At 64.7% G+C, this 56,710-nt stretch carries 53 protein-coding genes, 1 pseudogene and 1 riboswitch (1 of these 55 cut by a window edge); of the genes and pseudogenes, 31 read left to right on the top strand and 23 right to left on the bottom strand.

Annotation, left to right across the window (positions count from 1 at the left end; translation table 11 throughout):
• A protein-coding gene (gene yczR, locus AC4D1W_RS15630) for a MocR-like transcription factor YczR (protein WP_490892678.1) crosses the window boundary here: on the bottom strand, positions 1 to 804 show its 5' portion. 612 nt of this gene lie to the left of the window's left edge; 804 of the gene's 1,416 nt are visible here — the first part of the coding sequence; the start codon lies at positions 802 to 804; its stop codon lies off the left edge, out of view.
• Positions 805 to 865: 61 nt separating this feature from the next.
• Between yczR and yczE the strand changes: the two genes are divergently transcribed.
• The 4 genes from yczE (at position 866) to AC4D1W_RS15610 (ending at position 4,584) form a co-directional block, all read left to right on the top strand.
• A complete protein-coding gene (gene yczE, locus AC4D1W_RS15625; RefSeq protein WP_490892677.1) occupies positions 866 to 1,456 on the top strand; it encodes a membrane protein YczE in 591 nt (196 codons plus the stop codon).
• A gap of 197 nt (positions 1,457 to 1,653) precedes the next feature.
• Positions 1,654 to 2,772, top strand: a complete 1,119-nt coding sequence (locus AC4D1W_RS15620; RefSeq protein ID WP_490892676.1) for a LolA family protein — start codon at positions 1,654 to 1,656, stop codon at positions 2,770 to 2,772.
• A complete protein-coding gene (locus tag AC4D1W_RS15615; protein WP_490892675.1) occupies positions 2,769 to 3,725 on the top strand; it encodes an ATP-binding cassette domain-containing protein in 957 nt (318 codons plus the stop codon). Before AC4D1W_RS15620 ends, AC4D1W_RS15615 begins: the two co-directional genes overlap by 4 nt.
• Before the next feature lie 25 nt (positions 3,726 to 3,750).
• Entirely contained in the window at positions 3,751 to 4,584 is an 834-nt protein-coding gene (locus AC4D1W_RS15610) for an ABC transporter permease (protein WP_490892674.1), read from the top strand.
• Between the two features lie 21 nt (positions 4,585 to 4,605).
• On the opposite strand, the gene AC4D1W_RS15605 is transcribed toward AC4D1W_RS15610, so the two are convergent.
• On the bottom strand, positions 4,606 to 5,601 hold the full coding sequence (locus AC4D1W_RS15605; protein ID WP_490899351.1) for an adenosine deaminase: 996 nt from the start codon (positions 5,599 to 5,601) through the stop codon (positions 4,606 to 4,608).
• 83 nt (positions 5,602 to 5,684) lie between these two features.
• On the opposite strand from AC4D1W_RS15605, the gene AC4D1W_RS15600 reads away from it, so the two are divergent.
• Entirely contained in the window at positions 5,685 to 5,921 is a 237-nt protein-coding gene (locus AC4D1W_RS15600) for a hypothetical protein (RefSeq protein ID WP_490899350.1), read from the top strand.
• On the opposite strand, the gene AC4D1W_RS15595 is transcribed toward AC4D1W_RS15600, so the two are convergent.
• Positions 5,918 to 6,505, bottom strand: a complete 588-nt coding sequence (locus AC4D1W_RS15595; protein ID WP_490899349.1) for a pullulanase X25 domain-containing protein — start codon at positions 6,503 to 6,505, stop codon at positions 5,918 to 5,920. The genes AC4D1W_RS15600 and AC4D1W_RS15595 overlap by 4 nt on opposite strands.
• Before the next feature lie 353 nt (positions 6,506 to 6,858).
• Here AC4D1W_RS15595 and AC4D1W_RS15590 point away from each other — a divergent pair, with 353 nt between their 5' ends.
• The 3 genes from AC4D1W_RS15590 to AC4D1W_RS15580 all read left to right on the top strand — a co-directional run bounded on the left by AC4D1W_RS15590 (position 6,859) and on the right by AC4D1W_RS15580 (position 10,399).
• Positions 6,859 to 7,353, top strand: a complete 495-nt coding sequence (locus AC4D1W_RS15590) for a nucleoside deaminase (RefSeq protein ID WP_490892670.1) — start codon at positions 6,859 to 6,861, stop codon at positions 7,351 to 7,353.
• Positions 7,354 to 7,362: 9 nt separating this feature from the next.
• Positions 7,363 to 8,871: an NCS2 family permease gene (locus AC4D1W_RS15585; RefSeq protein WP_490892669.1), complete on the top strand. Its 1,509-nt coding sequence runs from the start codon at positions 7,363 to 7,365 to the stop codon at positions 8,869 to 8,871.
• A gap of 196 nt (positions 8,872 to 9,067) precedes the next feature.
• On the top strand, positions 9,068 to 10,399 hold the full coding sequence (locus AC4D1W_RS15580; RefSeq protein WP_490899348.1) for a glycoside hydrolase family 27 protein: 1,332 nt from the start codon (positions 9,068 to 9,070) through the stop codon (positions 10,397 to 10,399).
• An 18-nt stretch (positions 10,400 to 10,417) separates the two neighbouring features.
• On the opposite strand, the gene AC4D1W_RS15575 is transcribed toward AC4D1W_RS15580, so the two are convergent.
• From AC4D1W_RS15575 to AC4D1W_RS15560, 4 genes are read right to left on the bottom strand one after another with little or no spacing between them, the layout of a single operon-like run.
• Positions 10,418 to 10,720 (bottom strand): DUF4193 domain-containing protein, encoded by a 303-nt coding sequence (locus AC4D1W_RS15575; protein ID WP_490892667.1) that lies wholly within the window; start codon positions 10,718 to 10,720, stop codon positions 10,418 to 10,420.
• Between the two features lie 54 nt (positions 10,721 to 10,774).
• Positions 10,775 to 11,608, bottom strand: coding sequence for a xanthine dehydrogenase accessory protein XdhC (xdhC, locus tag AC4D1W_RS15570; protein WP_490899347.1), 834 nt, complete (start codon positions 11,606 to 11,608; stop codon positions 10,775 to 10,777).
• Position 11,609: 1 nt separating this feature from the next.
• Positions 11,610 to 13,997 carry a xanthine dehydrogenase molybdopterin binding subunit gene (gene xdhB, locus AC4D1W_RS15565; RefSeq protein WP_490899346.1) on the bottom strand — a complete coding sequence of 796 codons (2,388 nt, stop codon included), beginning with the start codon at positions 13,995 to 13,997 and terminating at the stop codon, positions 11,610 to 11,612.
• Positions 13,994 to 15,490, bottom strand: a complete 1,497-nt coding sequence (locus AC4D1W_RS15560) for a xanthine dehydrogenase small subunit (RefSeq protein WP_490899359.1) — start codon at positions 15,488 to 15,490, stop codon at positions 13,994 to 13,996. Before AC4D1W_RS15560 ends, xdhB begins: the two co-directional genes overlap by 4 nt.
• Positions 15,491 to 15,738: 248 nt before the next feature.
• On the opposite strand from AC4D1W_RS15560, the gene AC4D1W_RS15555 reads away from it, so the two are divergent.
• From AC4D1W_RS15555 to AC4D1W_RS15540, 4 genes and pseudogenes are all read left to right on the top strand, one after another.
• Positions 15,739 to 15,885 (top strand): hypothetical protein, encoded by a 147-nt coding sequence (locus AC4D1W_RS15555; RefSeq protein WP_490892664.1) that lies wholly within the window; start codon positions 15,739 to 15,741, stop codon positions 15,883 to 15,885.
• Positions 15,882 to 17,042, top strand: a complete 1,161-nt coding sequence (locus AC4D1W_RS15550; protein ID WP_490892663.1) for a N(5)-(carboxyethyl)ornithine synthase — start codon at positions 15,882 to 15,884, stop codon at positions 17,040 to 17,042. The genes AC4D1W_RS15555 and AC4D1W_RS15550 overlap by 4 nt, the downstream gene beginning before the upstream one ends.
• Positions 17,043 to 17,241: 199 nt before the next feature.
• A complete protein-coding gene (locus tag AC4D1W_RS15545) occupies positions 17,242 to 17,661 on the top strand; it encodes a MarR family transcriptional regulator (RefSeq protein WP_490899345.1) in 420 nt (139 codons plus the stop codon).
• Positions 17,662 to 17,853: 192 nt separating this feature from the next.
• Positions 17,854 to 18,132: pseudogene (locus AC4D1W_RS15540) on the top strand (5,10-methylene tetrahydromethanopterin reductase); the annotation flags it as partial.
• A gap of 5 nt (positions 18,133 to 18,137) precedes the next feature.
• On the opposite strand, the gene AC4D1W_RS15535 reads toward AC4D1W_RS15540, so the two are convergent.
• From AC4D1W_RS15535 to AC4D1W_RS15525, 3 genes are read right to left on the bottom strand one after another with little or no spacing between them, the layout of a single operon-like run.
• Positions 18,138 to 19,364, bottom strand: a complete 1,227-nt coding sequence (locus tag AC4D1W_RS15535) for an amidohydrolase (RefSeq protein ID WP_490899343.1) — start codon at positions 19,362 to 19,364, stop codon at positions 18,138 to 18,140.
• Between the two features lie 49 nt (positions 19,365 to 19,413).
• Entirely contained in the window at positions 19,414 to 20,124 is a 711-nt protein-coding gene (locus AC4D1W_RS15530; RefSeq protein WP_490899342.1) for a hypothetical protein, read from the bottom strand.
• Positions 20,125 to 20,153: 29 nt separating this feature from the next.
• Positions 20,154 to 20,912: a DUF5058 family protein gene (locus AC4D1W_RS15525; protein WP_490899341.1), complete on the bottom strand. Its 759-nt coding sequence runs from the start codon at positions 20,910 to 20,912 to the stop codon at positions 20,154 to 20,156.
• Between the two features lie 138 nt (positions 20,913 to 21,050).
• Between AC4D1W_RS15525 and AC4D1W_RS15520 the strand changes: the two genes are divergently transcribed.
• From AC4D1W_RS15520 to lipA, 7 genes are all read left to right on the top strand, one after another.
• A complete protein-coding gene (locus AC4D1W_RS15520; protein ID WP_490899340.1) occupies positions 21,051 to 22,052 on the top strand; it encodes an Lrp/AsnC family transcriptional regulator in 1,002 nt (333 codons plus the stop codon).
• 85 nt (positions 22,053 to 22,137) lie between these two features.
• Positions 22,138 to 22,235: riboswitch (glycine riboswitch) on the top strand.
• A 145-nt stretch (positions 22,236 to 22,380) separates the two neighbouring features.
• Positions 22,381 to 25,242 carry an aminomethyl-transferring glycine dehydrogenase gene (gene gcvP, locus AC4D1W_RS15515; RefSeq protein ID WP_490899358.1) on the top strand — a complete coding sequence of 954 codons (2,862 nt, stop codon included), beginning with the start codon at positions 22,381 to 22,383 and terminating at the stop codon, positions 25,240 to 25,242.
• A gap of 10 nt (positions 25,243 to 25,252) precedes the next feature.
• Entirely contained in the window at positions 25,253 to 26,386 is a 1,134-nt protein-coding gene (gcvT, locus tag AC4D1W_RS15510; protein WP_490899339.1) for a glycine cleavage system aminomethyltransferase GcvT, read from the top strand.
• A gap of 43 nt (positions 26,387 to 26,429) precedes the next feature.
• Positions 26,430 to 26,813, top strand: coding sequence for a glycine cleavage system protein GcvH (gcvH, locus tag AC4D1W_RS15505; RefSeq protein WP_490899338.1), 384 nt, complete (start codon positions 26,430 to 26,432; stop codon positions 26,811 to 26,813).
• Positions 26,810 to 28,132: a serine hydroxymethyltransferase gene (gene glyA, locus AC4D1W_RS15500; RefSeq protein ID WP_490899337.1), complete on the top strand. Its 1,323-nt coding sequence runs from the start codon at positions 26,810 to 26,812 to the stop codon at positions 28,130 to 28,132. The genes gcvH and glyA overlap by 4 nt, the downstream gene beginning before the upstream one ends.
• 30 nt (positions 28,133 to 28,162) lie before the next feature.
• Positions 28,163 to 29,560: an L-serine ammonia-lyase gene (locus AC4D1W_RS15495; RefSeq protein WP_490899336.1), complete on the top strand. Its 1,398-nt coding sequence runs from the start codon at positions 28,163 to 28,165 to the stop codon at positions 29,558 to 29,560.
• A gap of 13 nt (positions 29,561 to 29,573) precedes the next feature.
• Complete coding sequence (lipA, locus tag AC4D1W_RS15490; RefSeq protein ID WP_490899335.1) at positions 29,574 to 30,581, top strand: lipoyl synthase; 1,008 nt, start codon at positions 29,574 to 29,576, stop codon at positions 30,579 to 30,581.
• Between the two features lie 13 nt (positions 30,582 to 30,594).
• Here lipA and AC4D1W_RS15485 read toward each other — a convergent pair whose 3' ends face one another.
• Positions 30,595 to 31,155 carry a DUF421 domain-containing protein gene (locus AC4D1W_RS15485; protein WP_490899334.1) on the bottom strand — a complete coding sequence of 187 codons (561 nt, stop codon included), beginning with the start codon at positions 31,153 to 31,155 and terminating at the stop codon, positions 30,595 to 30,597.
• 168 nt (positions 31,156 to 31,323) lie between these two features.
• On the opposite strand from AC4D1W_RS15485, the gene AC4D1W_RS15480 reads away from it, so the two are divergent.
• Positions 31,324 to 32,397 (top strand): alkene reductase, encoded by a 1,074-nt coding sequence (locus AC4D1W_RS15480; protein WP_490892652.1) that lies wholly within the window; start codon positions 31,324 to 31,326, stop codon positions 32,395 to 32,397.
• Positions 32,398 to 32,412: 15 nt separating this feature from the next.
• Entirely contained in the window at positions 32,413 to 33,117 is a 705-nt protein-coding gene (locus tag AC4D1W_RS15475) for a YwaF family protein (protein ID WP_490899333.1), read from the top strand.
• On the opposite strand, the gene AC4D1W_RS15470 is transcribed toward AC4D1W_RS15475, so the two are convergent.
• From AC4D1W_RS15470 to AC4D1W_RS15455, 4 genes are read right to left on the bottom strand one after another with little or no spacing between them, the layout of a single operon-like run.
• Positions 33,110 to 33,922 carry a bifunctional allantoicase/(S)-ureidoglycine aminohydrolase gene (locus tag AC4D1W_RS15470; RefSeq protein ID WP_490892650.1) on the bottom strand — a complete coding sequence of 271 codons (813 nt, stop codon included), beginning with the start codon at positions 33,920 to 33,922 and terminating at the stop codon, positions 33,110 to 33,112. The genes AC4D1W_RS15475 and AC4D1W_RS15470 overlap by 8 nt on opposite strands.
• Positions 33,923 to 33,931: 9 nt before the next feature.
• Entirely contained in the window at positions 33,932 to 35,197 is a 1,266-nt protein-coding gene (locus AC4D1W_RS15465) for a DUF6986 family protein (RefSeq protein ID WP_490899332.1), read from the bottom strand.
• Positions 35,198 to 36,796 (bottom strand): malate synthase A, encoded by a 1,599-nt coding sequence (gene aceB, locus AC4D1W_RS15460; protein WP_490899331.1) that lies wholly within the window; start codon positions 36,794 to 36,796, stop codon positions 35,198 to 35,200.
• Between the two features lie 9 nt (positions 36,797 to 36,805).
• The gene (locus tag AC4D1W_RS15455; RefSeq protein ID WP_490899330.1) at positions 36,806 to 38,233 is read right to left on the bottom strand and encodes an NAD-dependent malic enzyme; all 1,428 of its coding nucleotides are present in this window, start codon (positions 38,231 to 38,233) and stop codon (positions 36,806 to 36,808) included.
• A 235-nt stretch (positions 38,234 to 38,468) separates the two neighbouring features.
• On the opposite strand from AC4D1W_RS15455, the gene AC4D1W_RS15450 reads away from it, so the two are divergent.
• The 8 genes from AC4D1W_RS15450 (at position 38,469) to AC4D1W_RS15415 (ending at position 45,362) form a co-directional block, all read left to right on the top strand.
• Complete coding sequence (locus AC4D1W_RS15450) at positions 38,469 to 39,230, top strand: IclR family transcriptional regulator (protein ID WP_490899329.1); 762 nt, start codon at positions 38,469 to 38,471, stop codon at positions 39,228 to 39,230.
• A gap of 29 nt (positions 39,231 to 39,259) precedes the next feature.
• A complete protein-coding gene (locus AC4D1W_RS15445; RefSeq protein WP_490899328.1) occupies positions 39,260 to 39,853 on the top strand; it encodes a GNAT family N-acetyltransferase in 594 nt (197 codons plus the stop codon).
• Positions 39,854 to 39,894: 41 nt separating this feature from the next.
• Complete coding sequence (locus AC4D1W_RS15440) at positions 39,895 to 40,563, top strand: TetR/AcrR family transcriptional regulator (protein ID WP_490899327.1); 669 nt, start codon at positions 39,895 to 39,897, stop codon at positions 40,561 to 40,563.
• Positions 40,564 to 40,630: 67 nt separating this feature from the next.
• Positions 40,631 to 41,545 carry an ABC transporter ATP-binding protein gene (locus AC4D1W_RS15435; RefSeq protein ID WP_490899326.1) on the top strand — a complete coding sequence of 305 codons (915 nt, stop codon included), beginning with the start codon at positions 40,631 to 40,633 and terminating at the stop codon, positions 41,543 to 41,545.
• Between the two features lie 5 nt (positions 41,546 to 41,550).
• A complete protein-coding gene (locus AC4D1W_RS15430) occupies positions 41,551 to 42,708 on the top strand; it encodes an ABC transporter permease (protein WP_490899325.1) in 1,158 nt (385 codons plus the stop codon).
• Entirely contained in the window at positions 42,666 to 43,205 is a 540-nt protein-coding gene (locus tag AC4D1W_RS15425; protein ID WP_490899324.1) for an efflux permease Rv1217c-related protein, read from the top strand. Before AC4D1W_RS15430 ends, AC4D1W_RS15425 begins: the two co-directional genes overlap by 43 nt.
• Before the next feature lie 42 nt (positions 43,206 to 43,247).
• Positions 43,248 to 43,844, top strand: a complete 597-nt coding sequence (locus tag AC4D1W_RS15420) for a DinB family protein (protein WP_490899323.1) — start codon at positions 43,248 to 43,250, stop codon at positions 43,842 to 43,844.
• Positions 43,845 to 43,973: 129 nt separating this feature from the next.
• Positions 43,974 to 45,362, top strand: a complete 1,389-nt coding sequence (locus tag AC4D1W_RS15415; protein ID WP_490899322.1) for a glycoside-pentoside-hexuronide (GPH):cation symporter — start codon at positions 43,974 to 43,976, stop codon at positions 45,360 to 45,362.
• 24 nt (positions 45,363 to 45,386) lie between these two features.
• On the opposite strand, the gene AC4D1W_RS15410 is transcribed toward AC4D1W_RS15415, so the two are convergent.
• Complete coding sequence (locus tag AC4D1W_RS15410; RefSeq protein WP_490899321.1) at positions 45,387 to 45,752, bottom strand: VOC family protein; 366 nt, start codon at positions 45,750 to 45,752, stop codon at positions 45,387 to 45,389.
• A gap of 139 nt (positions 45,753 to 45,891) precedes the next feature.
• Between AC4D1W_RS15410 and murJ the strand changes: the two genes are divergently transcribed.
• The gene (murJ, locus tag AC4D1W_RS15405; RefSeq protein WP_490899320.1) at positions 45,892 to 47,424 is read left to right on the top strand and encodes a murein biosynthesis integral membrane protein MurJ; all 1,533 of its coding nucleotides are present in this window, start codon (positions 45,892 to 45,894) and stop codon (positions 47,422 to 47,424) included.
• 8 nt (positions 47,425 to 47,432) lie between these two features.
• On the opposite strand, the gene AC4D1W_RS15400 is transcribed toward murJ, so the two are convergent.
• The 6 genes from AC4D1W_RS15400 to uraD all read right to left on the bottom strand — a co-directional run bounded on the left by AC4D1W_RS15400 (position 47,433) and on the right by uraD (position 53,733).
• Positions 47,433 to 48,632, bottom strand: a complete 1,200-nt coding sequence (locus AC4D1W_RS15400) for an ATP-grasp domain-containing protein (RefSeq protein ID WP_490899319.1) — start codon at positions 48,630 to 48,632, stop codon at positions 47,433 to 47,435.
• 132 nt (positions 48,633 to 48,764) lie between these two features.
• The gene (locus AC4D1W_RS15395; RefSeq protein ID WP_490899318.1) at positions 48,765 to 50,114 is read right to left on the bottom strand and encodes an 8-oxoguanine deaminase; all 1,350 of its coding nucleotides are present in this window, start codon (positions 50,112 to 50,114) and stop codon (positions 48,765 to 48,767) included.
• A 139-nt stretch (positions 50,115 to 50,253) separates the two neighbouring features.
• Positions 50,254 to 51,825 (bottom strand): nucleobase:cation symporter-2 family protein, encoded by a 1,572-nt coding sequence (locus AC4D1W_RS15390; protein ID WP_490899317.1) that lies wholly within the window; start codon positions 51,823 to 51,825, stop codon positions 50,254 to 50,256.
• A 113-nt stretch (positions 51,826 to 51,938) separates the two neighbouring features.
• Positions 51,939 to 52,898: a factor-independent urate hydroxylase gene (pucL, locus tag AC4D1W_RS15385; RefSeq protein ID WP_490892634.1), complete on the bottom strand. Its 960-nt coding sequence runs from the start codon at positions 52,896 to 52,898 to the stop codon at positions 51,939 to 51,941.
• Positions 52,899 to 52,900: 2 nt separating this feature from the next.
• On the bottom strand, positions 52,901 to 53,242 hold the full coding sequence (gene uraH, locus AC4D1W_RS15380) for a hydroxyisourate hydrolase (protein WP_490899316.1): 342 nt from the start codon (positions 53,240 to 53,242) through the stop codon (positions 52,901 to 52,903).
• Entirely contained in the window at positions 53,239 to 53,733 is a 495-nt protein-coding gene (gene uraD / locus AC4D1W_RS15375; protein ID WP_490892632.1) for a 2-oxo-4-hydroxy-4-carboxy-5-ureidoimidazoline decarboxylase, read from the bottom strand. The genes uraH and uraD overlap by 4 nt, the downstream gene beginning before the upstream one ends.
• Before the next feature lie 243 nt (positions 53,734 to 53,976).
• On the opposite strand from uraD, the gene AC4D1W_RS15370 reads away from it, so the two are divergent.
• Complete coding sequence (locus AC4D1W_RS15370) at positions 53,977 to 55,002, top strand: PHP domain-containing protein (RefSeq protein ID WP_490899315.1); 1,026 nt, start codon at positions 53,977 to 53,979, stop codon at positions 55,000 to 55,002.
• A gap of 16 nt (positions 55,003 to 55,018) precedes the next feature.
• Here AC4D1W_RS15370 and AC4D1W_RS15365 read toward each other — a convergent pair.
• A partial coding sequence (locus tag AC4D1W_RS15365) for a transketolase-like TK C-terminal-containing protein (protein WP_490899314.1) occupies positions 55,019 to 56,710 on the bottom strand: 1,692 nt, incomplete at its 5' end.

Raw genomic sequence — 56,710 nt, 5'->3', positions numbered from 1 at the left:
GTATCGAGCAGCCATCACCATGAGACGCTCACGCTGGTGTCCCGGCATAACGGCTCCTGTCGGGTTGTGGAAGTCGGGCATGACGTAGGCGAGAGCCGGTCGGGCTCGGTGGAATGCCTGCTCCAGGCCGTCGTCGTCCCAGCCCTGCCGAGGATCCACAGCGACCGGGACCAGCCGGCGACCCGCGGACTTCAGAGCCTCGTAGGCGTGCGGATAACTTGGGGCCTCCACCAATACCGTGTCCCTGCGGCTCAGGAAAGTTCTCGCCACGAGGGAAATGGCATGCTGGGCCCCTAAAGTGACCATAATTTGCCCGGGCTCGGTCGGTACACCTCGCGAGGTGTACCGATCGGCGAGGGCGCGCCGGAGCCGAGGCAGTCCAAGCGGGTCATAGCCATTGCCACTGAAGTAGGCAACGAGCTCGCCTGCGGCCCGTGCTGCAGCTTCCCCGACCTGCGGGGCAGCAGGAAGGGCTGCCTTGCTGAAGTCGAGGGCAATAGTGGCGGGTCCGTCATCGTCCTCGGGGATTGCGCCGCGCCCGGGCATAGTGACAACGCTGCCCGAGCCACGCGTGCTTTCGAGGTAACCGGCCGCGCGGAGGCGCGCGTAGGCCGCCGCTACGGTGGTCCGGCTGGTGCCGAGCTCGGCGGCGAGTTCGCGTTCGGCGGCCAGCCTTGTGCCGAGGGGAATCCGCCCATCGAGAATGAGCAGGCGAATCCGGTTGGCGAGCGCAACATAGGCGGGACCATTCGCTCGCCAGGCACCGAGGTCAGCGACAAGTCGGCGCGCTGAGAGAACCATCATGGGGCCATGATCTCACAATTGGCATCTTGATACCGGGCCAATTGTTGGTTGCACTAGTCGTATGACCCTTCTCGGTGTCCGGCGCGGCACGCAACTCCTGACCGGTCTATTCCTCTACGGCTTCTCACTCTCCATGATGATCAGGGCAACCCTCGGCGTTTCACCGTGGGACGTCCTCGGGCAGGGATCATCGCTCCAGACGGGTATCCCCTTCGGCTTCATGACCAACATCATTGGGATGATCGTGCTGTTGTTCTGGATCCCGCTGCGGCAGAAGCCCGGCATCGGGACGGTCCTCAATGTTCTTCTCGTGGGCCCCAGCGCGGAAGTAGGCCTCGCGATCCTCTCAGCGCCTGACCCCTTAGGGGCGCGGATTCTGCTGTTTTCAGGCGGCCTCGTCCTCCTCGCCGTCGCCAGCGGACTCTACATCGGCGCGCGGCTCGGCCCGGGCCCACGCGACGGACTGATGACCGGACTTCACCAACGCCTCAGTTTGCCCATCTGGCTCGTCCGCACGGCCATCGAGGGCAGTGTCCTGCTACTCGGTTGGATACTCGGCGGCCCGGTGGGCCTCGGCACAGTGGCCTTCGCCCTGCTTATCGGACCAATGGTTAGCGTGACGCTGCCGATCTTCCGCATTCCCTCTACCTGAGAAGTTGTCGGGAGGTTAGGAAGGAATCGGGACCTGCCAGTCATGGGTAGTCCTGATGTAAGCGCTCGACTTCGGGAGTTGCCGGGTGCACTACTGGTGGGCTATTCGGGCCCAAATTCCAACCCAATTCTCAGGTTGCGGGTGTAGCGTGGCGCGAAGGATCCGTTCCGCACACCACCAGAACGAGGAAGTTTGTGATGACTCGTACAGGGCGAAAATCATGGCGTCAGTGGACTCCGGCAGCCGTCGCCGCCGGAGCGGTAGGCGCAGCGGCGCTCGTGGCTCCGTTCAGCGCCAACGCAGCGGTTGACCTTCCTGACAAGACTGCCGAGGAAGTCCTCGCGCTCATCCAGGAGAAGAACGCGGACGCGTTCTCCGGCACCGTGGAGCAGAGCTCCAACCTCGGCCTTCCTGACCTCTCCACCCTTGAGGCGACAGGCGGAGGCGGACGCAACAACGACGACGGCGAAACCTCACCGGCGAGCGCCGCCGTCGAACTTCTGACCGGCTCCCACACCGCCCAGGTATTCGTCAACGGACCGGAACAGGCACGCCTGCAGGTGCTCGACCGGCTCGAGGAACGCAACGTTATCCGCAACGGCGATGATCTCTGGTACTACAACTCGGATGAGAACGAAGCCATCCACGCCACCCTTGAGGGCCATGAAAAGCCCCACGGCGGAACCCACGCACCCAACGACGTCGCCGCGCATTTCCTCGCGAAGATCGAACCGTCCACCGAGGTCACCGTCGGGTCCGACCGCATGGTCGCCGGGCGCCCGGTCTACGATCTGGTTCTGACCCCGCGCTCAACGGAAACGCTCGTGGGTTCGGTGAGCATCGCTGTCGACGGGGAAACCGGCCTCCCGCTGGGCGTTACGGTGGCAACCGCCGGCAACGGTGCCCCGGCGTTCAGCTCCACCTTCACCAGGATCAGCTACGAGGAACCCGCCGCGGACGTATTCGCGTTCACCCCGCCGGACGGTGCCACCGTCACCGAGGTCGAGCACGACGACCACAAGCACGGACACGGGCGCTGGGACGGGCACAAGCACGGCCACATGCATGATCACGCCGACATGGATGCTGCAGCGGCAGATAAGCCGACCGTCGTCGGCGAAGGTTGGGACTCCGTCGTCATTGTTCCCGCCGGGCAGCAGGAGATCCCGGAAGAACTGATGCAGCTCAGCACACCGGTCAACGGCGGACAGCTTCTCTCCACTGCACTGGTGAACGTGCTGATCACCGACGACGGCCGCATCCTCGCCGGTTCAGTCACCGTTGAACGCCTGCAGGCAGTAGCCGCGCAAGCGTGAGCGGGGGCGCCGACCTCGTCATCGAGACAGCAGGCCTGACCAAGCGGTTGGGCGGACGGAATGTGGTCAACGGGATTGACCTCGCGGTGCCGCGGGGTTCGGTCTTCGGCTTCCTCGGTCCCAACGGGTCCGGGAAAACCACCACCATCCGAATACTCCTCGGCCTGGCGTCCGCCACCACCGGGGATGTCCGGGTGCTCGGTGAGTCCATCCCACGCGCACTCCAGGAGGTCCTCCCCCGCGTCGGAGCGCTCGTGGAAGGTCCGGGTTTCTATCCGTTCCTCTCCGGCACCGCGAACCTGCTCCGCCTCGACGCCGCCGACCGCTACGTCTCCCCCTCCACCCGTCGGCAGCGCGTCGAAACGGCACTCGACCGGGTCGGGCTCTCGCAGGCCGCGAACAAGGCGGTGGGCCGGTATTCGCTCGGCATGAAGCAGCGCCTCGGGATCGCGAACGCGCTCCTCACGCACCGGGACCTGATTGTCCTCGACGAACCCACCAACGGCCTTGACCCGCAGGGAACCCGCGAGGTCCGGCATCTCGTCCGTTCCCTGACGGAGGAGGGCACCACGGTGTTTGTCTCGAGCCACTTGCTCACGGAGGTGGAGCAGATCTGCTCACACGCCGCGGTGCTCAGCGCCGGCTCCCTGGTAGCGCAGGGCAGCCTGGAGGAACTGCGCCGCTCCGGCGAACCCCGTGTCCGCGTGGTCACCCCTGATGTTCCGGAGACCCACGCCGTCCTGCGGCGCCTCGGAACCACACCCGACGACGACGGCGCCCTCACCGGCGCGCACAGCGTCACCGCGCTGCTCCCCGCTGGCCTGCCGCCGGACCGCGTGGTGCGGGCCCTCGTCGAGGCGGACGTCCGGGTGAACGGCTTCACCGTGGATCAGGCAGGCTTAGAGGATCTTTTCGTTGCGCTCACCGGGGAGGGGTTCGACGTTGTCCAGTGACACAGCGGCTATCAGTGCAAGGACCGTGTCAACGCGGGGTAGGTCTTTCGGATGGCGTTTCCTCGCGTCCGAACTGTCCGTGCTTTTCCGGCGCCGCCGTACGTGGGCGCTGCTGGCCGCACTCGCCGCGATACCGGTGCTCATTGCCATTGCCGTGAGGCTTTCCTCCGGGCCGTCGCGGGGGCGTGGCCCGGCGTTCCTCGACCAGGTCAGCCAGAACGGACTGTTCGTCGCGGTCGTCGCGACCATCGTCGCCATCCCGCTTTTCCTGCCGTTGACGGTCGGTGTCGTCGCGGGCGACACCGTCGCCGGGGAGGCGAGCACCGGTACGCTGCGGTACCTGCTCATGTCTCCGGTGGCGCGGGGGCGGCTGCTGATCGTGAAGTATGTGGGCGCCGTCGTCTTCTGCCTGGCGGCCACCTTCACCGTAGCGGTGGTGGGCACACTCATGGGTGCGCTGCTGTTCCCGGTGGGGCCGGTGACCCTGCTGTCAGGCACGAGCATCGAGGTACCCGAAGCGCTGCTGCGCATTGCCCTGGTGTGCCTCTACGTGACGCTGTCCCTGTTGGGGTTGTGCGCCGTCGGGCTGTTCATGTCCACGCTCACCGACGTCCCCGTGGGAGCGATGGCTGCGACCGTGGTGGCCTCAGTAGTGAGTCAGGTAATCGGGCAGCTTCCGCAGCTGGAGTGGATCCACCCGTGGCTGCTCACCCAGTACTGGCTGGGCTTCGCGGACCTCCTGCGCGACCCGATTGTGTGGGACTCGTTTGCAGCGAACGCCCTGCTTCAGGCGGGCTACATTGTGGTGTTCGGTGCCCTCGCCTACGGTCGCTTCAGCACCAAGGACGTGCTCGCGTAAGGCTCCCGTCATCGCGGGGCACTACTGCCTTTCGGCCCGCCAGACCTCGATCTCGGCAAGAAGCTCCCTGCGGCGCATGTCCGTGATGAAGGCGGAGCGCACCGAGTTCGTGGCGAGCTGCGCCAGCTGATCATCAGTGAAATCGAAGACGGCCTGAAGTTGGGCGAAATTGTCATCCACATAACCGCCGAAATACGCGGGATCATCTGAGTTAACGCACACGTTCAGGCCGCGTTCCATCATGCGGGGCAGCGGATGATCGGCGAGCGTATCGACAGCTCGCAGACGCACGTTCGACAGCGGACAGACAGTGAGCGGCGTCTGCTCGGTCACCAGCCGTTCCACCAATTCCTCGTCCTCCATGCACCGGATGCCGTGATCAATCCGCGACACCTTCAGCAGATCGAGTGCCTCCCGGACGTACTCCGGCGGCCCCTCCTCCCCCGCATGGGCAATGCACTTCAGACCTGCCTCGTGGGCCCGCTCGTATAGGGCTACGAAGTCGCGCGGCGGATGGCCTACTTCCGCCGAATCCAGGCCGATGCCGATGATCGGAGCATTCTCCGCCAACAGTTGCTCGAGTACTGCCAGCGCCTCCTCGGCTGGTTCATCACGCAGGAACGCGGCAATCAGTTCGGTGCTGATGCCGAACTCGTCCTCGCTGCCCTTCAGCGCGGATGCAACCCCGTTCACACAGGTGGCGAGTGAGATCCCGCGAGAGAGGTGTGCCTGCGGGTCCATCATGATCTCGGCGTGCCGGACACCCGCCGCCGCGGCGCGTGAAAGGTAGGCGCGGGTCATATCCGCGAAGTCCTGCTCCGTCTGCAGGACGGCCATGTTGTCGTAGTACAGGTTCAGAAAAGCCTGCAGATCGGCGAACTGGTACTGACGGCGCAGGTCTTCAACGTCGGCGTAGGGCAGCCTAATGCTGTTGCGCTCGGCGAGCGCGAAGATCAGATCCGGCTCCAGCGTCCCTTCAATATGCAGGTGCAACTCGGCCGTAGGCAACACAGACATGACAGCTCTTCCTTTTCGGATGTGAGGCAGGGACGCTGGACTACGCTAGCGCGGCCTGCCTCATTGATGAAAGGATCGCACCCATGACTGACAACGCCGCTGAGAGCACGCACACGCACCATGAAGATCCCCGCGAGGCGGTCGTCGAACCAGCTCCGCATGCCGGGCACGCGGCGGCGAACATCCGGGAGGAGCAGGGTACGCACGAGGCCGGCGCCGTCCCACCGGCCTACGTTGGCGGCGACGAACCCAGGGACAAGCCGGAAGACGCCGCCGACAACTCAGGCCACTGGGACGAACTGGGGCGTGAAAATCCCTAGACCAGGGCGCCGTCCAGTACGGTCACGTCGACGCCCTTCGAGCGGTGGTCGTACCGGAAGGTGACCACACCGCCGTCGTGCTGGAATACATGGTTGGCGCCGTCCCGCTCGCCGAACGCGCCGTAGTTCTCTTCCCAGGAGTGGTCGATGGCGACCTTGTACTCGTAGGTGCCCGCAGGCAGCTGCGCGGTCAGTTCCCAGCGCTGCGAGACGGGGCTGTAGGCCATCTGGACCTGCTCGGCTGCCGGCGCCCAGTCCTCGGCACCCAGGCGGTGGCCGAAGTTTCCGGCGAGGGCAACACCGTTGGGCGCAGCAGCGTAACGCGAGCCTTCCTCGGTGACGGTCCAGCCGGTGCGGCCCTTGACGATCAGGCCCGACTTCACGAGCGATGCCGTGGCTGCCGACAGGCGCTTGACGCCGCGGGCGACGCCGCCACTGAGGACTTCGCTCTCCCACTCGCTGAGCGGGACGCGGCTCACCGCTTCTGCCAGCACGTCGGCGCCTTTCACAGATTCTCCGCGCTTTTCAGCCAGGATCTGAACGATGGCCTTCAGTCGACCGGCAGTGTTGTCTTGAGCACTCATGTGTGGACCTCCAAGTAGCTGTGCTTCCATAAGAATTTTGACAGCGCATGCTCCTAATTCCGGGAGCCTCGGCGGCGTTCGGCATGTCGTGTCGGAATGTGACTGCCTCCTCCCGAGCTGAGATGCGGGAAATTCCACAAGGTGAGAAAGAAATTTCGCGAAAACTATGGTGCACGTCACAAAGCCCTGCTAACGTCATTTAACGAAGCCAACGGCGGGCTCCGCGAACCGGAGCTATCTACCAGGTGGACCTGCAAATCCCCATACCGCAGCAGTCTGGTCGCATGACACCGCTCCCTCGTTGGCGCCCGTGGACTCGAGTGATTGCTGCCCCACGTTTCGGGAGTATCACCGTGACTACCACCACCAAAGAAGAGCAGTTCCTCTCCAGAGCCATTTCCCTGGCAACTGACAACGTTTCCAACTCCGGTGGGCCGTTCGGCGCGCTCATCGTGACACTCGACGGCAAGGCATTCGAAGGAGTCAACCGGGTCACCGCCAACAATGATCCGACGGCGCACGCCGAGGTAATGGCCATCCGCAACGCCTGCGCGGCCCTCGAAACCTTCGATCTGTCCGGCAGTACCCTCTACACCAGCTGCGAACCGTGCCCACTCTGCCTATCGGCCGCCCTCTGGGCCCGGGTGGACGCCGTCGTCTTCGCAGCCGACCGGACCGACGCAGCCAAAGCCGGTTTCGACGACGCGGTGTTCTATGACTACTTCGCCACGCCTGTGGAGGACCGGTCGATGCCGGTGCGGCATCACAAACTGACTCCGTCGGCGCAAGTAACCGCCACGGCCCCCTTCGAAGCGTGGAGCACTCTCGCCGCGCGCGTGGATTACTAGGAGCACGCCATGGCTATTCTCACCGAGACCGGCGGCCACCCCGAGCCCTCCGGCCGGGGTTCAACCCGCCAACCCGTCCGCCCGGCGGCGCTGACCCCGCTCGACCGATACTTCAAAATCACCGAACGCGGCTCGACGAAGAGCCGCGAGGTACGCGGCGGCTTCGTCACGTTCTTCACGATGGCCTATATCGTCATTCTCAACCCGCTGATCCTCGGCGGATTCAGTCCCGACGCCGCCGCACTCGACGTCGAGGGAGGCTGGCTTCAGGCCACCCAGATTGCCGCCGTGACCGGGCTGACTGCCGGCGTCATGACGATCCTCTTCGGTGTTGTTGCGAACCTTCCGTTCGGCATTGCTGCCGGACTGGGGATTAACTCGTTCCTCGCCGTGTCTGTGGTCGGCGACGTCACCTGGGCCGAAGCGATGGGGTTGGTCGTCATCAACGGCCTGCTGATCGTGCTCCTGGCAGTCACCGGCCTCCGATCCGCAATCTTCAACGCGGTTCCACGGCAACTCAAGGCTGCGATCACGGTGGGAATCGGCCTGTTCATCGCCTTCATCGGCTTCGTGGACTCAGGCTTCGTTACCCGCACGCCGGGCGGTCCGCCGGTGCAAATGGGCGACGGCGGCTCCATCACCACCGTGCCGACCGTGGTCTTCATCATCGGCCTCATCACCATGGGGATCCTGATCGCCCGGAAGGTTCAGGGCGGGCTGCTCATCGGTATCGTCGTCACCACCGTGATCGCGATCATCGTCGAAATGTCGCTGCGGCTCGGCGCGGGCGGACCGGACAATCCCACCGGCTGGCACCTCAACGCGCCGGTCATTCCCTCGAACATCGTCTCGCTGCCGGACTTCAGCCTGGTGGGGGCGTTCGACCTCTTCGGGGCATTCGAACGCATCGGCGTCCTTGCCGCCACCATGTTGGTGTTCACCCTGGTCTTCACCAACTTCTTCGACGCCATGGGCACAATGACCGGCCTCGCAAAGCAGGCCAGGCTGACCGACAAGCGCGGTAACTTCCCCCGCCTGAAGTCGGCACTGGTGATCGAGGGTGTCGGGGCGGTTGCAGGCGGTGGGTCGTCGGCGTCCTCCAACACCGTGTTCATTGACTCGGCGGCGGGCATCGGTGAGGGTGCGCGGACGGGTCTCGCATCAGTGGTGACCGGCGCGCTCTTCCTGGCGGCCATGTTCTTCACGCCGCTGACCGCGGTGGTTCCGCTGGAGGTAGCGGCGGCAGCCCTCGTCGTCGTCGGTGCCATGATGGTGGCGCAGATCCGCGAGATCGACTTCCGTAACTTCTCGATCGCGCTCCCCGCGTTTCTGACCATCGTGACCATGCCGCTGACGTACTCGATCGCGAACGGCATCGGTGCCGGGTTCATCAGCTGGGTCATCATCCGCGCGTCGTCCGGGAAAGCGCGGAAGATCCACCCCCTCCTGTGGGTGGTGGCCGCCGGGTTCCTCGTCTACTTCGCCCGCGGACCGATCACGCTGTGGATGGGCGGCTAGGAGGTTCCACACGCCGAGCACAGAGGAAAAGTGCGTGAAGGTCCGGGCGGTGTCGAAGGTCGTCAGCTATGGGTGGGAATGATTCCCACAACAGCGACGATCGACGGCACCGCCCGGGCCACTTCTTTGTTCCGGAAGAACGGCGGCTAGATTGTTCGGATCAGTGACTTCATCCGGAAGGACGGGGAGATTTTTTATGACGGGAACACCCTCCAGACGCCCACCTATGGGCTGGAACAGCTGGGACTGTTACGGAACTACCGTCACGGAAGCAGAGGTGCTGTCGAACGCTCAATTCATGGCGGACTTTCTCCTCCCTTATGGGTGGGACACCGTAGTCGTCGATATCGACTGGTCGGACCCTGATGCCCGTTCGCACGGCTACAACCCGGGGGCTTCGCTGTTCGTCGATGACTACGGTCGGCTCATCCCGGATCCTGTCCGGTTTCCCAGCTCTTCCGGGGGCGCGGGCTTTGGCCCGTTGGCCGATAAGCTGCACGCCCTCGGACTGCGGTTCGGCATCCACACCATGCGAGGCATACCTCGTCGAGCAGTTGAGCTCGGGACACCGGTGCTCGGGACCAGCGCCTCCGCCGCCGAGATAGCCGATCCGGCGAATGTCTGCGAGTGGAACCCGGACATGTTCGGGCTCGATCTCTCGCACCCCGCAGCGCAGGCCTACTATGACTCGACTCTTGAGCTTTATGCCGATTGGGGCGTCGACTTCATCAAGGCCGATGACATGCTGTGGCCATACCAGAGCGCGGATATCGAAGCTTATAGCCGGGCGATCGCTCGGACGGGGCGCGCAATCGAGCTGAGTCTTTCGCCCGGCCGCGACCTGTCCCTCTCACACCTGGATCATCTCCGCCAACATGCCACGATGTGGCGTATCTGCGACGATCTGTGGGACAACTGGGACGATGTGCAGGGGAACTTCGCCCGGTTCGCGCGCTGGGCTCCCGCCGCCGGGCCCGGCGGGTGGCCTGACGGCGATATGTTGCCGCTCGGTCGCCTGGGCATCCGGGCAGAACGGGGAGAACCCAGGGACGACGGACTCACGCCGGCCGAACGCATCTCCCTGCTCTCACTGTGGGTGATCGCTCGATCGCCACTGATGATCGGAGGCGATCTACCGACGTCGGATCCGGCAACCATTGCGCTATTCACCAAGCCGGACGTATTGGCGTTGCATGCGGAAGCCACCGCGAGCCGCGAGGTGTTCCGGGAGGACGGACTCGTCTTATGGACCGCCGACGGTCCCGCCGACGTGCAGTGGGCTGCCGCGTTCAACCTCCATGACGAACCGCGTTCACTCGCCCTCGATGCGCGCAGTATTGGACTGCCCCTGTCAGCGCATGGTCAGCTTCGCGGCAGCGTGACCAACGTCTGGACAGGGGACCCGTTACCTGCAACAGCGGTTAACCGGCAGCACGACGACGCACGCGGCGTCGCGCCGGGCAGCGCTGCGCTCCAAGCCGATCTGGATGCGCATGGCGCGCTCCTGATCCGCTTCGATCCGCGATGACGCTTACCGTCCCTACTGTCAGCTTTCGCAGTCGGCGCAGAACTGCGCGCCGTTTTTCTCCCGGGCCAGCTGGCTGCGGTGCCGAACCAGGAAGCAGGACATGCAGGTGAACTCGTCCGCCTGGGCGGGAATCACGTGGATCTGAAGTTCCTCTTCGAGCATCGCGCCCGGCAGGTCGAAACCTTCGGCGGTGTCGGCTTCATCGACGTCGTTCACGGCTGTCTTCGCGGCGGAACTACGCTCAGCCTTCAGCGCCTCAAGCGACTCGTTTGCGGGCTGATCTTCTTCACGGACGCGCGGGGCGTCGTAGTCGGTAGCCATATGTGGTACTGATCCTCCTTATAGATGCGGTGCAACAGCGTACATGCACATGAGTCATTTCGCATTGCCCTCCAACGTCTGTTCGCTCGTGGCAGGGGAAGAAAGGCTCCGCAGCAGGTCGGCCGCCGCACTCACCGCGATAATCGCCGGTGCCTTCCCCGTCACGTCCGGCAACCCGATCGGGCACTGGATCCGCGCAATCTCGGCCTCGGCGTACCCTTCCGCCCCCAACTTCTGCCGGAACCGTGACCATTTTGCCCGCGAACCGATCAGCCCGACGCTCCCCAGATCCGCTCGCCGAAGTGCTGCATCACACAGCAGAAAGTCCTCGGAGTGATCGTGGCTCATGATGAACACGTGCGCGCCAGCGGGCAGTTCACCCAGGAAGGAGTCCGGCACCGGAGTGTGCACCGCGCGCACCGACGCCACCCCGGAGGTCACATCGGCCAGACGCTCGGGCAGCAACTGCTCGGCCCTGCTGTCCACCAGGTACAGGTTCATGGGCAGCCGTGACAGGATCCTGCCGAGCTCATACCCCACATGCCCGACGCCGAATACCGCCACCGCAGGCAGGGACAGGAACGGCTCAAGCAACACCCGCACCTTCCCTCCACAGCATTGCCGGCCGTGCTGCGTCACAGCATGCTCGTTCAGGGAGAACTCGGCGTTCTCTGTCTCTGCGACGCCAGCGGCCATCATCTCGCGCGCCCGGTCGATCACCGTCGCCTCGAGATTGCCGCCGCCAATGGTGCCCCAGGTGGAAGATGCGCCCACGACCATCTTTGCCCCTGCTTCCCGGGGTGAATGCCCACGTACCTCCGACACAGTCGCCAGCACACCCGGCAGGCCCGAGGACCTCAGGTGCTGCAGCGCCTCCAGCCAGTCCATGTCAACGTACTGAACTCGTGGCGGAGGTGAGCTCGTCCACGTCCAAAGAAGAGGACGACGACGGCGCGGTGACCCGCTCGATCGCCCAGAACACCGCTTCCGGAGTGGCCGGGCTGGCCAGTTCCACGGCGCAGTCCCCCGGCCCGAAGGCCGCAACTGCTTCGCGGAGAGCCTCCCGGACGCTGAACGCCAGCATTAGCGGCGGTTCACCCACGGCCTTCGACCCGTAGACCACACCGCTTTCGGTGGCCCGCTCGAACAGGTGGACGTTGAACTCCTCGGGCATCTCCGAGAAGCTCGGCAGCTTGTAGGTGCTGGCGGACTGCGTGGTGATCCGGCCGCGGTTAGCGCCGTCGGAGGTGTCCCAGCGCAGGTCCTCCAGCGTCAGCCAGCCGGCGCCCTGAACGAAGCCGCCCTCGATCTGCCCGACGTCGATCATCGGCGAGAGGCTGTCGCCGACGTCGTGCACGATGTCAGTTCGCACCTGGCGATAGGCACCTGTGAAGCGGTCGACTTCCACCTCGCTGAGCGCCGCACCGTAGCTGAAGTACTTGAACGGTTCGCCCTGCATGCGGGAGCTGTCCCAGTGCAGGCCTTCCGTCCGGTAGTACCCCGCGGCCCAGAGGGAGACCCGCTGGAAGTACGCGTCTCGGGCCAACTCAGCGAAGGTGAGCTCCGTATCGTGGAAGCCGATGCCGGTGACCTTCCCATCGTCGAAACGGACGTCGTCGGGATGGATGTTGAGCTTCCGGGCAGCGACCTCCGCCAGCCGGGAGCTGATCTGCTCGCAGGCGTTCTTGATGGCGCCGCCGTTGAGGTCCGCACCGGAACTTGCCGCCGTCGCCGACGTGTTCGGCACCTTGTCCGTCCGCGTCGGCGCTAGCCGCACCAGTGACAGCGGAATGCCAAGCGCCGTCGCAGCAACCTGCCGCATCTTGGTGTGCAGCCCCTGGCCCATCTCGGTGCCGCCGTGGTTGATCAGCACGGACCCGTCCTTGTAGACGTGCACCAGGGCACCGGCCTGGTTGAACGCGGTGAGGTTGAAGGAAATGCCGAACTTCACCGGGGTCATGCCGAGCGCCCGCTTGGTGTTAGGGTGCTGCGCGTTGAACTCCGCTATTTCCGCGCGGCGCCTCGCAACGTCGGAACGATCCGCGAGCGACTGCCAGATGGCCTGAAGCCTTTCCGCGTGCCGCACCGGCTGCCCGTACGGCGTGCTTTGACCCGGCTCATAGAAATTACGACGGCGAAGCTCGCTCGGCTCCAGTCCCAGCAAAGGTGCGCACCGGCCCAGCAGGTCCTCCATGATGAGCATGCCCTGGGGACCGCCGAAGCCGCGGAACGCCGTTTGGGACGTCTTGTTGGTCTTCGCAATCCGGCCGTGGACCTCAATGTTCGGGATGTAGTACGCGTTGTCGATGTGGCACAGCGCCCGCTGAAGCACGGGCTCGGAGAGATCGAGGCTCCAACCGCCGTCGCTGGTGAGGGTGGCTTTGAGCGCCTGGAGGCGGCCGTCGTCGTCGAACCCTACGTCCCAGCGCGCGTGGAACGGGTGCCGCTTTCCGGACATCGTGATGTCCTGCGTGCGGTTGAGCCGCAGCCTCACCGGCCGCCCGGTGAGGGTGGCGCCGAGGGCCGCGATGGCCGCAAAGCCGTGCGGCTGCATTTCCTTGCCGCCGAACCCGCCGCCCATCCGGAGGCACTGCACCGTGACGTCGTGGCTGGAAAGGTCCAGCACGTGCGCCACGATCTCCTGCGTCTCCGAGGGGTGCTGGGTGCTGCACTGGATGAACACCTGCCCGGCCTCGTCGATGTACGCGAACGAGGCGTGGGTTTCGAGGTAGAAGTGTTCCTGTCCGCTGAACTCGAACTCGCCCTGGAACCGGTGGGCTGAGTTCTCTAGAGCCGCGTCCGGCTCACCCCGCGCGATTGTCGGCCGGTTCCCCTGGAAGCTCTCGGCTTCGATGGCCTCTTCAACCGTGATCACCGACGGGAGCGGCTCGTAGTCAACCTCGACTGCCTCTGCCCCGAGACGCGCAGCCTCCAGCGACTCCCCTAGCACCCAGCACACGGCATGGCCGTAGTACATCACTTCGCTGGGGAAGAGCGGTTCGTCGTGCTTGATTCCGGCGTCGTTGACTCCCGGAACGTCCGACGCCGTCAGTACCCTCACCACGCCCGGAACCCCGAGCGCGGGCTCGGTGCTCAGGTTCACGATGCGGGCGTGCGCATGCGGCGCCTGAACAGGCCAGGCGTGCAGGACATTCTGGCTCCGGACCACGAGGTCGTCGGTGTACAGCGCTGTTCCGGTTACGTGGGCGGCGGCGCTTTCGTGGGATACGGGAACACCGACCACCGGGTTCACGGGACGATCTGCGAGCGACTTCACTTGGTCACCTCCAGTGCAGGAGCGTTCTCGGCATGGAATCGCAGCAGGGCCTGTCTCAGCATGGCCGAACGGTAGAGCGAGCTGGCTCGCATGTCATCGATCGGCGTCCCTTCACCGGCCATAACGACGGCGGCGGCCGCCACCGTGTCCGACGTCCACGGCTGGCCAACCAGCGCCTCTTCAGTTGCCAGTGCGCGGATCGGGGTGGCCGCCACGCCACCCAGCCCGATGCGAATGGAGCTTACGACGCCGTCGCTGAGCTGGAGCGCGATGGCCACCGACACACTGGAGATGTCGTCGAAGCGCCGCTTGGCAATTTTGTAGAACGCGGCGCTTTCCGCAAGCGGCAGCGGAATTCGGATGGCCCGGAGCATCTCATGGGGCTTGCGGACACTCTGGCGGTAGCCGGTGTAGTACTCCGACAGCGGCACCTCCCGCTCACCGTCGGTGGAGGAAAGGACAACCCTCGCATCGAGCGCCAGGAAAACCGGCGCGGAGTCGCCGATGGGTGAGCCTGTGGAGAGGTTTCCGCCGAAGGTCGCGGCGTTGCGGATCAGGCGTGAGGCGAACTGCGGGAACAGGTGGCTCAACAGCGGAATCCTGCCGTCGAGTGCCCGCTCCACCTCCGAGAGTGTCAGGGCGGCGCCGAGCTCGATGGAGTCGGCGTCGAACTTCAACGAGCGCAGTTCCTCGAGGCGGTCGATCGCGAGGACCAGCGGCGGCCGCGAATGCCGGAGATTGACTTCCACGCCGAGGTCCGTGGCCCCGGCGACGAGCTTCACGTCCGAGCTGTCCCGCAGGGTCTGATGCACTTCCTCGAGCGACTGCGGGCGGATGAATTCGGCCTCTTCGCTGACGCGCGTGTGCCGCGGCTCAGGGGCCGGCCGGTTCTGGCGGTCCAGCAGCGGGTCGGAGTCCGTCGGTGTATCGAGTGCGTAGGCTGCGTCGCGGATCGGCCGGTAGCCGGTGCAGCGGCACAGGTTCCCGCTCAGGGCGTGGAGGTCGAATCCGTTGGGGCCGCACTCGTGGTCGGTTGCGTGCTCTTCACCGACGACGGCGGTTCCGGTTTCCTTCGCGCTCTCCGCCGCGCTGCGCTCCGGCCGGTAGTACTCGGCCGCCATTGAGCAGATGAATCCGGGGGTGCAGTATCCGCACTGGGAACCGCCGCGGTCCGCCATTTCACGCTGTACCGGGTGCAGATCCTCAGGAGTACAGGCATCCGAGACGTTTCCTAGCCCCTCGGCGGTGATGATTTCCTGGCCGTCGAAGGCCAGCGCCGGAGGTAGGCACGCGTTGACCGAGGTCCATCGACTGCGATCGGATCCGTCAGGGCGGGCCACCAGGACGGCGCAGGCGCCGCATTCCCCTTCAGCGCAGCCTTCCTTGGATCCTGTAAGACCTTCGTCCCGTAGCCAGTCGAGTAATCGAGTGTGGGGGTTTGTCCCGCTGCAGTCCCGGACTTTGCCGTTGACGGTTACCTTGATTCCGTCCATCATTCACGCTCCCGTACGAACCGGACCGACGCGCCAACCGAACCGCCTGGACAATCCCGGACCGCGTGGAAGGTCCGTGACCAGAGTGTTCGTTACGTAGTTTCGGTGTGATCTAGCGTACACCCTTTTGGCGGAATATTGTTTCCACGATGCGGATCTATATTTTAGTTCATTCCAGTCGGCATTAGGCCGGTACCTGTAACGTTCAAAGTCAGGAACCCCCTTTCGGTTCCGTTACAGGAGCGATCATGGCTGACAAGTCCCCCCGTCAAGCAGCATCCAAGAAATCCAGCAAGTCAATCAAGGAAAAACGCGCCGACAAGAGGGCTGCGGCAGAACCGCCCAGTTCGCTGGAGAAGGCCACCGCCAAGTCTCCGAGTGCCAAAAAGAAGTGACCGTGACGACGGCCCAACTCACCCTCGGCGTCCTTTCCAGCACGCGAAAACCTGATGAACGACGCCTGGCTATGCACCCGCTGCATCTGCAGCGCATCGCCCCCAGGATTCGGCAGCACCTGATCCTGGAAGAAGGATACTGCGAGCGTTTCGGCGTTTCCGACTCCCAGCTCGCAGCGCTTGGAGGGCGCATCGCCCCGCGAGCGCAGCTGCTGGCAGAGGCCGACGTCGTTCTCCTGCCGAAACCGCAGCCCGCCGATCTTGTTGATCTCCGCGACGGGCAGGTCCTGTGGGGATGGCCGCACTGCGTCCAGGACAGGGCCATAACCCAGTTGGCAATCGACAAGAAACTCACACTGATCGCCTTCGAGGCGATGAATCACTGGGCCAGCGACGGTGGGTTCGGCCTGCACGTGTTCCACAAGAACAACGAACTGGCCGGCTACTGCTCCGTGCTGCACTCCCTGGCCCTGACCGGCTCCACCGGGGACTACGGCCGGAGGCTGAGCGCCGTCGTCATCGGCTTCGGAGCGACGGCGCGCGGCGCCGTCACGGCTCTCAACGCCCACGGCATCCACGACGTCCAGGTGCTGACCAACCGGGGAGTGGCCGCCGTGGGTTCACCCATCCATTCAGTACGGATTGCTCAGTTCGACCACAACACCGAGGCGCCGTTCCTCAGCGAGGTCATCACCGAACGCGGACGGGTTCCGCTGGCGCCGTTCCTGGCCGAGAGCGACATAGTGGTCAACTGCACGCTGCAGGACCCCAACGCGCCGTTGACCTACCTGCGCACCGAAGACCTTGAGGCTTTCCGGCCCGGCAGCCTGATCGTGGATGTGTCCTGCGATGAGGGAATGGGCTTCAGCTGGGCGAAACCGACCACCTTCGCAGAGCCCATGTTCACGGTAGGCAACCACATCGATTACTACGCGGTGGATCACAGCCCTTCCTACCTCTGGAATTCCGCCAGTTGGGAGATCAGCGAGGCCCTGCTGCCTTTCCTGGAAACCGTAATTGCCGGTCCCGCGGCCTGGGCGGAAAACGAGACCATCAGCCGCGCGATCGAAATCCGCGACGGCGTGATTCAGAACAAGGACGTGCTGCAGTTCCAGCAGCGCGAGCCGGAGTACCCGCACCTCCCGTTGCCTGCCTGAAAGCTCAGGCAGCTCCATCCACGCCGCACTGTCGGAGGAGGCCATGCATGGCCTCCTTCTCGACGTCCCGGCGCTTGGTCGCAGCAGAAGGTAAGGTTGCTTGAAGTGAGTGTCCGTCTGGGGCTATTCCGGTTCCCTAGTGTGTTTCGAAGAGCACGGACATGAATTGTTTCCCGGTTGCACGCCTAAGTAGGTGCACGTGAATACAGCACAGTGGACAACCAGTCGCCTGTTAAGTACCGCCGCCCGTTTCAACGAGCATCATCAGAACTTGCGTCTGATGGATCTGAACGTCACCCAAGCAGGTGCAACTACGCTGAAGGCGCTGTCAGACAGTGGTCCGATCAGCCAAATTGATCTTGCCTGCCTGGTTCATGTTCAGGCTCAAACCATGGGAAAAATTCTGGAGAAGCTCGAACTCAAAGGATTGGTATCCAGGGCCCGCAACATCAAGGACAGGCGCTCAATACGCATCAGCCTCACGCCGCGCGGCAAAATACTATCGCGGCGTATCGAGGAGACGAATAAGGTCCAGGCGGAATCGGTCGGGTTCTCAGACCAAATCCTACGGAGCCAGCTGATCACCATCATCACCCGTCTCGAAACCACCCTCGTCTGACCCGGAACGAGGGCGGGTTCGCTCCCGACATCCAATAGCGGTTTGCCTTCGGTTGGAACGTGGTGACCGGGTCTGCGAACCTTCCCCCAGCAGACACCCGTGATCTAACCGGCGGGTGCGTCGCCCCGCGGCGTGGGTTTCGCGGCAGGGAACGCGCAGGGCACGCGGAGGCGATCCTCGTCGTCTCCGCGTCCCAACCTGGTCGGTTCCGGCGCGGAGGTCGCCGACGAGCTTATTGCCTGGGTCGACGAGACCGACGTCGACGGGTTCAACCTGGCCTACGCCATCACTCCAGGAACGTTCGAGGACATCGTGAAGTACGTGGTGCCAGAACTGCAGAAGCGCGGTGCCTACCAAACTGAATACGCTCCCGGAACGCTCCGGAACAAGCTGTTCGGCAGGGGCGACCGGCTCCCGGAGGACCACAAGGGGAGCGGCTACCGGGTCGGGACTGCAGCCCGGCAAGTGTAGCTCTCCTAGAGGCCTACCTTGGATAGGATTGCCGCCACCGCAGCCTGCACCCCGGCCGTGAGGGTCGGCTCCATGGCGGGCCCGAAGAACGGTGAATGGTTCATCGGGACGGGATCAGTATCCAGGGTCTCCTGGGTATGGCCGCCGAAGAACCAGAATACGGAAGGGACGCCGATGGACTCCGCGAGCAGGCCGAAGTCCTCCGAGCCCATCAGCGGCTCAACCTCTTTGACGTTTCCCTCCCCCAGTTCCTGCTGCAACGCCTCCACCACCTGAGCCGTGGCCTGGGGGTCGTTGTAGTTCTTGGGGAAGGTGTAGAGCTCCTCGATGGTCGGCTCTGGTGCGTTGGACGCGTTCGCTTCCGCCGTGATGATCCGCCGCAGGGCATCAAGCACCTTCATGCGGACGGCATCGTCGAAGGTGCGCACGTTGAGCGTGAATTCAGCGCTGGCGGGGATGATGTTTTCCTTCAGCCCGCCATGGAAAGTTCCGACCGTGACCACCGCCGCCCGCCGGGGATCCACTTCACGGGAGACGATCGTCTGAATCCGCGTGATGATGTGCGCACCCAGGACAATCGGGTCGACGGCGTCCTGCGGCTGAGACCCATGGGACTGGCGGCCTTGAAGCGTGACTTTCCAGGAGTCGGCCTGGGTCATGGTGTGCCCGGTGGCGTACTGGATAGTGCCCGAGAGCCCCGGCATGACATGTTGCCCGTACACGACGTCCGGTTTCGGCGCCTTGTCCCAGAGCCCGTCCTCGACCATGGCTTTCGCTCCGGCCGCCGTTTCCTCGCCGGGCTGGAAGATCAGCACGATGGTTCCAGCCCAGCGGTCCCTGGAATCGGCGAGGAGCTTTGCTGCCGTCAGCAGTGTTGCCGCGTGGGTGTCGTGTCCGCACCCGTGCATGACGGGGACTTCGGTACCGTCGTCGAGCTTGCCGGTGGCGGTGCTGGCGTAGGGAACGCCGGTGTCTTCCCGGATGGGCAGGCCGTCGATGTCCGCGCGAAAGGCGACCACCGGACCGTCCCCGTTGCGCAGGATTCCCACTACACCGGTGCCACCGCAGCGGAAGGTCTCGATCCCTGTTTCTTCAAGTTCGGCCTGGATCAGTGCGGATGTCCGGTGTTCCTGCATAGACAGCTCAGGATTGGCATGCAGGTGCCGGTAGAGGTCGTGCATTTCGGCGCGCTGCTCGTCAGAGAGCAGGGGGGTTGCCAGTGTCGTGATCATTTCTCGTGGCCTCTCTCTTGCGGAATGTTCGGTCGACTGCTCACGGTTTTCAGGAAACGGGTTGGATCTCCTTACGAGCAAACCAGGCGATGATGATCGTGGCGATGACCGAGATCGCTGTGGAGACCATCGTGAGTCCCGGCACCATCGGCAGCAGAACGAATTGCACCACCAGGACCACAGCGAATGCGATCAGAGTCGGCCGCAGTTGCTTCATCGAGATGATCGCCTGAACGATAACTGCGCCCATCACCGCCGGCAGGACATAGACGCGGGCGACGTCGGTGACCCCGGCCGGCACCACGCTGATCAGCCAGGTTCCCAGAATTCCAACAAATATCAGCAGCGACAGCAGATGGACGGCCGCCGCCCCGCAGATGGCCATGATCGCGGCGAAGTTGCCGCGCTCGGTCCCGGGCCTGGCGCCGATGCTGGTCTGCGCAACGAGCACTGAGGGCAGGAGTTTGTTCGAGATGTTGCCGATCATGAACGCCTGGTACATGGCGGCCGGGCCGAGGATCGGGAAGTACGTGATCGGCTCCACGAGCCAGATGACAAAGAAGGTGCCGAGGACGGCGGCAAGAGCGGTCCACAACTGCGTGGACGTGATGCCGAGGTTGCCGAACAGGACCAGGTAGAGCGGTCCCGCGACGGAGATGATGAGACCGGCGATCATGGTCAGCCGCCCCCACCGGGAGGTTGTGCGGTCGAATTCCTGGAGATCTGCTGCGACCTGTGCAGGACTCAGTGTTGTGCTCACGGGATCGTTCCTTCCGGACAGTTGGGCGGTCATGCGACTGGTCCGAGACCGGCGCTGTGGGCGGTGTAGGCAACGACGAGGCCCGCGACAATGGCGAAGCCGAGGCCCCACTCCCGGAGCCAGCCCCGGTTCAACCGCTTTGCAAGGTACAGGCAGACCGCCATGACCGCTCCCGCTGTAAGGAGGGTGATGAGGTGGGCGCTGCTCTTGGGAATTTCACCGATTCCGATAGAGATGAAGGCGGCAAGCAACGCTGCGGCGGGAACGACCGTCATGATCAGCGGGTTGACCTTCGCAAGTTTATGCTCGCCCCGCTTGAGCAGGGGAGTTGCAATCAGCGTAGTGAGCATCCACATCGCCCCGCCGATGCTCATCGCGAAGAACGCGACGGCGAAGACCTGCTGAGTGTATGTGGCGCCGCCCAGGGTGGCATCCATGGTCGTCGCGGCGATGTTGGCGGCACCGGTCTCGTAGGCGGCCGATCCGATCAGTCCAATCCTCACAAGGACGGCCGGCGTACCGAAGAGCGCCAGCAGCGCAATCGCGACGAGCACGACGGCGAGTGACGGCCCGATTGCCGCAACGGCACCGGAGCGGAACGACGTCTTGAGTTCGGCGCCGCTGATCCCGGCTGCGGGAGCCGCCTTCCGTGCGGCGCGAATGTAGATGATGGATTGAAGAATGATGACGGCGAATACGCCGAGCGCACACGCCCACAGCACGGGCATGTTGGCGATGGAGAGAATGTTCGTCGAGCTGCCATTCTCCACGATCTGGGTGGGCGTCATGGGGAGCCTTCCGGGTAAGTCACTGACGGGTAGAACACTTGTTATTCATTGTGAAGTGAGCTGCACCACATGATGCGAAATCCCTGATAATTTACAAACCGGAGAGTTTTTCTGAAGAAAGTGATCATGGAGGCAAGCATGGATCTCGACGAAGAGGACCTGCGGCTCATCAACGCACTGCAGATCGGCCCCCGGCTGCCATGGACAGTTGTCGGCGAGGCACTGGGCAGGCATCCCACCTCCCTTGCCGCACGGTGGGACCGCCTGGTGGCGGCCGGGGCGGCCTGGATTACGGCACATCCCGTCGGCAGCCCGGACCAGATGTCCCTGTCGTTCCATGACGTGCAGTGTGATCCAGCCCGACGGGAGGATGCGGTGCGCGCTATCGCCGGAATCCCGGATGTCTTCACTATCGAAGAGTGTTACCGGAACCGGGACATGATGCTGACAGTCATCACTCCAACCCCGACCTGGCTGGTCGAATTCGTGTACCCGCAACTGGACCAAGTACCCGGGCTGACCCGCTACGAGACGTCGTTCTGCACGAAGCTTCACTACGGCGCATACAGCTGGCGGCTGGACACACTGACCGCGGGCCAGCGGAAAGCACTCCAGCATGCTGCGGGCAGCCGTGCACCGCACCGGGGAGCACTCCCGCCCAAGTACCGCCCGATCATTCAAGAGCTGAGCCGCAACGGTCGCGCCACCGCAGCCCAGATCGCGGAGGTAGTCGGCCTGCACCCGGCGACTGCTCGGCGGCAACTCCAGAAGATACTGGACGCCGGCGTCCTGTCCTTCCGCTGTGAGGTGGCCAACGGGCTGGTCGGGTACCCCATCATCTGCCAGTGGTTCGCGCGCCTTCCGGCCAGCCGGCACGACGACGCCGCGGCGCAACTGGGATCCTTCGGCGCCTTACGCCTGTGCGCCTCAACCACCGGTGCGACGAACTTCATGTTCATGATGTGGCTGCGCACGGCCGCCGACATCATGGCAGTCGAACAGGCGGCGGCAGAGCGCATCCCCGACCTCGAGCTGGTTGAAAGCGTCGTGATCGCGAACGTCCGCAAGCGCGTAGGCTGGATGCTCAACCGGGATGGCACCGCGACAGGCGAGGTCACCGTACCGGGCAATGCCTGGTGAAAGGTGGCCTGCACCTCGACTTGCGTGAAAGTTCAACCAACCGGTATGGTGTGAAGCGCATCACCCATAAAGTGATGTGTGCCTTGGATCCGCGGCGGGAGAGTCCTGCCGGTACGTTCAGTAGGCGCCGTAGGAGCAAATCCTCCCCAGGAATCTCTCAGGCCCACGTACCGCCGCGGCGAGGCAACTCTGGAAAGCAGTCCGGGTAACCGGACTCACCGACGGTGCAAGTGAGGCCTGGCAACAACAGGCAACGCGGAAACTCTCAGGTCCAATACAGAGCGGGGAGGAACCCAGATCATCGTGGCGCAAACGCGCCACCTGAATGATGGAGTTCCTCGTGACGATCCAGTCATCCCGTTCAACCTTTGCAGACCGCCATATCGGTTCCCGCCGCCAGGCCGACATCGACACCATGCTCAAGGCTGTCGGCTACGACAGCGTTGACGGCCTTGTAGACAGCGCCGTCCCCGATTCCATCCGACAGGACAAGCCCCTCAGCCTGGACAGTGCCCTCAGCGAAGTAGAGGTGCTCACGGCGCTGCGCGGGCTGGCAGCCAAGAACAAAACCGCCGTTCAGATGATCGGCCAGGGCTACTACGACACGGTCACTCCTCCGGTCATCCGCCGAAACGTCCTTGAAGCCCCCGCCTGGTACACGGCCTACACGCCGTACCAGCCGGAAATTTCCCAGGGCCGGCTTGAGGCGTTGCTGAACTTCCAGACGATGGTCCAGGACCTCACCGCACTTCCGGTGGCGAACGCCTCCCTCCTCGATGAAGCCACCGCTGTCGTCGAAGCCGTGCTGCTGATGCGGCGCGCGAACAAGAACAAGACCGCACGTGATGGCAAGACCGTCGTCGACGCCGACTGCCTCCCGCAGACCATCGCCGTCGTGCTTGGCCGCGCGGAAGCTCTGGGTTTCGAGGTCGAGGTAGCTGACCTCTCGGAAGGACTGCCCGACGGCGACATCAACGGCATCGTCTTCCAGCAGCCGGGTGTCTCCGGCCGCGTGTGGGACCAGTCCGCCGTCATTGCCGAGGCGAAGGACCGCGGCGCGCTGGTGACCGTAGCCGCGGACCTTCTGGCCCTCACCCTGATCACCCCTCCGGGCGAGCAGGGTGCGGACATCGCCGTCGGCTCCAGCCAGCGTCTGGGCGTTCCCCTGTTCTTCGGCGGGCCGCATGCTGCGTACATGGCGGTGCGCGAGGGCATGGAGCGTACGCTTCCGGGACGCATCGTCGGCGTTTCCAAGGACAACGCCGGGGTCCCCGCCTACCGCCTGGCCCTGCAGACCCGCGAGCAGCACATCCGCCGCGAAAAGGCCACGTCCAATATCTGCACCGCGCAGGCCCTGCTGGCCATCGTCTCCTCGTTCTATGCCGTCTACCACGGCCCTGATGGGCTCAAGGCCATCGCGGAGACCGTCCATAACAACGCCCGGGCACTGGCGGCCACGCTCCGGGCTGCCGGCTGGGAGCTGATGAGCGGTTCCTTCTTCGACACCCTCACCGTCCGCGCACCGGGCGATGCCTCCAAGATCATCTCCGCGGCCGAAGCACGCGGGATAAACCTCCGCTTCATCGACGCCGACACCGTCGGCATCTCAGTCGATGAAACGACGACGCCGGAAAGTCTCTCCGCCGTGTCCGCCGCCTTCGGTGCCGGTCCGGTGAAGGAAACCCAGGGCTTCGAACTGCCCGGCACGGTGCTGCGCACCTCCGAATACCTGCAGCACCCGGTGTTCAACACGCACCGCTCGGAGACCCAGCTGCTGCGCTACATCCGCAGGCTCTCCGACCGGGACCTGGCACTGGACCGCACCATGATCCCGTTGGGCTCCTGCACCATGAAGCTCAACGCCACCGCCGAGATGGAAGCCATCTCCTGGCCGGAGTTCGCCTCAATCCACCCGTTCGCGCCGGACTCCCACACTGAAGGCTGGCGTGAACTGATCTCGGGGCTGGAAACCGACCTCGCCGAAATCACCGGCTATGACCAGGTCTCTATCCAGCCGAACGCCGGCTCCCAGGGCGAGCTCGCCGGGTTGCTGGCCATCCGCGGCTACCATTCCTCCCGCGGGGAAGCTCAGCGCAACGTCTGTCTGATCCCGGCCTCCGCCCACGGCACCAACGCCGCCTCCGCAGTCCTGGCCGGCATGAAGGTTGTCGTCGTGGCCACGGCTGCGGACGGCACCATCGACCACGCGGACCTGGACGCCAAGATCGAGGCCAACAGGGATGCACTCTCGGCAATCATGATCACCTACCCGTCCACGCACGGCGTTTACGACGCGGATGTGCGCGAGGTTTGCGACGCGGTGCACGCGGCCGGCGGGCAGGTCTACGTCGACGGCGCCAACCTGAACGCTCTCGTGGGGCTGGCACAGCCGGGCAAGTTCGGCGGCGACGTCTCCCACCTGAACCTGCACAAGACATTCTGTATCCCGCACGGCGGCGGTGGACCGGGCGTCGGGCCGGTGGCTGCAAAGGCCCACCTGGCACCGTTCATGCCGGGTGATGCCAACCGCGGAGGTACCAACACGGCCGGCGTTCCGATCTCGGCGTCGCGCTTCGGCTCCGCCGGAGTGCTGCCGATCTCCTGGGCGTATGTAAAGCTCATGGGCGGTGCAGGTCTGACCGAGGCCACCAAATCGGCCCTGCTGGCAGCGAACTACGTTGCCTCGCGGCTGGACGAGCACTTCCCTGTGCTCTACACGGGTGAAAGCGGACTCGTGGCGCACGAGTGCATTTTGGATCTGCGCGAACTCACGGCGCGCACGGGAGTCACGGCCGAGGACGTTGCCAAGCGCCTGATCGACTTCGGGTTCCATGCCCCCACGCTGTCCTTCCCTGTGGCAGGAACGCTGATGGTGGAACCCACCGAGTCCGAGGACCTCACGGAAATCGACCGCTTCATCCAAGCCATGATCACCATCCGGCAGGAAATGGAGCAGGTAGCCGACGGAGTCTTCTCTGTCGAGGACTCGCCGTTGCGCAACGCACCACACACGGCTGCCGCCGTCGTCTCCTCCGACTGGGCACGCGCATACCCGCGCGAACAGGCCGCGTTCCCGGTCTCCTCACTGAATCAGGACAAGTACTTCCCGCCGGTCGGCCGCGTTGACGGGGCAGCGGGCGACCGCAACCTCGTCTGCTCCTGCCCCCCGCTCACAGCTTTTGAGAACTAAGGATTTCACGATGACTGACAACTACACATCGCTCTATGACCAGCACAAGTTGGCCGGCGCCTCCTTCACCGATTTCGGGGGCTGGCAGATGCCCCTGAAGTACAGTTCCGAACTGTCCGAACACCACGCCGTGCGCAAGGCTGCCGGCCTGTTCGATCTGTCCCACATGGGTGAAGTCTGGGTGAGCGGTCCGGACGCCGGCGCCTTCCTTGACTACGCGCTGGCCGGCAAGCTGTCGACGGTGCCCGTCGGCAAAGCCAAGTACTCACTGATCTGCCAGGAAGACGGCGGCATCATCGATGACCTCATCTCCTACCGCCGCGACGAGGAGAAGTACCTTGTGGTGCCGAACGCCGGCAACGCCGCAGTGGTCGCGGCGTTGCTGGCCGAAAGGTCAGCCCGTTTCAATGTGGCTGTCAACGATGTCTCAGCCGAAACATCCCTGATCGCCGTCCAGGGTCCCACTGCCGGGGCCATCCTGCTGACGCTGGTCCCGGCCGAACAGCACCACCTCGTCACGGAGCTCAAGTACTACGCCGCTGTTGAAGTGGGAATCACGGTCAATGGCACTGTTCAGCAGCTTCTCCTGGCCCGCACCGGATACACCGGTGAGGACGGCTTCGAGATTTATGTTCCCAACGTCGATGCTCCGGCCCTGTGGGAAGTGCTCCTGGAAACCGGCGCTGACCAGGGGCTCATTCCTGCCGGCCTTGCATGCAGGGACTCACTGCGCCTCGAGGCGGGCATGCCGCTCTATGGCAACGAGCTATCCCGCGAAGGCGACCCCTACGCCGCAGGCCTCGGCCCGGTGGTCTCGCTGGCCAAGGAATCGGACTTCATCGGCAAGACCGCGTTGGCCGAACTCAAGGCTGCCGGTGCCGGCTCCACCACCGGCCGCAAGCTCGTGGGCCTCAAGGGCCTGGGCCGCCGAGCCGGCCGCAGCCACTACCCCGTCCTCAAGGACGGCAACGTTGTCGGCGAAGTGACCTCAGGGCAGCCCTCCCCCACCCTCGGATACCCGATCGCCATGGCGTATGTCGACGTCGAGCATGCCGAACCCGGTACCGCCCTGGACATCGACCTGCGCGGCAAGGCAGAGCCCTTCGAAGTCGTGGCGTTGCCGTTCTACAAGCGCCAACAATAGCTCCGGCTGCATCCAACGAACTCCAAACGTAAAGGAACGAATAATGAGCAAGGTTATTGCTGAACTGAAGTACTCCGCGGAGCACGAGTGGGTTGCCGGCGACGGATCCGGCCCAGTTGCGGTCGGCATCACCGCCGTGGCCACCGATGCCCTCGGCGACATCGTGTACGTGGACCTCCCCGAGGTCGGGGACACAGTCACGGCCGGCGAAACCTGCGGGGAGGTGGAGTCCACCAAGTCCGTATCGGACCTGTACTCCCCCGTTACGGGCGAGGTCACCGAAACTAACGGAGACGTCGTTGCGAATCCGGAGCTGATCAACAGCGATCCGTACGGTGCAGGCTGGCTCTTCAAGGTAACCGTGGCCGAAGAAGGCCCCCTGATGTCTGCCGGAGAGTACGCTGCAGCAAACGGCGGCGAACTGTGAGCCCGGCCGCCGCCACTGCGGCTTTCGAACAGGTTGTCTCACCGTCGCTCAACGCACAACTGTCCGACCTGGATCCTGAAATCGCGGTCAAGATCGACGACGAGCTGAACCGCCAACGCACCGGCCTGGAGATGATCGCCTCCGAGAACCACACGGCCGCGGCCGTGATGCAGGCGCAGGGCTCCGTGCTGACCAACAAGTACGCCGAAGGCTACCCCGGCAAGCGGTACTACGGCGGTTGTGAACATGTGGACGTCATCGAGCAGCTGGCCATTGACCGTCTGAAGGCCCTCTTCGGCGCGGAGTACGCCAACGTACAGCCGCACTCCGGCGCGCAGGCGAACGCTTCGGTGATGCACGCGCTGATCAAGCCTGGGGACACCATCATGGGCCTGAACCTGGCCCACGGCGGGCATCTGACGCACGGTATGCGGATCAACTTCTCCGGAAAGCTTTACAACGTCATTCCGTATCAGGTCCGCGAAGACGACCACCGGATCGACATGGCCGAGGTGGAGCGCCTGGCACAGGAGCACAAGCCGCAGCTGATCGTGGCCGGCTGGTCTGCATACGCCCGTCAACTGGACTTCGCCGAGTTCCGCCGTATCGCCGACTCCGTGGGCGCGTACCTCATGGTCGACATGGCGCACTTCGCCGGTCTCGTGGCCGCAGGGCTGCACCCCTCCCCGGTGCCGCACGCGCATGTCACCACCTCCACCACGCACAAGACCCTGGCCGGTCCGCGCGGGGGCATCATCCTGAGCAACGACGCCGCCATCGCCAAGAAGATCAACTCGGCGGTGTTCCCCGGCCAGCAGGGCGGACCGCTGGAACATGTCATCGCAGGCAAGGCGGTTGCCTTCAAGATCGCCGCCTCGCCGGAGTTCAGGGAACGTCAGGAGCGAGTCCTGGCCGGGGCCCGCATCCTCGCCGACCGCCTGGTCCAGCCCGACGTCACTTCCAAGGGAATCAACGTCATCTCTGGCGGAACCGACGTGCACCTGGTCCTGGTCGACCTGCGCAACTGTGAACTGAATGGGCAGCAGGCAGAGGACCGGCTCGCGGAAATAGACATCACGGTGAACCGCAATGCCGTGCCCTTTGACCCGCGTCCGCCGATGGTTACCTCCGGGCTGCGCATCGGCACTCCGGCACTGGCTACCCGTGGCTTTGGCGGAGCAGCTTTCGCGGAGGTCGCTGACATCATCGCCGAAGCATTAGTTGCCGACGCCGGCGCGGACCTCTCGGGCTTGCGTGCCCGGGTGGAGGCACTCGCGAATGCGCACCCGCTTTACCCTCGCGTCTCAAACCTCGCCTGAGAGCGGATCCTACCCAAGTAAGGAACGACCATGGCTGTTGGTGTATTCGACCTCTTTTCCATCGGGATAGGACCCTCAAGCTCACACACGGTGGGCCCCATGCGGGCTGCTGCGGTGTTCGTGGAGGAACTCAAGGCCAGCGGCAAGCTGGTTCACGTCAAGTGGCTGCGTGTGGACCTCTACGGTTCACTCGCGGCGACCGGCCACGGTCACGGCACCATGACAGCGATCCTGCTCGGCCTGGAGGGTTACCATCCCGAGGTCATCCTGCCTGATGAGGTTGAAGAGCGCCTGGCAGTCATCTCGGAGACCGGGACGCTGCAGCTGGGCGGCGCCGTTTGCCTGCCATACGGGGTCAAGGACATGGTGCTGCGTCCGCTCACCGTGCTTCCGCGGCACACGAACGGTATGACGTTCACTGTGTACGACGGCGAGGGCACCGCCCTTGCCGCGGAAACGTTCTACTCCGTCGGCGGCGGCTTCATCCTCCGCGAAGGCGAGGAGGCCAGCGCCCGACAGGAGTTGGAGGAGACGAAGCAGGAGCTCCCGCGCCCCTTCCGTACCGCCGCCGGGTTGCTGGAGCATTGCAGACTGGCCTCACTCAACATCAGTGAGGTCATGCTGATCAACGAAGAGGTTTCCCGGTCGGAGGAGGACATTCGCGCCGGCCTGCTGCACATCTACTCGGTCATGGAGAGTTGTGTGGAAAGTAGCCTCAAGCGCGAAGGCTTGCTGCCCGGCGGGCTGAAGGTCCGCCGTCGTGCTCCGGACTGGCATGAGCGGCTTCTAAAGGAGGACAAGGACCGAGACCCAAAGTATTGGCAGGAATGGGTCAACCTGGTGGCCTTGGCCGTCAATGAGGAAAACGCATCCGGCGGCAGAGTGGTCACCGCTCCCACCAACGGGGCCGCCGGCATCATCCCCGCCGTGCTGTACTACGCGCTGCACTTCGCGCCCGGTATGGAAAACGCCACGCAGGAGGACCGCGACGACGTCGTGGTGAAGTTCCTGCTGACTGCCGGCGCCGTCGGGGTGCTCTACAAGGAGCAGGCTTCCATATCCGGAGCCGAGGTGGGCTGCCAGGGTGAGGTGGGCTCGGCGTCGTCCATGGCAGCGGCCGGCCTCGCCGAGGTGATGGGCGGGACCCCGGAGCAGGTGGAAAACGCCGCGGAGATCGCCATGGAACACAACCTGGGCCTGACCTGTGATCCGATCGGCGGACTGGTGCAGGTCCCCTGCATCGAACGCAACGCGATCGCTGCTGCCAAGGCAATCAACGCGGCCAAAATGGCCCTCTGGGGTGACGGTACGCACCGGGTATCACTGGACGAGGTGATCGTGACCATGCGCGAGACCGGCAAGGACATGAGCTCCAAATACAAGGAAACGGCTCTGGGCGGCCTCGCCGTCAACGTCGTCGAATGCTGAAGGAAGAGAACCCATGACACTGGCACCAGAAGGCCGCAAGCTGCTCCGCGTTGAACAGCGCAACTCAGCAGTACCGGTGGAACGCAAACCTGAATGGATCAAAGCGAAAGTCCAGATAGGGCCGGAATACGTCCAGCTCAAGAACCTCGTGAAGAAGGAGGGTCTCCATACTGTCTGTGAGGAGGCCGGCTGTCCCAACATCTTCGAGTGCTGGGAGGACAAGGAAGCCACGTTCCTCATCGGCGGGTCTGAATGCACCCGGCGCTGCGACTTCTGTCAGATCGATACCGGCAAGCCCTCCCCCGTGGACAGGTTCGAGCCCACCAAGGTGGCGCGCTCGGTCAAGGCCATGCAACTCCGCTACGCCACCGTCACCGGTGTGGCCCGCGACGATCTCGAGGACGAGGGGGTCTGGCTCTACGCCGAGACCGTCCGCAAGATCCACGAGCTGAACCCGGGAACCGGCGTCGAACTCCTGATCCCGGACTTCTCAGGCAAACCGGAGCACATCGAGGCGATCTGTGACTCCAGGCCCGAAGTCTTCGCGCACAACGTGGAGACGGTGCCGCGGATTTTCAAGCGAATCCGTCCCGCCTTCCGGTACGAGCGGTCACTGGACGTTCTCACCCAGGGGCGGAACCTCGGCATGGTCACGAAGTCCAACCTCATACTGGGCATGGGAGAGACGAGGGAGGAGATTTCGCAGGCACTCCGCGATCTTCACGCTGCCGGATGCGATCTGATCACCATCACCCAGTACCTGCGTCCGAGCGAACGCCATCTTCCCGTCGACCGCTGGGTCAAGCCGCAGGAATTCGTGGACATCCAACAGGAGGCGGACGAGATCGGCTTCCTGGGTGTCATGTCCGGTCCGCTGGTGCGCTCTTCCTACCGCGCGGGCCGGCTGTGGGCCACCGCGATGCGCAAAAAGGGCCGGGCCATCCCCGCCGAACTCGCGCACATCGAAAGTTCCGGCAGCACCCGCCAGGAAGCCCGCTCGATTCTGTCCGCGCACGGCTGAGTTCTTAGGCCGGTCAGCGCTCCAGAGGTCCAGGCTTGAGCAGCACAGCCGGCAGCCGGTCGGCATCCCGTACGGCGGTCAGAAGCTCAGGGTCTATCAGTTCTCCACGCCGCAGCACGCTGACCGCGCCCGTAGATTCAAGTATCACGCAGGCCACCTCCGAGGTATCCCGGATTCCGGCCAACCGCAGCTTCGCGTACAGGTCCTCCTCGACAATGTGGGCACGCACCAGGTTCCCTTGAAGAATCTCCTGGCCTGCCATGAGCAAAATCGGACTATTGCTCACCGCGGACGCACCCAGACGGGTTCTGCGCAGCTGCCCAGCAGCTGCCTGCAGGGTGAATAGCGTTGCAATCCCAAGGGCGCCGGCAGCAAGGGTCGGGGTGTAACCGAGGATTGCCCTGCCCGCCACCGCTCCCATCGCAATGACCGCGGCCAGGTCGAAGCTCGACATGGTCGCCATGGTGCGTTGTCCCAGCAATCTGATCAGGATCAGGAACGTGCAGTAGATTCCCAACGCCGAGAGCACGACATACAGAGCTTCCGCTGGGCTCACCGCCAGACTGGACCACATAGAACTTCCTCCTGCTGGTTACCGCCGACCATCCACTCAGCCCGCTGTCCAATGCGTCTTCCAGCCTACGGCGCACTAGCCTTCGCATGTGATCCACGTCCCACCCGGAATAGCTTCTCCCGCAACGGTGCTTCATCCTATGAATGCTTTCGTGAAAGGACCTCCCGCATGCTGTTCTCCCCGATCACCCTTGGCGAGCTGAAACTGCCCAACCGCCTCGTCATGGCGCCGCTTACCCGCTGCCGTTCCGGCGAGGACGGTGTTCCCGGGCCCATCGTGGTCGAGCACTACCGTCAGCGCGCATCCCTTGGGCTGATCGTCAGCGAGGGGACGTATCCCAGCCACGCCGGCCAGGGCTTTCCTGGCCAGCCGGGACTGGTGACCGAGGAACAGCTCGAAGGCTGGTCACGGGTCACTGACGCCGTTCATGCTGAAGGCGGCCGCATCTTCGCTCAGGTCATGCACGCGGGTCGCGTCACCCACGGGGACACCAATGGCGGCCGTACCGTCGTCGGCCCAAGCCCCATCGCTATCGATGGCCTGACCCGCACCTACAAGGGCAAGCAGCCCTACCCGGTGCCGCATGCGTTGACGCCCGCGGAGATTCAGGGCGTCATTCAGGAGTTCGTCCAGGGCTCACTCAACGCCATCAAGGCCGGGTTCGACGGCGTCGAGATGCACTCCGCCAACGGTTACCTTCTCCACGAATTCCTCTCCCCCGCTGCCAACCAGCGCGATGATGAGTACGGCGGCTCGCCTGAGAACCGGGTGAGGTTCGTTGTCGAGGTAGTGAAGGCAGTCGCCGAAGCAGTCGGCGCAGAGCGCGTGGGCATCCGCATCTCTCCGGAACACAACGTCCAGGGCGCAACCGAACTCGACCATGAGGATCTCCGCCGCACCTACTCACTGCTGACGCAGGCTATTTCACCGCTGGGCCTGGCGTATCTCAGCGTGCTGCATAAGGAGCCCGCCGGTGAGCTCGTCCGGGAACTGCGCGAACAGTTCGACGGCGCGTTCCTGCTGAACACAGGGTTCGGCATCATGACCACGCGGGATGAGGCGATCGCACTGGTGGAGAACGACCTGGCCGACGCCGTCGTCGTCGGCCGTCCGGCCATCGCCAATCCCGACCTGGTGCGTCGCTGGAAGGAAGACCTGCCGGTCAACGAACCGGACATGGCAACCTTCTACACCAGCGGCGCCGAGGGCTACACGGACTACCCCGCCTACCAGCCGGCTTAACCTTAGGCTGTCACCATGGATTTGCCTTGGGCGGTACGGGTATTCACCCCGTACGGGATCACGCACTGGGGCCTCCTGGTTGTAGTCACCGTCGGTTCGGCGCTGCTGGTGATCCTCGGGCGTCGATACCGGTGCAGCCCCGGCAGCCGTACCTTCTCACGTGCGTTCGCCTCGGTGCTCCTGGCGTACGCGTTGACGATGCTGGTCTTCCGGCTCCAACCTTCCCAATGGGACATTGATTCCTCCTTGCCGCTGCACATTTCGGACCTCGCCTGGATGGTGGCTGTCTACGCCCTGTGGACCCGGCGGAAATGGGCTTTCTCGATGACTTACTACTGGGGGCTTACCCTGATCCCGCAGGCGATGATCACTCCTGCTGTCAGACCCGGTTTTCCGGATATCTACTTCATCGACTACTGGGTCCAGCACGCTTTGGTGTTCTGGGCAACCGTATATCTCACCTGGGGTCTCGGAATGCGGCCGAACTGGCGCGGTTACGCCACGGTTGTGACGGCCACCCTTGTGTGGGCTGTGCTGGTGTTCGGGTTTAACGCGATCGCCGGGACGAACTACGGTTTTCTCAACGCCAAGCCTCCCGATGCCTCAGTGCTGGACCTGATGGGAGATTGGCCCTGGTACCTGGCCGTTGAAGTTGCCGTCGCCCTCACCCTTTGGGCACTGATCACCTGGCCCTGGACGCGAAAGCCCCTGGTCAGGTGAGCTTGATCTGCCGGTTCACGTCCTTGTACAGCAGGTACCGGAAGTTGGACGGCCCGCCCGCGTAGCAGGCCTGGGGGCAAAAGGCCCGAAGTGACATGTAGTCGCCCTCCTGGACCTCCACCCAGTCCTGGTTGAGCCGGTACACGGCCTTGCCTTCCAGCACGTAGAGGCCATGCTCCATGACGTGGGTCTCTGCGAAGGGAATGACGGCGCCGGGTTCGAAGGTGACCACGTTGATGTGCATGTCGTAGGCCATGTCATCGGTCGGCAGCATGCGGGTGGTGCGCCACTTGTTCTCCGTGCCGGGCATCGCGCCGGGCTCGATGTCCTGCTCGTTGCCCACACGCGCTTTCGGGGTGTGCCCGGCGAGCGGCTGGTAGGCCTTGCGGATCCACTGGAACTTCGCGGGCTCCGGCGCGGAATTGGACACCTCCCAGTCGGCACCCGGCGGGACGAACGCGAAGCCGCCCGGCGTGAGGTCGTGGAGTTCGCCGTCGAGTTTGACGGTGAGCGTGCCCTCGAGGAGGAACACGAAGGACTCGACTCCGGCCTCGGGTTCGGGGTCAGTGGATCCGCCGCCCTGCGATACCTCCACGAGGTACTGGGCGAACGTCGTCGCGCCGCCGGCCACCGGGCGGTTCAGGATCCAGGTGCGGGTTCCCGTCCATTCAGGGAGTTCGCTCACCACGATGTCGCGAAGGACCCCACGGGGAATCACAGTGTAGGCCTCGGTGACGACGGCGCGTCCGGTCAGCAGGTCCGTCTGCGGAGGCAGTACGGATTCGGGTGCGTAGTAGTTGCTCAACGTTAGTCCCTAAATGTTCTCAGCTGTTTCAGGAAGTTTCCGCGGATGCGCGAGGGCTTCCAGGTCGGGAAGGGATATGCCGGCCAGATCGTTCACTTCGGCCTCGGTGACGGCGCCGCAGAGCACGCCGCGGTGGACGAAGCGGGCAAGGGCCCGGGCGGTTGCCGGCTCATCGAGGATCGCGCTCTCGATCCGGTGCACGTAGTTCCGAAGCCGCGTGGCCGCTGCCGGAAGGCCCTCCCGGTAGAACGCGTACGTGGCGATGAACCGGCTGGGCAGCTGCGCAGGGTGCAGGTCCCACCCCTGGTAGTAGCCGCGTTCCAGCGAGCGCCGCACCAGCCGGGCGTGCAGTGCCCATGCCGCGGACACCTCGGCGTCGGTGCCGACGGGCAGGATGTTGGTCGACCCATCCGACAGCCGGACACCGGTGCCCGCGACCGCCACCTGCATGACCTGCTTGGCATAGTCGGCCGCAGGGTGCTCCATCGACTGGTAGGCGGCGGCAATCTGCAGCGAATCGCTGTAGTCGTACGTGCCGTAGTGCAGGGCGGACACCCGGCCCTGCGCGCGGTGAAGCAGTTGTGCAACAGGCACGGTGCCGTCGGCAGCCAGGATCAGCTGCGGCGTTTCCATCTGCACCTCGAACCGGAGCCTTCCTGACGGAAGGCGATGCACGGCTTCGAGTCGCTCGCATGCGAACACCATGGCCTCGACCTGTGCCACCGTCGACACCTTCGGCAGTGTCAGCACCAGGCCCTCGGGAAGCGGACCTTCAGCGAGCAGTCCGCCCACAAAGAGATCCAGCGTCCGCAGCGCACGACGGCGGGTCGGCTCCTCGAAGCATTTGAAGCGGATGCCGATGAACGGCGGCGCGATCCCGTCCCGCACCGCCCGGGCCACCGCAATGGCCGCGCGGGCAGCGTCGGCGTCCTCTTCGTCGTCGGGCCGGTTGCCGTACCCGTCCTCGAAGTCGAGCCGCAGGTCCTCGATCGGCTCGGCGGTGAGCTTCGCGCTCACCAGCGTGCCGACGTCGTCGTTCACGTTCAAAGTGCTGCACAGCGCGCCCATGCCGCCGGCGCGTTCGACGGCGGCAATCGCCTCACGCCCCCAGTCGACCGGGAGCGAAGGCTGATAGCGGTCGGCGGGAACATACACCGTATGCACGGGCTGCCGCGCGCCGCCGTCGCCGGGATAGTTGAAGCGCAGGAGGCGATCGGTGTCCGTGAGTTTAGAGTCGATCGCGGCATAGTCGTCAAAACCGAGAGCGAACTCCACTCAGCTCACCAACTCATAGGCGGGGAGGGTGAGGAAATCCGTGTAGTCCTCGGAGACGCAGATGTCCGCGATGAGGCGGCTTGCCGGCTCATAGAACCTGGTGAACGCTTCGTCGCCGACTTCGCCGTGAAGCCTCTCGGTTTCCTCCGCGAGGATCGAGTTCACGAGTTCGGGGGTGACCGTATTGCCGGTGTCGGCCAGCACCACCTTATTCCGGATCTGCTGCCAGACCTGGGAACGGGAAATTTCTGCCGTTGCTGCATCTTCCATCAGGTTGTGGATGGCGACTGCGCCGTTGCCCGAGAGCCACACTGCAACGTAGGCGACGGCGACATACAGGTTGGCGCGCAGGCCCACCTCGGTGACGTCGCCGTCGGCGGATTCCACATCGAGGAGTTGCTCTGCAGTGACCTCGACCTCGGGCCGCTGGCGGTCAATCTGGTTCGGCTTATCGCCCAGCACGGCATCGAAGACCTCACGACACACCGGCACGAGGTCGGGGTGGGCAACCCAGGAGCCGTCGAAGCCGTCATTCGCCTCGCGGGTCTTGTCGGCTCGGACCTTCTCGACGGCCTGCGCCGTGACCTCGGGTTCGCGGCGGTTGGGGATGAACGCGGCCATGCCGCCCATGGCGAACGCGCCGCGACGGTGGCAGGTCTTCACCAGAAGTTCGGTGTACGCCCGCATGAACGGAGCCGTCATGGCAACCGACGCGCGGTCAGGCAGGATGAAGGATTCACCGCCGTCGCGGAAGTATTTGATGATGCTGAAGAGGTAGTCCCAGCGGCCGGCGTTCAGCCCGGAGGCATGGTCGCGCAGTTCGTAGAGGATCTCGTCCATCTCGAACGCCGCCGATATGGTCTCGATCAGCACGGTCGCGCGGATTGAGCCCTGCGGGACCCCGACGTAGTCCTGTGCGAACACGAAGAGGTCATTCCACAGGCGCGCCTCGAGGTGGCTCTCCAGCTTGGGCAGGTAGTAGTAGGGGCCGCTGCCGGTCTCGAGGAGGTGCCTGGCGTTGTGGAAGAAGTGCAGCCCGAAGTCCACCAGCGCACCGATGGCCGGTTCACCGTCGATCGTGATGTTCTTCTCGGGGAGGTGCCAGCCGCGTGGGCGGGCAACGACGACGGCGAGCGGCGCGTCCGCCCGCAGCGCATACTCCTTGCCCTCGGGCGAGGTGTAGCTCAGCGATCCGCGGGCCGCCCGGTACAGGTTCACCTGGGAATCAACGACGTTGTGCCAGGTGGGCGAACTTGCATCCTCGAGGTCCGCAAGCCACACCTTGGCGCCCGAGTTGAGGGCATTGATGGCCATCTTGACCGGGGATGCCGGGCCGGTCATCTCCACGCGGCGGTCCTGAAGCTGCGGGGGGGCTGCCGCGACGGTCCAGTTGCCCTTGCGAATTTCGGCAGTCTCCGGAAGGAAGTCCAGCCTGCCGGTCTTCGCCACTTCCTCCCGGCGTTCCGCGCGGGCGGTCAGCCGCTCGTTCCGCGTTGTCCGGAATTCCTGGTGCAGCTTCTCGATGAACTGGAGCGCCTCCGCGGTGAGGATGGTCTCCGCGCCGTCGACCGGCGCCTTATCCGTGAGTTCGATAGACATGTCCTGCTCCTACTCTGCTGATACTGCGGCGGGGCTCTGATCCGCTGAACCGGCGGAGGCGTGAGCTGCTGCGGCAACCGCTGCGGCAACGTCGCCTGCGACGTGCGGATCAAAGACGCTGGGAATGATGAAGCTGGCGTTGAGTTCATCATCGTCCACCCGGGCGGCGATTGCGACAGCCGCGGCAACGAGCATTTCCGGCGTGATGTCGGAGGCGCCGGCGTCGAGCAGTCCCCGGAAGAAGCCCGGGAAGGCGAGCACGTTGTTGATCTGGTTCGGGAAGTCACTGCGGCCGGTGGCGACAACGGCGGCGTGGCGTGCGGCGATGATCGGGTCGATCTCGGGATCAGGATTGGCCATCGCGAAGACAATCGCCTGGTCAGCCATTGAAGCGATCTGCTCCTCGCCGAGGATGTTCGGGCCGCTGACGCCGATGAAGACGTCCGCACCGGCCAGCGCTTCATGGAGTGATCCGGCGAAGGCGTCCTGGTTGGTATTCTCCGCGATCCAGCGACGGTGCTCGTCGGTGTGGGTCTGCCCGCTGTGGATGGCGCCCTTGCGGTCGCACGCGACGATGTTCTTCGCGCCCTGGGCCTGTAGCAGCTGGATGATGGCGGACCCGGCGGCGCCGACGCCCGAAACGACAATGCGCACGTTCTCGATTCGCTTGTCCACGACGCGGAGCGCGTTGGTGAGCGCGGCAAGAGTCACGATAGCGGTGCCGTGCTGGTCGTCGTGGAAAACCGGGATGTCCAGTTCCGCGCGGAGCCGGTTCTCGATTTCGAAGCAGCGCGGTGCAGCGATGTCTTCAAGGTTCACGCCGCCGTAGACGGGCGCGAGCGCCTTGACGATGCTGATGATTTCCTCGGTGTCCTGGGTATCCAGGCAGACGGGCCAGGCGTCCACGTTGGCGAACTGCTTGAACAGGGCGGCCTTGCCCTCCATCACGGGCAGCGCGGCAGCCGGGCCGATATTGCCGAGGCCCAGCACGGCCGAGCCGTCTGTGACCACAGCAATGGTGTTGCGCTTAACGGTCAGGCGGCGGGCGTCGTCGGGATTTTCCGCAATGGCAAGACAAACGCGTGCGACGCCGGGAGTGTAGGCGCGGGAGAGATCGTCGCGGTTGCGCAGCGGAACCTTGGGGACGACTTCCAGCTTTCCGCCGAGGTGCATCAGGAAGGTGCGGTCGCTGAGCTTCTTGACGTGAACGCCGTCGAGCGCGTTGAGCGCATCGCGGACGCGCTCACCGTGCGCGGCGTCCGTGGTGTTGCAGCTGACATCCACCACGATGCTGTCGTGGTGCGACTCGGTGACATCGAGGGCTGTGATTGACGCGCCGGCAGAGCCGACGGCAGCGGCCAGCTCCGCAGTAGCGGTAAAGCTCGACGGCGCCTGGACGCGCAGGGTGATTGAGTAGCCGGGGCTAGGACTCGCCATTGAAGATCCTCCTGGGTGCGGCCGTTCCCGGCCTGCTCTGTGTTTCCGTATTATGGATATTATTATCTGTCTTATGGAAACACAAGCCGGTCACCGTTTGACGGTCGATCCTCCTCGAGATGTCACCAACGAGGGGAAACTAGTTTCCATCAGGTGGAATTACGATATGGTTAGGGAAACTATGCACACGGGTCGAGTTGAGCAGCGCGAGCGATCCAATGAGGAAGGAAATCCAATGGCTGAGAAGGCTGCAGGTGGCGGCGTCCAGTCGGTGGAGCGCGTATTCGAACTGCTGGAGTTGATCACCGATGCGGGCGGCGAGGTCACTCTGAGCGAGCTGTCCTCCTCCACCGACCTACCGCTGCCCACCATCCATCGGCTCCTGCGCACGCTGGTGATGAAGGGCTACGCCCGCCAGCTTCCCAACCGTCGCTACGCCCTTGGTCCGCGCCTGATCCGGCTGGGCGAGGGCGCCAACAAGCAGCTCGGCGCGCTGGCGCGTCCGCAGTTGAAGATGCTGGTGGACCGCCTGGGCGAGACCTCCAACATGGCGGTGCTCGATTCCGACATGGTCGTCTACATCGCCCAGGTACCTTCTTCGCACTCGATGCGCATGTTCACCGAAGTGGGGCGCCGGGCACACACCCATGACACCGGCGTCGGGAAAGCCATCCTGGCCCAGCTGGACAACGAGACCGTGCGCAACATCGTGACGCGGGCTGGGATGCCCACGCCCACCGAGAAGAGCATCAGTTCAGTTGATCAGCTGTTTGAGGAGCTGGACCAGATCCGCGAGCGCGGTTACTCGATCGACGAGCAGGAGCAGGAGCTCGGGGTCCGCTGTTTCGCGATGGCCGTGCCCAACGCTCCCACTCCGACCGCCATCTCGGTTTCCGGACCGATCTCCCGCGTGGATGAGGGGTTCGCTGACAAGGCCGTACCGCTGCTCCGATCCGCGGCGCAGGCCATCTCGGACGACCTCAATCTCGCCAGCTAGGTTCACGCAGGGCGGCGTATCATGCGTCCATGACGGTTGAGGTCCATCCCGCTACAGCTGACCGGTTCGACGACGTCGCCTCCCTCCTTGCGCCGAAAACGCCGGGCGCCGGGGCTTGCTGGTGCCTGTCTCCCCGTTTGGCGTCGTCCGAGCTCAGTGCTTTGGGCGCCGAAGGCAGGCCTGCCCGGATGCGGCAGTTGTGCGGTGAGGATCCACCGCCCGGACTTCTCGCCTATCTGGATGGCGAACCCGTGGGCTGGTGCGCCGTCGGACCCCGGGCCAATATGGGGCGGCTCACCCGCTCGCGCACAATTCAGCAACTGGACGATCTTCCGGTGTGGAGCGTCATCTGCTTTGTGGTCAAGGCGGGATTCCGACGTCGTGGTGTTGCCACCCGGCTCCTGGAGGAAGCCGTCACCTTTGCCGGTTCACGCGGCGCTCCGGCAATCGAGGGCTATCCGGTCGACGCCGAGCGCACCCGCATCAACACGACGCTGGCCTTCGTCGGCACCACAGCGCTGTTCGAGAAAGTCGGGTTCGAGCGGGTCGCCGAAACGAAGGCAACGAGTGCCGGACGCCCCCGATGGATCATGCGGCGGGACCTGGAACAGCCCCGCCCTTAGCCCTATTGCCTGCGACTGAACACAGGTTTAGCATACTGAACATGCGTTTAGTCTCGAAGAACGCGGCCGACGCTGACCGCTCCGATCTCACCGCTCGCGCCAGGTTGCGCGACGCGGCTGTCGAGCTGTTCGGACGGTCGGGCTTCAACGTCAGCGTGCGCGCCATCGCTGACGCCGCCGGCGTCAGTCCGGCACTGGTCCTGCACCATTTCGGGTCGAAGCAGGGCCTCCGCGAGAACTGTGACGCTTACGTTCTCCAGAGGATCCGTGAGTACAAGGAGCAGGCAGTCCGGCCAGCGTCCGCTGACCAACTCCTGCTCACTATGGCCTCCGTGGAGGAGTCAGCACCGTTGGTCGGCTACGCGCTGCAGAGCCTGCAGGCCGGAGGTGATCTTGCGCGGTCCTTCATCGACCACTTCGCGGCGGACGCAGAAGAATGGATAGCGGAAGGGGTCAAAGCCGGGACCATCCTTCCCTCACTCGACGAGAAGGCCCGCGCCCGGTACCTCACCGTCCAGGGATTCGGCGCCCTGCTGCTGGACCTGACCCTCAACCCGCCGGCCGACCCCTCGGACTTCGCCGGCGCAATGCGGGGCTACCTGGCCCGTATGGGCCTGCCCAGTACCGAGCTCTTCACCCAGGGCCTCCTGACCGACCGTTCCATGCTGGACGCCTACCTCATGTATGTCGGCGACCCCCCGCAGCCCTGACTCCTCCGCGCTTTCACAACACAGTCTCACCCCGGTATTTCCAACACTCTTCCCAGAAGGTGTTCCCATGTCAGCAATCATCGAAGTGCGGCAGCTTAACAAGAGTTTCGGCTCCGTACGCGCACTCGACCAACTCGACCTCACGCTCGATCCCGGCGAAGTCCATGGATTCCTCGGCCCCAACGGTGCGGGAAAGTCGACCACCATCCGGATTCTCCTGGGGCTGCTCAGGGCGGACTCCGGTACTGCACGGCTCTTCGGACGGGATCCCTGGAACGCCGTCGAGCTTCACAGCCGGCTCGCGTACGTACCCGGTGATGTGAGCCTTTGGCCCAAAATCACCGGCGGCGAAGCAATCGACCTGTTTGCCGGCCTGCGCGGAGGCGTCGATCGCACGCGCCGCAGTGAGCTCCTCGAACGGTTCAACCTCGATCCCACCAAGAAGACGCGTTCCTACTCCAAAGGGAACCGCCAGAAGGTGGCACTCATCGCGGCCCTGGCCAGCGACGTCGAACTCCTGATCCTGGACGAGCCCACATCCGGCCTGGATCCCCTCATGGAGCGCGAGTTCCAGGAGTGCATCCGGGAGGTCAAGGCCGCAGGCCGCACCGTTCTGCTCTCCAGCCATATCCTCGCCGAGGTGGAAGCGCTCTGTGACCGCGTCACCATCATCCGGCAGGGCCGGACCGTGCAGAGCGGCACACTGGCCGAGCTTCGGCACCTCCGGCGCACCGCCGTCGTCGTTGTTAGCGATGGCGACGCGACAACGGTCGCTTCCATCCCGGGCGTCCATGACGTCCGCCAGGAGGAGGACAGGGTGCACTTCACAGCCGACGACGACGCCCTCCCGCCCGCCTTGGCACATCTCATTCCGCTGGGCGTCCGCAGCCTGATCAGCACGCCGCCGTCGTTGGAAGAACTCTTCCTCCACCAGTATGGAGACGGTGAGCGCCACGCCGCCGCCTCCGGCGGCAGGAGGTGAGCACCATGAACGCCACGATCATTGCGGGTCAGCGGAAACACCGGGCCACCGAGAGCAGCGCCGGAAGCCTTACCGGAACCTTCCGGCTGCTCCGGTTCGCACTGCGCAGGGACCGCATACGGATCCCTGCATGGGCGCTGGGGATAGGCGGGATGGCGGCCTACTTCGCCGCCGTGATCCCCCTCGCCTACCCTGACCAGGCCGCGCTGCAGACACGTGCGAACATCATGCAGCAACCCTCCGGCGCCCTCCTTACGGGCCCCGGGTACGGCGCCGACAATTACACGTTCGGTGCCATGGTGACCAACGAGCTCCTCGGCATGCTCGCGGTCACCGCAGCGCTGATGTCCATCTTCCTGGTGATTCGGCATACGCGTGAGGAGGAGGCGAGCGGCCGGGCGGAGCTGGTCCGGGCCGGTGTCGTAGGGAGGCGTGCGCCGTTGGCCGCCGCCATCCTTGCGCTGCTGGTGGCGAACGCTGCCATCGGTGCCGCTCTCGCTGCCGGCCTGTTGAGCAGCGGATTGGCGCTCGAGGACACGCTGGCTGTATCTGCCGGGATGTCCCTCGTGGGTCTGGTCTTCGGCGGCGTCGCAGCGGTGACGGCACAGCTCAGTGAGCACGCCCGAACCGCGTCCGGCATGGCAGGGGCAGCGTTGGCGTTGGCGTTTGTGGTGCGCGGCGTCGGAGATGCGCAGGAGCCTGGAGGCAGCGCGCTCTCCTGGTTCTCGCCCATCGCGTGGGCGCAGCAGACACGGGCCTTCACTGACCTGCGGTGGTGGCCACTCCTGCTGTGCGTCGGGCTTTTCGCTGTGCTGCTGGCTGGTGCGGTGCTGCTGACGGCACACCGCGACTTCGGTGCCGGCCTGCTTCCGGCGCGAAGCGGTCGAGGCAGCGCCCGTGCGTCACTGATCCATCCCGTCGGACTGACTTTGCGGATGGAACGGGGCAACATCATCGGGTGGGTGACCGGTCTCCTCATCTTCGCCCTGCTGACCGGCTCAATGGGGCAGGGGATCGTGGAAAGCTTCGAAGTGCAGCCCCAGCTGGCCGCCGTCTTCGGCCAGGGCGCGGGTGGGATGTCCTGCGGGCAACGCTCGCCTCCTTCATCGCGTTCTTCGCGATGGCGGTGGCGGTGTACGCGGTGGTCTCGGTCAACCGGCTGAGGGGCGAGGAAACTGACGGTCGCACCGGCGCAATCCTCGCCACGCCGGTCAGCCGCACGGGTTGGTTGCTCAGCTCGCTCGCGGTCACCACTCTTGGCTCAGCGCTCATGCTTCTGGCGACGGGACTTGGGCTGGGTGCCGGGGCGGGAACCTCGCTCGGCGACCCGAACCTTGTGGGGGACTTCGCCCTCGCGGGACTGGTTTATCTTCCCCTCGTCATGGGCTTCGCCGGTCTGGCAACAGTCTCCTACGTCGCACTGCGCGCCGGCCGGTGGTGGGTGTGGCTCCTACTGGTGAGTTCAATCATCGTGGGGCTCTACGGTCCCCTGCTGAACCTGCCCGACGCCGTCACCGATGCCGAGCCGTTCGGCCTGATGCCGCGTGTACCCGCAGAAGACCTTGATTTTCTTCCTGTCGCAACGGCGGCGCTGATTGCCCTAGTGCTGGTCGCTGCGGGAGCTTTTGCCTTCCGCCGTCGGGATCTGGAGGCCGGCTGAGTCCCCATAGTCCTTGTCAGAGGCAGCCAGTAGAGTGCCACCATGGACGATAAAGAAGTTCTGCACCGATACCTGCGCCTGCGCCGCGCTGACCTCCTGACCAAGGTGGAAGGCCTGGCGGACTATGACGCGCGCAGGCCGCTTACACCTACGGGAACCAACCTGCTGGGCCTGGTCAAGCACGTCGCAAGCGTCCAGTTGGGCTACTTCGGCGAGGTGTTCAACCGACCCAGTGGCCGGGACCTCCCCTGGTTCCAAGACGACGCCGCACCGGAAGCAGATCTGTGGCTCACCGCAGAGGAGACCCGCGAGGAGATCATCGAACTCCATCACTTTTCCGCCGCGCACACGGACGCCACCATCGAGGCGCTTCCGCTTCATGCCGTTGGTGAGGTTCCGTGGTGGTCACCGGAACGCCGCAGAGTGACCCTCCAGCAGATCCTCATTCACATGTGCGTCGAGACTGCCCAGCACCTCGGCCACGCGGACATCCTCCGCGAGCAACTCGACGGCGCCACCGGGCGCGGTCCTGATGACCCGAACATGCCGCAGCGCAGCGCCGATGAGTGGGCCGAACACCGGGAACGTATCGAGACGGCGGCCCGGCATGCCCAACACGGTGCACAGCAGCCCCGGTAACGGCATTCGATAGCCTCGTTACTCCCCTGAGTCGGAAGGTCATCCGCGCGCGGGCAGCTCTGGAGCGCTACGCTTAGGAAAACGTTTTCCGGCGGCCTCAGAGCCCGAACGAATACCGAAGCGGGGACCATGACGAAGCGAGTGACTCCTACACGGCTCCCCTTCACCAGCGTCGCCGCCTACGGTGCCGGTGACATCGCGAACAGCATGACCTTCTCCACCGCGGGCATGTTCCTGCTTGTCTACTACACGGATGTCGCCGGCATCCCGGCCGCTGCCGCGGGAACTCTCCTGCTGCTGGCGGGACTGTTCAACGCCGCAGCCGACGTGTTCGCTGGCAGGATTGCCGACCGTAACCACCACCGGCGGCTTGGGAAATTCCGCCCCTTTCTCCTCCTCGGCGCCGTCCCGTTGTGCTTGTCCGTGGCGATGTTCCACATTCACACGCTCGATTCCGACGGCACGCTGATCTACGCCTACATCTCCTACTTCGCGTATTGTCTCGCGTATAGCCTGGTGAACGTCCCGTACGGAGCCCTGGCCGGCGCCCTCACCCGCGACCCTCGGGACCGCGCCCGGTTGGCGAGCGCCCGGACGATGGGCGGATTGGCGACCACGGCCTTCCTCGGCATTTTTATTGCACCGCAGTTCCAGAGCGGTGCCGACATCCAGGATGTCCTGACCACGCTGACCATCGGGTTCGCGCTCGTCGGAACATTCCTATACCTGTTCACCGCACTGGCTACACGTGAGCAGCTTCCCTCCTCTGCACCGAAGCTCTCCCTGCGGGAGGCTCGAGCGACGCTCGCCCGGAACGTACCGCTACAGGTCCTGTGCGTCAGCTCCCTGTTCTTCATGACAGCCAACGTGGTCACGAACACCGCGAAGTTGTTTTACCTGCGGGATGTCCTTGGCCGGTTGGAACTGTTTGCATTCCTGACCGGCGCGCAGGTGGTCATCACGCTTGTTCTTGCACTGGTGACCCCGCGCCTCGTTCAACGCTGGGGGAAGCGGTGCATCTACATTTCCGGCGGGCTCCTGGGCACGGCCGGCGGTGTTCTGGTGTTCACCGCCCCTGAGGAACTCGTCTGGTTCGCAGTAGGGGGCATGTTCCTCTCCCTGACGGGAGCAGCCGCCGTCAGCATTCTGCTGTGGGCCCTGGTCGCGGACACGGTCGAGTACGGGGAATGGAAGACAGGGCACCGCACCGACGGAACCAACTACGCCCTTCTGGCCTCGACGCGGAAGGTCGGCATGGCCCTCGGCGGCGCGTTGGCCGGCTTCGCCCTCGCCTGGGGCGGCTATGTTTCCGGGGTGACAGAGCAAAGCGCGACGGCGGAACTGGGCATCCGTGTAGCCGCCGGCCTTGCTCCCGCGCTCGTCCTTCTCCTCGCCGTTGGCGTCATGCGGTGGTATCCCCTCACCGACGACGCACATGCCAGGCTTGTCCTGACCATCCAGGAGCGCAGTGCCGCCGGAAGTGGATCAGGTGGAATCGACGCCGTCGAATCACGTTAGGCCAGGTGAGGACGTAGGACCAGCTCAGTCCGCGAAGAGGCAGAACGGGTGGCCGGCAGGGTCGAGGTAGACCCGGACGTCCTGCTGCGGCTGGAACCCCGCAAGTTCCGCGCCCTGCTCCACGGCGTGCGCACCGGCAGCGTCGAGGTCCTCAACGCGGATGTCCAGGTGCATCATCATCTGCGGGTCCCCTTCGCCCGCCGGCCAGACCGGCCTGACGTACTCCGGCTCGGTCTGGAAAGACAGATCAGCACTGCCGCCGGGCGCCTTGAGCATGACCCAGTCATCGTCCTCGAACGTCACCTCCCAACCCAGCAGGCGCCGATAGAAGTCGGCGAGCGCCCGCGCGTCGGGCGAATCGAGCACTGTTGCCGAAAGTTCCAACTTCATGAGGCTTCCCTGTGGTTGAGCGGTGTAACCGGACCAGTCTGGCGCGTAACGACAGTCGCTGGAAAGGGGGCATGTATTCTGTCAACTCCGGCCGGCAGGTGCAGCCGTGTGCCGCTCAGGAAGGATAGTGTGGGATTTCGTGGCCAGACTCGGGGGTAAGTCAATCTCGAGGGCTGCTGTCCTTGTCACCGGCCTCACCGCGGTATCCACACTCCTTGGCTTCCTTCGCGACGTCGTCATCGCGGCAGTGTTCGGGGCAGGTGCTGAACTGGACGCCTACCTTGTGGCGCAGGGCCTGATGAACATCGTGCTCGGCCTCGTGGCCTATGCGATGGCCCGTTCCGCGATACCGGTGGTTTCCCGGGAAGCGGCTGCCGAGGAGAACGGGTGCAAGGGCCACACCGGTTTCGACGTCGCCTTCACCCTCACCATGGTGGTCCTCGGCGTGGGTGGAATCGTGATGGGGATCTTCGCCGGCCCGGTGACGTCGCTGCTGGCACCGGGGTTCGACGACGGTGAAACGGCCACCGCTGCGGCGCTCACCCGAATAGTGCTCGCCGCTACAGTGCTCGTCGCGGGTACCGACCTTCTCGCCGCGCTGGCCCAGTCACACGGCCGCTTCGCATGGGCGTCCCTGCAGGGTGTCCCCTTCAACCTGATCATGATCGCAGCGGCAGGACTCTTCGGTCCCCGCTATGGCATCACGGCCCTCGCCGTCGGATTCGTGGTCGGCTCCGGCGCGCGGCTCCTGCTGCAGATACCCCCGCTGCGCAGCCTCGGCACACGGGTGCGCCCGCGCCTGCAGCTGAAGGATCCGGGCTTCCGTGAGATTGCCGTGCTGGTGCCACCGATGCTGGTGGGCAGCGCCGTCGGAAACGTGAACACGCTCGTGGACCGCGCGGTCGGCTCCACGCTGGAGGAGGGCGCCATCACTGCGCTCTCCTACGGGTGGCGCCTCGTGAACCTGCCGGAGCAGCTCCTCATTGCCTCACTGCTCGTGCCGCTCTACCCGGCGATCAGCGCCTCCGTGAGCAACCTTCCGGAGCTCAGGCGCCTTGTGAACCGCGGCCTCTCCGTGACCGTGACGATCCTCGTACCCCTGTGCGTCGTGTTGGCGGTTGCCGCTGAACCGCTCGTGGAGATCGCCTTCGGCCGCGGTGCCTTCTCTCCGGAGGACATCGAGGACACCGCCACGGCTGTTCTCTGGTACACGCCCGCCCTACTGGCCCTGGGGTGTCGCCAGGTGGTTGTGAGTACGGCGTATGCGCTCGGCGACGCAAAAGCACCCGTGGTGGTCTCGGTCATTGCCATGGTGGTCAACGTGGTCGGCGACATCCTGCTGGCACCGGTCATGGGAATCGCCGGTATCGCGCTGGCGACAAGCGCATCGCTGGTGCTCGCGGCCGTCGCAAACGCCTGGCTTCTCAGACACCGGCACGACGGCGTGGACTTGCATGCTGCTCTTGTCCTCCTGCTGCGCGCGGCTCTCCTGGCCGCCGTCGCCGGCGCTGTAGGAGTTCTCCTGCTGAACCTGGTGCCCGGCCCGGCGCTGATGACGGTTTCCGTGGTCGCGATCTCGGTGTGCGGAACCTACGCGCTCGGGCTGATCGTGCTGCGCGCCCCCGAGGGACGGGTGCCGTTCGACATGCTGCGCGCGGCACGGCGCCGCTGACCCGCCGGTTACGAGGTGACGGAAGGCCGAAGCGTGGCCGGTTTGTTCCGCAGGAGCTTGGACGTAATCAGGTGCATGGTTGGTCCGGGGTCCTTCGGGTCCCACACGCTGTGCTTTGACATACTCGCCCAGCGGAGGGTGTCGAGGACGTCCGCAACAAGTCCGCCACGCCGTTCGATACGCGCGCGGCGCAGGTCGCCCGCCGTCCACGCGTACCTGAATCCGGGGGGCGCATCAGCCAGGTGCGGCACCGCCTCACCGAGGGCCAGCCGGCCCCACGCGTCCGCCAGCCCGGGGCGGGCGGCATTCGTCAGGGCAATCGACCCGAAGAAGCGGCCGTTGAAGTCGATGAGGTGGGAAACGCCGTCGTCGTCGGTCAGGAACTGCAGCTCCACCAATCCCCACCAGCCGATGTCTGAGAGCAGCGCTTCGACCTTCTCCGCGAGCGCGTGGTCGACGGCGACTGTTGTTGCACGTGCGGAGGCGCCGTTCGGGGTGGGCCACAGGCGCGGTGTCTGCTGCTGGACCCTGCCCTCGAGTCTTCCGTCCCGGAAAAACCCGATCAGTGCGCCCAGCTGCCCCCGAATGGGTTCCTGAAGGAGCGGTTCGGCCCCGAGCTGCTCCATGTACTCCACGCGTTCCCTGGCGGCGGCCACGCTGGCGAACAGCCGTGCCTCGATGCGGTGCGGCCGGGTCTGTCCGGGCGACCAGTGGGCCCGGGACTTCACAACAACCGGACCGTCCCAGTCAGCCAGCGCATCCGGGGTTGCCGGTACCGTTCGCGGCGCCGTCAGTCCTACCCGACCCGCGCTCTCAGCGAGCAGCACCTTGTCCAGGGCCTTCCCGACCGCCTCCGGCGAAGGGTGTGCCACCGTCGTCGGGATTCTGCTGCGGTAGGTAGCGAGGGCGGCCATCCAGTCGTCACCGCCGCCGAAGACGACGTCGTACCTGCCGGCCTCCACGGCAGCACGGACGCCCCCGATGAAGGCATCACCGTCCCCGCGGGGACGAGGGACAAGGTGACTGGCGGAGACGGCCCGGGAAGTACAGAGCATCCCCCTGCCTTCTGGGGTACCCACCCCTACCGTCCAGCCGTCGGCACAGAGCGAGCGGGCCGCAGCAAGCGCACCGCGGTCACGCGATGTACTGACAATCAAGGCACGGCGCGGCGCAGTGGAACGATGGGCACTTTCGGGGTGCGGGTCCACGAGGCCTTCCTATAAATGGGCGAGAAGTCTTGTCCCAGCTTAGGAAAGTTAGTTGAGAAACCTTTGAAATCCATTGGGAACGGCGGGTCGTCGCGCAATATTGCTCGGCAAGGAGCACCATATGCACGCCCTTCATCCCACGAGCCGCCGCGCCGCTGCCGTGTGCTCGGCGATGAGCGACTCCAGATCCAGCCCGACGACGGCGCCGTCCACGACGCGCCATTGCCCGCCGACCATGACTCGGTCCGCCCGGTCCGCCCCGCACAGCAACAGGGCAGAGAGAGGGTCGTGGCTACCCGAGAAGCGCAACTCATCCAGTCGGAACAGTGCAAGGTCGGCCTGCTTCCCCACGGCGAGCTGACCGATATCATCCCGGCCAAGCGCCGCCGCCGAACCCCGGGTGGCCCATCTGAGCGCCCGTGCGGGCGTAGCCAGCTCAGCACCGTACCGCAGCCTTTGGACGTAGAGAGCCTGACGGGCCTCGAGGATCAGGTTGGAGGCATCGTTCGACGCCGACCCATCCACACCCAGCCCCACCGCAACACCCGCTTCCTCAAGTTCTACCGCCCGGCAGATACCGGACGCGAGCCGCATGTTCGACGTCGGGCAGTGGGCGACACCGACCCCGGCCGCCCCAAGCTGGGTAATTTCACCGTCGTCGAAGTGGATGCCGTGCGCCAGCCAGGTTCTCGGCCCCAGCCAGCCGACGCTGTCCAGATACTCGACGGTCCTCATGCCGAAGCGCTCACGGCAGAAGTCCTCCTCATCGAGTGTCTCCGCCAGGTGCGTGTGCAGCCGGACGTCATGCAGCTCCGCGAGGGCGGCGCTTGCCTTCATGATGTCCGTCGTCACGGAGAACGGGGAGCACGGAGCGAGTGCGATTTGAACCTGCGCTCCGGCACCGCGTTCGTGGTACTGGCTGATCAGCCTCTCGCTATCCGCGAGGATCACCTCGGCATCCTGCACGGTCTGCTGCGGCGGCAGGCCGCCGTCGTCCTCGCCAAGGGTCATGGAACCACGCGTCAGCATGGCACGCAGGCCGAGTTCCCGGACCACGGATACCTGCACATCGATGGATTCCTCCATACCGCCGGGGAACAGGTAGTGGTGGTCCGCAGCTGTAGTGCAGCCGGAGAGCAACAGTTCGGCGAGCGCCGCCGTCGTCGCCAGCTCGAGGTCGCGCGGCGTGAGCCGTGCCCATACGGGGTAGAGATTCACGAGCCAGGGGAACAGCGGCACGTTGACCACGGGTGCCCAGGCGCGGGTGAGTGTCTGGTAGAAGTGGTGATGCGTATTGATGAGGCCGGGGAGCACTACGTGGCCGCGGGCGTCGAAGACGGAATCGTAGCCGCCCGACGGCGTCGTTCCCGTTCCGACGAGCTCCACGATGGCGGTGCCCTCGATGACCACCCCGCCACCGGCGTCGGAATCGTTGGCGGTGAAGATGGCGAGGGGGTCGCGGACCCAGATGCGTGTGGACATATGCCTTCTCGTTTCAGTAGCTGAAACGGCACAGGACCACCGGCGACGGCGGGGTGTGCCGTCAGCTCAGTGGTCCTGTCTGCTGATCCAGGTGTGGGATCCCTGCCTGCCTCCCTGTGTGCGAAGGCAGGCAGGAGCTTTAGTGCTCCTTGTCGGGTGACTCGTCGCAGATTTTGCGGATGTCCTCGACACAGCTGATTTCGCCGTTGTCCAGCTTCTCCTTCACCACAACGTACTGCGCCGCGGTCACCACGGGGATCTCCGTGCCGTCTGCGGCCACGAGCTTGCCGCCCTGGAAGCTGTCGCCGTCCTGTAGGGCGGCGAGTTCGTCCGTCCGCACCATGCGGGGCGGGCTGGCAACGAACACGGAGGCGCGGTTCGGGTTGCCCGCCTTGAGGTGGTTGAAGAGCAGGTTGAGCAGCACCGCCATGATGGCCGCGGAACTGATGCCCGAGTGGAAGATGATGCCGAACCAGGTGGGGAACTCATCGTAGAACGTTGGTGCCACCACGGGGATCATCCCGAAGGCGAGTGACACGGCGACGATGACCAGGTTCATGTTGCCCTCGTACTCCACCTTCGCGAGGGTGCGGATACCGCTGGCGGCCACCGTGCCGAAAAGGACGATGCCTGCGCCGCCGAGCACCGGCGTCGGAACTGCCGCAACGAGGCGGGCCAGGATGGGCAGGAGGCCGAGGATCACCATGATCAGTCCTCCCGCACTGACAACGTATCGGCTGCGGATGCCGGTGATGGCCACAAGGCCAACGTTCTGCGCGAACGCTGTCTGGGCGAAGGAATTGAAGACCGGAGCAAGCGCGCTGGAGAGCATGTCGGCGCGCAGTCCGTCGGCGATGCGGCGGGAGTCAACCTTCGTCTTTGCGATCTCGCCCACGGCGAGGATGTCCGCCGTCGTCTCCGTCATGCAGACGAGGATCACGATTGTCATGGAGATTATGGCGGCGAGGTCGAATACCGGCCAGCCGAAGGCGAACGGCTGCGGGAAGGCGAAGATGGCGCCGTTCCCGACGTTCGAGAAGTCGGCCAGTCCCAGGAGCGCGGCGATCACCGTGCCGACCACGATCGCGAGAAGGATGGAAAGGCGTGAGATTGCGGCGTTGCCCAGTTTGCTCAGGAGAAGGACCAGAGCAAGTGTTCCCGCGGCGAGCGCAATGTTGGTGAGGCTGCCGTAGTTGTCGGCGCTCGGGTTGCCACCCATTGCCCAGTTGGCCGCCACCGGCATCAGGGTCAGCCCGATGGTGGTGATGATGACGCCGGTGACCACAGGTGGGAAGAACTTGATTATTTTTGCGAAGAAGGGCGCGAGGACCAGACCGATCAGGGAGGCCACGAGAACCGCGCCAAACACGGTCTGGAGGCCACCGCCGCCGCTGAGGATGGCGGTCATGGTGGCGACCCCCGCGAAGGAGACACCCTGAACGAGTGGGAGCTGCGAGCCGAAGAACTTGATGCCGTAGCTCTGCAGGATGGTAGCGGCGCCGCCCACGAAGAGACAGGAGGCAATCAGGACGGCGATGTCCTCCTGGGATAGGCCCGCGGCGGTGCCTACGATGAGCGGCACAGCGATGATTCCGCCGTACATGGTGAGGACGTGCTGAAATCCGTAGGTGAAGGTACGGCCGATAGGCAGCCGTTCATCCTCGGGACGCTGTGGTTTAGCCTGTTGTTTCGTAGAACTGACTGCTTTCATGAGTATGACTTCCTTGTCTCACATGAGTAGTTGGATGAACGGCCGGACACGTGCCGGTGTGCGGCCGTTCACGGTTGGGGCGGCGCTGTTCAGGCGTCCGCCCCAGCCGTTTCTCAGCAGAATCCGGGAATGTTGGCCCAGATCCCCGCTTCGCTGGGAGCCGCGTCGGTGCGCTCGCGCTCGACGGTGGCTTGGATGAGTCCGTACGGACGGTCGGCTGCAAAGAAGACCTCGCCCGGGTTGTCGAGACCGAAGGGCTCGAGGTCAACGAGGAAGTGGTGCTTGTTCGGCAGGGAAAGTTTAATCTCCTCAATTTCCGGGTGCGCCTCGAGCGCCTGCTTGCCCATCTCGAACATGGTCTGCTGGAGGGCCAGTGAGTGGGTCTGGGCGAAAGCGTCGAGGAAGATCCCGCGCACGCTGGCGTAGATCTCGGTGAAGTTGATGTCCGTGGTGTCCGGCGCGTAACGCCAGCGGGCACTCACATCGGTGGCAAGGATGCGGTCGGTGGTTTCCTGAAGCGTGGTGTACCGGTCGCGGGGGAAGCCGTGGAACTCGGATCCGGTCGACTTCAGCACGGTGAGGTCTTCGATGCCCGCGACGATGTGGCGCACACCGTTCTCAATGAGCAGGACCGCTGTGCGGGTCTCGGACTTGTTGCGCGAGAACGCGTGGTCATGATCGCTGATGCGGTCCCAGAAGTACTGCTCCGCTTCCCAGCGGCCGCCGGAGACCCAGTCAAAGCTCTCGGTGAAGTGCTTCCCCAGGCGCAGCAGGAACTGCTCAGGGGAGCCGACGCCGTCGCGGGCAAATGCGTACACGGTGTTCTTCTGTGTGTCGGTGGCAACAACCTTCGAGTTGTCGCCCTCGGTGTGTGCGGACTCGAAGTCGCCGTGCAGCTGCGAGGTGACGTTGAGGTCCTCGATCTGGTGGCGGGCCGTGTCGCGCGTGATCTTCACGAGCCGGCATTCAGCCTTCCCATACTGGTTGCGGCCCAGGACAATGCGGCCGCCGGTCGCGGCGTTCTCGTCGGGGTTGGGTGCGGTGGAGCTTGATTCGATGGTTGGCGTAGTCATTGTCAGCTTCCTCGGTAGGTGGAATAGGCGAAGGGACTAATCAGAAGTGGCACGTGGTAATGCTGTGCCGGGTCGGTGAGTTCGAAGATGAGAGAGACGGCCGGAAAAAACGTGCCGGTGCCGGTGGCGGCGAAGTAACTGCCGGTTTCAAAGTCGATCCGGTAGGTTCCCGCCTCCAGTGCTTCGGGCCCCAGGGAGGTGATGCGGCCGTCGTCGTCGGTGGTTCCTTTCGCGACTTCCTGCCAACCGTCCGGTGCCTGCCTGTCCAGGCGGGCTGCGACCCCGACGGCGGGGCGTCCGGTTCCGGTGTCGAGCACGTGGGTGGTGATGTGGCTGCGGCTCATGCTGCAAGGACTCCCTTGAGTCGAAGGATGGCGATTTCACGCAATTGCTGGGCGATGATGTCCAGCTCCTGCTCGGGCGGATTGAGCAGTCGCTCGTCGAGCGCGGCGAGGATGTCCTCTGCGCTGCGTCCCGCGGCCCGGATGAGGAAGACACGCCCAAACTTCTCCTCGTAGGCGCGGTTGCCTTCGAGGAGCGCAGTTTGGGTTTCGACGGCGGTGCTGACGCCCGCCTGCTCACCCCGGGACATGGTCGCTTCGGTGGTGTCCCCCTGGGCCCTTTCGCCGATGCGCGGGTGGTGCGCCAGGGCGCCGTCGATCTCGTCCTCCGTCCACGGATGCGCTGCAGTCCCGGCGAAGGCGATCAGGTCAGCTTCCGAGGAGAACGGCCGTGCATCGACGATGGCGCTCACCCAGCGCGGAATATCAACGCAGGGTGTCAATTGCGCTGCGGCGTCAGCGGGGGTACAGGTGTTGAGGGTCTCAAGGCGCATGGGTGTCAGCTTTCGTTAGAGCGCTACCGCCAGCGCTGAACACCCTTACCCTCGAACGAATTCGATTTGACTCGATGTTTCCGGCGATAGTCTAGGAACCAGAAGGTTTCTATATTGTGGAAGTTGATTTCCGATTTCAGTGTAGTCCGTATCACACGGTTACTGTCAAGCGTTATCTGCATCACATTTTAAAACCGCCTGTGCGGAGACGGCTACAGGACGGAAATGATGGAAGATAGGCCTATGGAAGCCACCGCTGCCCTGAACGAAATCGCCTTCTGGCTGGAACGGGAACTGGCTCCCAGTTTCAAGGTGCAAGCTTTCCGCCGTGCGGCCGCCGCAATCGCCGACCTTGAGCCTGACGAACTCGCACAGCGTGCCCGCGACGGCCGGCTCAAACGCATGAAAGGCATCGGAGCGCGCTCCTTCGAGGTGATTACCCAGGCGCTCGACGGTGAGGTCCCTTCCTATCTCGCCGACCTGCGGGAGCGGTCAAAGGAAGCACTCGCCGACGGCGGCTCCCAACTTCGCGCCCTCCTTCGAGGTGATCTGCACAGCCACAGCGACTGGTCCGACGGCGGGAGCCCCATCCCGCTCATGGTCGACGCCGCCCGCGCGCTCAACCGCGAATACCTCGCGCTGACCGACCACTCCCCCAACCTGAAAATCGCAAACGGCCTGAGCGCGGAGCGCCTTACCGAGCAGCTTCAGATCGTGGACCAGATCAACGACGACGACAGCGACGGCTTCCGCCTGCTCAAGGGCATCGAAGTGGACATCCTTGAGGACGGAACGCTGGACCAGTCCCCGGAGATGCTCGGCCGGCTGGACATCGTCGTCGCCAGCGTCCACTCGAAACTGCGCGCGGACCGCCGCACCATGACCGCACGCATGCTCGGCGGCATTCGTGATCCGCACACCAACATCCTTGGCCACTGCACGGGACGCCTGGTCCAGGGTTCCCGGGGCCAGCGCCCGCAATCCGAGTTCGATGCCGAGAAAGTCTTCGCCGCCTGTGCCGAGAACAACGTTGCTGTGGAGATCAATTCCCGGCCGGAGCGGCAGGATCCTCCCGACAACCTGATTCAGCTGGCCCTCGATGCCGGCTGCCTCTTCAGCATCGACAGCGACGCGCACGCCCCCGGTCAGCTCGACTTCCTCCAGTACGGTGCACAACGGGCTGAGGCGAACGGTGTGCCTGCAGACCGCATCATCACCACCTGGCCGCTGGGGGAGCTCCTCGAGTGGGCGGGCTCCTCCTCCTCCTGACCCTGCCAACTCAGCGTCAGGGCAGGGTCAGCAGTGAGTACTTTTCGATGGCTTGGCGTGGTGCGTCCTGATCGACCTCGCCGCGCTTGGCGAGGAGTTCGAGGGTGCGTACGACGACGGAGTGTGAGTCGATCTTGAAGTACCGCCGGGCGGCGGCGCGGGTGTCAGAGAAGCCGAAGCCGTCGGCGCCGAGGGTGGCGAAGTCCTGCGGGAGGAACTGCCGGATCTGGTCGGGTACGGCTTTCATGTAGTCCGTGACCGCGACGATCGGTCCAGGTGCTTCACCGAGTTGCTGCGCGACGAACGGGATGCGGGTTTCGGCGCCGGGGTTGAGGAAGGCGTCTTCCTCGGCGGCGAGCGCGTCGCGTCGCAGTTCGGTCCAGGAGGTCACCGACCACACATCAGCGGAAACACCCCAGTGGTCCGAGAGGAGTTCCTGCGCCTCGAGCGCCCACGGCACAGCAACACCGGAGGCGAGAAGTTGGGCTTTTGGCTTGCCGTCGTCGTCGTTGCCCGGCTTCAATCGGTAGATGCCGCGAATGACGGCGTCAGCATCCAGCCCGGCCGGCAACGGAGGTTGGACGATGGGCTCGTTGTAAACCGTCAGGTAGTACATGACATTGGGATCATCGGATTTCCCGCCATACATGCGCTCAAGTCCGGCGCGCATGATGATGCCAAGCTCGTAGCCGTAGGCAGGGTCGTAGGTGATGACGGCGGGGTTGGTGGCGGCGAGGATGGGTGAGTGTCCGTCTGCGTGCTGCAGGCCTTCGCCGGTGAGGGTGGTGCGTCCGGCGGTGGCGCCGATGATGAAGCCGCGGGTCATCTGGTCGCCGGCGGCCCAGAAGGAGTCACCGGTGCGCTGGAATCCGAACATCGAGTAGAAGACGTAGATCGGAATCAGCGGCTCACCCTGCGTCGCGTAGGCGGTGCCCGCAGCAGTAAAGGCAGCCACCGCGCCTGCCTCGTTGATGCCCGGGTGCAGGATGGCACCTGCCGGTGACTCCTTGTAGGCGAGGACCAAGTCCCGGTCCACGGATAGGTAGTTCTGGCCCTTGGGGTTGTAGATCTTCGCCGTCGGGAAGAAGGCATCCATGCCGAAGGTACGCGATTCGTCCGGCACGATCGGAACGATCCTCGACCCCAGGCCCTTGTCCCGCATGAGGTCCTTCAGGAGCCTCACGAAGGCCATGGTGGTGGCAGCCTGCTGCTTCCCCGAACCCCGGTTGGCTACCTCATAGGTCTTGTCGCCCGGCAAATCCACAGCTGCACCGTGAGGACGGCGTTCAGGAACAAACCCGCCAAGTGCACGACGCCGGTCCAGCAGGTATTGGATCTCCTTCGACTCTGGTCCCGGATGGAAGTAGGGAGGTGCGTACGGATCCGCTTCCAGCACCTCATCAGGGATCGGGATTCTGAGGTAGTCCCGGAACTCCTTCAGGTCCTGAAAGGTCAGTTTCTTCATCTGGTGGGTCGCGTTGCGGCCCTCGAAATGCGGTCCGAGGCCGTAGCCCTTGACGGTCTTGGCCAGGATCACGGTGGGCTTGCCCTTGAACTCCGTGGCAGCCTTATACGCCGCGTAGACCTTTCGGTAGTCATGCCCGCCGCGCTTCAGGCCCCACACCTGGGCGTCGGTCATGTCCGCCACGAGATCCTTCGTGGCCGGAGTCTTGCCGAAGAAGTGATCCCGGACGAACCCGCCGGATTC

Source organism: Arthrobacter sp. TJ-170 (assembly GCF_058269305.1).
The sequence above is the reverse complement of the archived record's forward strand: the minus strand, read 5'-3'. Positions and strand labels throughout refer to the sequence as shown.

Bases quoted from the DNA above. Each gene is read 5' to 3' on its own strand.
- yczE (WP_490892677.1), top strand. From the start codon at position 866: ATGACCCTTCTCGGTGTCCGGCGCGGCACGCAACTCCTGACCGGTCTA.
- AC4D1W_RS15620 (WP_490892676.1), top strand. From the start codon at position 1,654: ATGACTCGTACAGGGCGAAAATCATGGCGTCAGTGGACTCCGGCAGCC.
- AC4D1W_RS15605 (WP_490899351.1), bottom strand. From the start codon at position 5,601: ATGTCTGTGTTGCCTACGGCCGAGTTGCACCTGCATATTGAAGGGACG.
- AC4D1W_RS15600 (WP_490899350.1), top strand. From the start codon at position 5,685: ATGACTGACAACGCCGCTGAGAGCACGCACACGCACCATGAAGATCCC.
- AC4D1W_RS15595 (WP_490899349.1), bottom strand. From the start codon at position 6,505: ATGAGTGCTCAAGACAACACTGCCGGTCGACTGAAGGCCATCGTTCAG.
- AC4D1W_RS15585 (WP_490892669.1), top strand. From the start codon at position 7,363: ATGGCTATTCTCACCGAGACCGGCGGCCACCCCGAGCCCTCCGGCCGG.
- AC4D1W_RS15580 (WP_490899348.1), top strand. From the start codon at position 9,068: ATGACGGGAACACCCTCCAGACGCCCACCTATGGGCTGGAACAGCTGG.
- AC4D1W_RS15575 (WP_490892667.1), bottom strand. From the start codon at position 10,720: ATGGCTACCGACTACGACGCCCCGCGCGTCCGTGAAGAAGATCAGCCC.
- xdhC (WP_490899347.1), bottom strand. From the start codon at position 11,608: ATGGACTGGCTGGAGGCGCTGCAGCACCTGAGGTCCTCGGGCCTGCCG.
- AC4D1W_RS15560 (WP_490899359.1), bottom strand. From the start codon at position 15,490: ATGGACGGAATCAAGGTAACCGTCAACGGCAAAGTCCGGGACTGCAGC.
- AC4D1W_RS15555 (WP_490892664.1), top strand. From the start codon at position 15,739: ATGGCTGACAAGTCCCCCCGTCAAGCAGCATCCAAGAAATCCAGCAAG.
- AC4D1W_RS15535 (WP_490899343.1), bottom strand. From the start codon at position 19,364: ATGATCACGACACTGGCAACCCCCCTGCTCTCTGACGAGCAGCGCGCC.
- AC4D1W_RS15525 (WP_490899341.1), bottom strand. From the start codon at position 20,912: ATGACGCCCACCCAGATCGTGGAGAATGGCAGCTCGACGAACATTCTC.
- AC4D1W_RS15520 (WP_490899340.1), top strand. From the start codon at position 21,051: ATGGATCTCGACGAAGAGGACCTGCGGCTCATCAACGCACTGCAGATC.
- gcvP (WP_490899358.1), top strand. From the start codon at position 22,381: ATGGAGTTCCTCGTGACGATCCAGTCATCCCGTTCAACCTTTGCAGAC.
- gcvT (WP_490899339.1), top strand. From the start codon at position 25,253: ATGACTGACAACTACACATCGCTCTATGACCAGCACAAGTTGGCCGGC.
- gcvH (WP_490899338.1), top strand. From the start codon at position 26,430: ATGAGCAAGGTTATTGCTGAACTGAAGTACTCCGCGGAGCACGAGTGG.
- AC4D1W_RS15495 (WP_490899336.1), top strand. From the start codon at position 28,163: ATGGCTGTTGGTGTATTCGACCTCTTTTCCATCGGGATAGGACCCTCA.
- lipA (WP_490899335.1), top strand. From the start codon at position 29,574: ATGACACTGGCACCAGAAGGCCGCAAGCTGCTCCGCGTTGAACAGCGC.
- AC4D1W_RS15485 (WP_490899334.1), bottom strand. From the start codon at position 31,155: ATGTGGTCCAGTCTGGCGGTGAGCCCAGCGGAAGCTCTGTATGTCGTG.
- AC4D1W_RS15480 (WP_490892652.1), top strand. From the start codon at position 31,324: ATGCTGTTCTCCCCGATCACCCTTGGCGAGCTGAAACTGCCCAACCGC.
- AC4D1W_RS15475 (WP_490899333.1), top strand. From the start codon at position 32,413: ATGGATTTGCCTTGGGCGGTACGGGTATTCACCCCGTACGGGATCACG.
- aceB (WP_490899331.1), bottom strand. From the start codon at position 36,796: ATGTCTATCGAACTCACGGATAAGGCGCCGGTCGACGGCGCGGAGACC.
- AC4D1W_RS15455 (WP_490899330.1), bottom strand. From the start codon at position 38,233: ATGGCGAGTCCTAGCCCCGGCTACTCAATCACCCTGCGCGTCCAGGCG.
- AC4D1W_RS15450 (WP_490899329.1), top strand. From the start codon at position 38,469: ATGGCTGAGAAGGCTGCAGGTGGCGGCGTCCAGTCGGTGGAGCGCGTA.
- AC4D1W_RS15445 (WP_490899328.1), top strand. From the start codon at position 39,260: ATGACGGTTGAGGTCCATCCCGCTACAGCTGACCGGTTCGACGACGTC.
- AC4D1W_RS15440 (WP_490899327.1), top strand. From the start codon at position 39,895: ATGCGTTTAGTCTCGAAGAACGCGGCCGACGCTGACCGCTCCGATCTC.
- AC4D1W_RS15435 (WP_490899326.1), top strand. From the start codon at position 40,631: ATGTCAGCAATCATCGAAGTGCGGCAGCTTAACAAGAGTTTCGGCTCC.
- AC4D1W_RS15430 (WP_490899325.1), top strand. From the start codon at position 41,551: ATGAACGCCACGATCATTGCGGGTCAGCGGAAACACCGGGCCACCGAG.
- AC4D1W_RS15425 (WP_490899324.1), top strand. From the start codon at position 42,666: ATGGCGGTGGCGGTGTACGCGGTGGTCTCGGTCAACCGGCTGAGGGGC.
- AC4D1W_RS15420 (WP_490899323.1), top strand. From the start codon at position 43,248: ATGGACGATAAAGAAGTTCTGCACCGATACCTGCGCCTGCGCCGCGCT.
- AC4D1W_RS15415 (WP_490899322.1), top strand. From the start codon at position 43,974: ATGACGAAGCGAGTGACTCCTACACGGCTCCCCTTCACCAGCGTCGCC.
- AC4D1W_RS15410 (WP_490899321.1), bottom strand. From the start codon at position 45,752: ATGAAGTTGGAACTTTCGGCAACAGTGCTCGATTCGCCCGACGCGCGG.
- AC4D1W_RS15395 (WP_490899318.1), bottom strand. From the start codon at position 50,114: ATGTCCACACGCATCTGGGTCCGCGACCCCCTCGCCATCTTCACCGCC.
- AC4D1W_RS15390 (WP_490899317.1), bottom strand. From the start codon at position 51,825: ATGAAAGCAGTCAGTTCTACGAAACAACAGGCTAAACCACAGCGTCCC.
- pucL (WP_490892634.1), bottom strand. From the start codon at position 52,898: ATGACTACGCCAACCATCGAATCAAGCTCCACCGCACCCAACCCCGAC.
- uraH (WP_490899316.1), bottom strand. From the start codon at position 53,242: ATGAGCCGCAGCCACATCACCACCCACGTGCTCGACACCGGAACCGGA.
- uraD (WP_490892632.1), bottom strand. From the start codon at position 53,733: ATGCGCCTTGAGACCCTCAACACCTGTACCCCCGCTGACGCCGCAGCG.
- AC4D1W_RS15370 (WP_490899315.1), top strand. From the start codon at position 53,977: ATGGAAGCCACCGCTGCCCTGAACGAAATCGCCTTCTGGCTGGAACGG.